40 protein-coding genes and 1 pseudogene are annotated in these 49,755 nt (G+C 60.8%); 23 read left to right on the top strand and 18 right to left on the bottom strand.

Annotation, left to right across the window (positions count from 1 at the left end):
* Nucleotides 1–437: 437 nt before the first annotated feature.
* Together F8N21_RS21145 and F8N21_RS21140 are read left to right on the top strand one after the other, a co-directional pair.
* Nucleotides 438–1,376: an aldo/keto reductase gene (locus F8N21_RS21145; RefSeq protein WP_150643957.1), complete on the top strand. Its 939-nt coding sequence runs from the start codon at nt 438–440 to the stop codon at nt 1,374–1,376.
* Between the two features lie 28 nt (nt 1,377–1,404).
* Nucleotides 1,405–2,694 (top strand): NTP/NDP exchange transporter, encoded by a 1,290-nt coding sequence (locus F8N21_RS21140; RefSeq protein WP_150643956.1) that lies wholly within the window; start codon nt 1,405–1,407, stop codon nt 2,692–2,694.
* Nucleotides 2,695–2,883: 189 nt separating this feature from the next.
* On the opposite strand, the gene F8N21_RS21135 is transcribed toward F8N21_RS21140, so the two are convergent.
* Complete coding sequence (locus F8N21_RS21135) at nt 2,884–3,810, bottom strand: 2-hydroxyacid dehydrogenase (protein ID WP_150643955.1); 927 nt, start codon at nt 3,808–3,810, stop codon at nt 2,884–2,886.
* 259 nt (nt 3,811–4,069) lie between these two features.
* Entirely contained in the window at nt 4,070–5,149 is a 1,080-nt protein-coding gene (locus F8N21_RS21130; RefSeq protein WP_150643954.1) for a tartrate dehydrogenase, read from the bottom strand.
* A 108-nt stretch (nt 5,150–5,257) separates the two neighbouring features.
* On the opposite strand from F8N21_RS21130, the gene F8N21_RS21125 reads away from it, so the two are divergent.
* From F8N21_RS21125 to F8N21_RS21110, 4 genes are all read left to right on the top strand, one after another.
* A complete protein-coding gene (locus F8N21_RS21125; protein WP_150643953.1) occupies nt 5,258–6,154 on the top strand; it encodes a LysR family transcriptional regulator in 897 nt (298 codons plus the stop codon).
* Nucleotides 6,155–6,310: 156 nt separating this feature from the next.
* Nucleotides 6,311–7,015 carry an HAD-IA family hydrolase gene (locus F8N21_RS21120; protein WP_150643952.1) on the top strand — a complete coding sequence of 235 codons (705 nt, stop codon included), beginning with the start codon at nt 6,311–6,313 and terminating at the stop codon, nt 7,013–7,015.
* A gap of 61 nt (nt 7,016–7,076) precedes the next feature.
* Nucleotides 7,077–8,360 (top strand): NAD(P)/FAD-dependent oxidoreductase, encoded by a 1,284-nt coding sequence (locus F8N21_RS21115; RefSeq protein ID WP_191624368.1) that lies wholly within the window; start codon nt 7,077–7,079, stop codon nt 8,358–8,360.
* Between the two features lie 17 nt (nt 8,361–8,377).
* On the top strand, nt 8,378–9,088 hold the full coding sequence (locus F8N21_RS21110; RefSeq protein ID WP_150643951.1) for a cupin domain-containing protein: 711 nt from the start codon (nt 8,378–8,380) through the stop codon (nt 9,086–9,088).
* Between the two features lie 200 nt (nt 9,089–9,288).
* On the opposite strand, the gene F8N21_RS21105 is transcribed toward F8N21_RS21110, so the two are convergent.
* The 8 genes from F8N21_RS21105 to F8N21_RS21070 form a co-directional block, all read right to left on the bottom strand.
* Nucleotides 9,289–9,780: an Lrp/AsnC family transcriptional regulator gene (locus tag F8N21_RS21105; RefSeq protein WP_150643950.1), complete on the bottom strand. Its 492-nt coding sequence runs from the start codon at nt 9,778–9,780 to the stop codon at nt 9,289–9,291.
* 39 nt (nt 9,781–9,819) lie between these two features.
* Nucleotides 9,820–10,506, bottom strand: coding sequence for a haloacid dehalogenase (locus F8N21_RS21100; RefSeq protein ID WP_150643949.1), 687 nt, complete (start codon nt 10,504–10,506; stop codon nt 9,820–9,822).
* 104 nt (nt 10,507–10,610) lie between these two features.
* A complete protein-coding gene (gene gabT / locus F8N21_RS21095; protein ID WP_150643948.1) occupies nt 10,611–11,903 on the bottom strand; it encodes a 4-aminobutyrate--2-oxoglutarate transaminase in 1,293 nt (430 codons plus the stop codon).
* A gap of 24 nt (nt 11,904–11,927) precedes the next feature.
* Nucleotides 11,928–13,016 (bottom strand): ABC transporter ATP-binding protein, encoded by a 1,089-nt coding sequence (locus F8N21_RS21090; RefSeq protein WP_150643947.1) that lies wholly within the window; start codon nt 13,014–13,016, stop codon nt 11,928–11,930.
* Between the two features lie 142 nt (nt 13,017–13,158).
* On the bottom strand, nt 13,159–14,619 hold the full coding sequence (locus tag F8N21_RS21085) for an NAD-dependent succinate-semialdehyde dehydrogenase (RefSeq protein ID WP_150643946.1): 1,461 nt from the start codon (nt 14,617–14,619) through the stop codon (nt 13,159–13,161).
* A gap of 159 nt (nt 14,620–14,778) precedes the next feature.
* Complete coding sequence (locus tag F8N21_RS21080; protein WP_150643945.1) at nt 14,779–15,576, bottom strand: ABC transporter permease; 798 nt, start codon at nt 15,574–15,576, stop codon at nt 14,779–14,781.
* Nucleotides 15,577–16,515 (bottom strand): ABC transporter permease, encoded by a 939-nt coding sequence (locus F8N21_RS21075; protein WP_150643944.1) that lies wholly within the window; start codon nt 16,513–16,515, stop codon nt 15,577–15,579. It abuts the gene before it with no gap.
* Between the two features lie 477 nt (nt 16,516–16,992).
* A complete protein-coding gene (locus F8N21_RS21070; protein ID WP_150643943.1) occupies nt 16,993–18,045 on the bottom strand; it encodes an ABC transporter substrate-binding protein in 1,053 nt (350 codons plus the stop codon).
* Between F8N21_RS21070 and F8N21_RS21065 the strand changes: the two genes are divergently transcribed.
* Nucleotides 18,044–18,226: a hypothetical protein gene (locus tag F8N21_RS21065; protein ID WP_150643942.1), complete on the top strand. Its 183-nt coding sequence runs from the start codon at nt 18,044–18,046 to the stop codon at nt 18,224–18,226. The genes F8N21_RS21070 and F8N21_RS21065 overlap by 2 nt on opposite strands.
* A gap of 244 nt (nt 18,227–18,470) precedes the next feature.
* On the opposite strand, the gene ilvD is transcribed toward F8N21_RS21065, so the two are convergent.
* Nucleotides 18,471–20,153 carry a dihydroxy-acid dehydratase gene (ilvD, locus tag F8N21_RS21060; RefSeq protein WP_150643941.1) on the bottom strand — a complete coding sequence of 561 codons (1,683 nt, stop codon included), beginning with the start codon at nt 20,151–20,153 and terminating at the stop codon, nt 18,471–18,473.
* A gap of 920 nt (nt 20,154–21,073) precedes the next feature.
* Between ilvD and F8N21_RS21055 the strand changes: the two genes are divergently transcribed.
* The 8 genes from F8N21_RS21055 to F8N21_RS21020 all read left to right on the top strand — a co-directional run bounded on the left by F8N21_RS21055 (nt 21,074) and on the right by F8N21_RS21020 (nt 28,596).
* Complete coding sequence (locus F8N21_RS21055) at nt 21,074–22,009, top strand: alpha/beta fold hydrolase (protein WP_150643940.1); 936 nt, start codon at nt 21,074–21,076, stop codon at nt 22,007–22,009.
* Nucleotides 22,010–22,193: 184 nt separating this feature from the next.
* Nucleotides 22,194–23,174, top strand: coding sequence for a quinone oxidoreductase family protein (locus F8N21_RS21050; protein ID WP_150643939.1), 981 nt, complete (start codon nt 22,194–22,196; stop codon nt 23,172–23,174).
* A 14-nt stretch (nt 23,175–23,188) separates the two neighbouring features.
* Nucleotides 23,189–24,037 (top strand): TauD/TfdA dioxygenase family protein, encoded by an 849-nt coding sequence (locus F8N21_RS21045; protein ID WP_150643938.1) that lies wholly within the window; start codon nt 23,189–23,191, stop codon nt 24,035–24,037.
* 80 nt (nt 24,038–24,117) lie between these two features.
* A complete protein-coding gene (locus F8N21_RS21040) occupies nt 24,118–25,170 on the top strand; it encodes a 3-keto-5-aminohexanoate cleavage protein (protein WP_150643937.1) in 1,053 nt (350 codons plus the stop codon).
* A 105-nt stretch (nt 25,171–25,275) separates the two neighbouring features.
* Nucleotides 25,276–26,607, top strand: a complete 1,332-nt coding sequence (locus F8N21_RS21035; RefSeq protein ID WP_150643936.1) for an MFS transporter — start codon at nt 25,276–25,278, stop codon at nt 26,605–26,607.
* Nucleotides 26,604–27,266, top strand: a complete 663-nt coding sequence (locus F8N21_RS21030) for a DsbA family oxidoreductase (RefSeq protein WP_150643935.1) — start codon at nt 26,604–26,606, stop codon at nt 27,264–27,266. The genes F8N21_RS21035 and F8N21_RS21030 overlap by 4 nt, the downstream gene beginning before the upstream one ends.
* Nucleotides 27,263–27,589 (top strand): Rieske (2Fe-2S) protein, encoded by a 327-nt coding sequence (locus tag F8N21_RS21025; protein WP_150643934.1) that lies wholly within the window; start codon nt 27,263–27,265, stop codon nt 27,587–27,589. Before F8N21_RS21030 ends, F8N21_RS21025 begins: the two co-directional genes overlap by 4 nt.
* Nucleotides 27,586–28,596, top strand: coding sequence for a YeiH family protein (locus F8N21_RS21020; RefSeq protein WP_150643933.1), 1,011 nt, complete (start codon nt 27,586–27,588; stop codon nt 28,594–28,596). The genes F8N21_RS21025 and F8N21_RS21020 overlap by 4 nt, the downstream gene beginning before the upstream one ends.
* A gap of 172 nt (nt 28,597–28,768) precedes the next feature.
* Here the strand turns inward: F8N21_RS21020 and F8N21_RS21015 are convergent, their stop codons facing one another.
* Nucleotides 28,769–29,824, bottom strand: coding sequence for an AraC family transcriptional regulator (locus F8N21_RS21015; protein ID WP_150643932.1), 1,056 nt, complete (start codon nt 29,822–29,824; stop codon nt 28,769–28,771).
* Between the two features lie 278 nt (nt 29,825–30,102).
* Here F8N21_RS21015 and F8N21_RS21010 point away from each other — a divergent pair, with 278 nt between their 5' ends.
* The 7 genes from F8N21_RS21010 (at nt 30,103) to F8N21_RS20980 (ending at nt 41,534) form a co-directional block, all read left to right on the top strand.
* Nucleotides 30,103–30,669 carry an RBBP9/YdeN family alpha/beta hydrolase gene (locus tag F8N21_RS21010; RefSeq protein WP_150643931.1) on the top strand — a complete coding sequence of 189 codons (567 nt, stop codon included), beginning with the start codon at nt 30,103–30,105 and terminating at the stop codon, nt 30,667–30,669.
* A 130-nt stretch (nt 30,670–30,799) separates the two neighbouring features.
* A complete protein-coding gene (locus tag F8N21_RS21005) occupies nt 30,800–32,812 on the top strand; it encodes a DUF1302 domain-containing protein (RefSeq protein ID WP_150643930.1) in 2,013 nt (670 codons plus the stop codon).
* Between the two features lie 39 nt (nt 32,813–32,851).
* Nucleotides 32,852–34,210, top strand: a complete 1,359-nt coding sequence (locus F8N21_RS21000) for a DUF1329 domain-containing protein (protein WP_150643929.1) — start codon at nt 32,852–32,854, stop codon at nt 34,208–34,210.
* A gap of 151 nt (nt 34,211–34,361) precedes the next feature.
* Nucleotides 34,362–35,435: a WD40/YVTN/BNR-like repeat-containing protein gene (locus F8N21_RS20995; RefSeq protein WP_150643928.1), complete on the top strand. Its 1,074-nt coding sequence runs from the start codon at nt 34,362–34,364 to the stop codon at nt 35,433–35,435.
* A gap of 31 nt (nt 35,436–35,466) precedes the next feature.
* A complete protein-coding gene (locus tag F8N21_RS20990; RefSeq protein ID WP_150643927.1) occupies nt 35,467–37,923 on the top strand; it encodes an efflux RND transporter permease subunit in 2,457 nt (818 codons plus the stop codon).
* A gap of 97 nt (nt 37,924–38,020) precedes the next feature.
* Nucleotides 38,021–39,799, top strand: a complete 1,779-nt coding sequence (locus F8N21_RS20985) for an acyl-CoA dehydrogenase C-terminal domain-containing protein (protein WP_150643926.1) — start codon at nt 38,021–38,023, stop codon at nt 39,797–39,799.
* A 49-nt stretch (nt 39,800–39,848) separates the two neighbouring features.
* Complete coding sequence (locus tag F8N21_RS20980; protein ID WP_150643925.1) at nt 39,849–41,534, top strand: fatty acid--CoA ligase; 1,686 nt, start codon at nt 39,849–39,851, stop codon at nt 41,532–41,534.
* A 353-nt stretch (nt 41,535–41,887) separates the two neighbouring features.
* Here the strand turns inward: F8N21_RS20980 and F8N21_RS20975 are convergent, their stop codons facing one another.
* The 6 genes from F8N21_RS20975 to F8N21_RS20950 all read right to left on the bottom strand — a co-directional run bounded on the left by F8N21_RS20975 (nt 41,888) and on the right by F8N21_RS20950 (nt 49,051).
* Entirely contained in the window at nt 41,888–42,250 is a 363-nt protein-coding gene (locus F8N21_RS20975; RefSeq protein WP_150643924.1) for a DUF5064 family protein, read from the bottom strand.
* Between the two features lie 62 nt (nt 42,251–42,312).
* The gene (arcC, locus tag F8N21_RS20970) at nt 42,313–43,242 is read right to left on the bottom strand and encodes a carbamate kinase (protein ID WP_150643923.1); all 930 of its coding nucleotides are present in this window, start codon (nt 43,240–43,242) and stop codon (nt 42,313–42,315) included.
* A 167-nt stretch (nt 43,243–43,409) separates the two neighbouring features.
* A complete protein-coding gene (locus F8N21_RS20965) occupies nt 43,410–44,420 on the bottom strand; it encodes an ornithine carbamoyltransferase (RefSeq protein ID WP_150643922.1) in 1,011 nt (336 codons plus the stop codon).
* Nucleotides 44,421–44,498: 78 nt separating this feature from the next.
* Nucleotides 44,499–45,755, bottom strand: a complete 1,257-nt coding sequence (gene arcA / locus F8N21_RS20960; RefSeq protein ID WP_150643921.1) for an arginine deiminase — start codon at nt 45,753–45,755, stop codon at nt 44,499–44,501.
* Between the two features lie 35 nt (nt 45,756–45,790).
* Nucleotides 45,791–47,218 carry an arginine-ornithine antiporter gene (gene arcD / locus F8N21_RS20955; protein ID WP_150643920.1) on the bottom strand — a complete coding sequence of 476 codons (1,428 nt, stop codon included), beginning with the start codon at nt 47,216–47,218 and terminating at the stop codon, nt 45,791–45,793.
* A gap of 120 nt (nt 47,219–47,338) precedes the next feature.
* Nucleotides 47,339–49,051 carry a cation:proton antiporter gene (locus tag F8N21_RS20950; RefSeq protein WP_150643919.1) on the bottom strand — a complete coding sequence of 571 codons (1,713 nt, stop codon included), beginning with the start codon at nt 49,049–49,051 and terminating at the stop codon, nt 47,339–47,341.
* A gap of 347 nt (nt 49,052–49,398) precedes the next feature.
* Here F8N21_RS20950 and F8N21_RS20945 point away from each other — a divergent pair.
* Nucleotides 49,399–49,755 (top strand): annotated as a pseudogene (locus F8N21_RS20945) (hypothetical protein); the annotation flags it as partial.

Raw genomic sequence — 49,755 nt, 5'->3', positions numbered from 1 at the left:
GGGATTTGTGTGCATCCGCGATATCGCGGGTGTATGCGGGCGGCGGGATTTGTGTGCATCCGCGATATCGCGGGTGTATGCGGTCGGCGGGATTTGTGTGCATCCGCGATGTCGCGGGTGTATGCGGTCGGCGGGATTTGTGTGCATCCGCGATGTCGCGGGTGTATGCGGTCGGGCGGGATTTGTGTGCATCCGCGATGTCAGGGATATATTCGGTCGGTGTAGGAGCTGCCGAAGGCTGCGATCTTTTGACTTTGGCGCCAGTTCAGGCCACGAGTCGTCTGTTGGGAAGTGGCAGCATTTCCCGCGGCGACTAACCTGACGTATCAGGTTGTTTGCCAGAATCGCGCAGAGGGCTGGAATATCTGGTTGACCCTGGGGATTCCTCTACCTGGCTAGCAACCACTGAATCGCGTTCCGGTGGAAGGAGATCAAGCATGTATACACGTCGCCACTTCCTGGCTACCACCGCCACAGCGGGCCTCGGTTTACTCGCCGTTCATAGCGGCGCTTTCGCCCAAAGCACATCGAACGTTCAGTCACCGCCTGCAACGCCTTTGCTGACTCGCAAGATCCCCTCGACCGGTGAAGCGCTGCCAGTGATCGGCGCCGGTACCTCCGGAAGTTTCGAGGTCGAGGCGGGGTCGGCGCAGTACCAGCAGCTCAAACAGGTGCTGCAGGTGTTCTTCCAGCACGGAGCCCGGGTCATCGATACCTCGCCCAATTACGGTAGCGCCGATGCGGTGCTCGGCCAATTGCTGGAGGAGGGGGGCTGGCGTCAGAAGACTTTCCTGGCGACCAAGATTGCCGCGAACAGCCGCGCCGCAGCCGAAGAACAGTGGGCAGGCTCCTTGCAGAAACTGCACACCGACAAAGTCGATCTGCTGCAGATCCACAACCTGCGCGACTGGCAAGAGCAACTGCCCTATGCCCGCGAACTCAAGGCCCAGGGCAAAACCCGCTACATCGGCGTGACCCACTACACCGACAGCGGCCTGGCAGAACTGGAGAAGATCCTGCGCACTGAAAAGCTCGACTTCATCCAGATCCACTATTCAGTGAACTCGCCCAATGCCGCCAGAACTGTGTTGCCGCTGGCCCAGGACAAGGGGGTGGCGGTCCTGATCAACCGGGCTTTCGACGACGGTCGATTGTTCGCCAGGGTCAAGGACCTGGCATTGCCGGGCTGGGCAGCGGAGATGGGAATCAGCAGCTGGGCGCAGCTGTTCCTCAAGTTTGCCATCAGCCATCCGGCCGTGACCACGGTGATCCCCGCCACCAGCCGGCCCGAGCGCCAGCTCGATCAGCTCAAGGCTGGAACCGGCCCATTGCTCGGCGCCGGGCAACAGCAGCGTCTGATCCAGCAATTCGCCTGAGCGCCCGGGTCTCATGTCCGGGCCGGCAATGCGTAATCGCTTCAGTAGCCTGCTGGGCAAGGGTTTCAATGTCCGCGACGATGAGGGTGTCGCGGTGCATGGCGGGCTGGCCTTGTTCTTCCTGCTGTTTGCCGGTTACTTCATGCTGCGCCCCGTGCGCGAGACCATGGGTGTAGCGGGTGGGGTGGAGAACCTGCAATGGCTGTTCACCGGCACGTTCATCGCCACCCTGATGGCGCTGCCGCTGTTCGGCTGGCTGGCCTCACGGGTCGAGCGCCGACGCATCCTGCCCTGGACCTATGGCTTTCTGGCAAGCAACCTGCTGCTGTTTGCCGCGATCTTTGCCGTGCAACCGGATAATCTATGGGTCGCACGGGCATTCTATATCTGGCTGTCGGTGTTCAACCTGCTGGCCATTTCCCTGGCCTGGAGCGTACTGGCCGACCTGTTCTCCAACGAACAGGCCAAGCGCCTGTTCGGCCTGATGGCCGGTGGCGCCAGCCTGGGCGGGTTGATCGGGCCGATTCTGGGTGCAGTGCTGGTCGGGGTCATCGGCCACTCGGGTCTGGTGCTGCTGGCGGCACTGTTCCTGCTCGGCAGCATCGCTGCGGCGTTGTACCTGCAGCGCTGGCGTGATCGCCATCCATTGCCGGCGGAAGTCGAACACCCGCGGTCCAGGCCGCTGGGCGGCAATCCGTTTGCCGGCGCCACGGCGGTCCTGCGCTCGCCTTATCTACTGGGCATTGCGCTGTTCGTGGTGCTACTGGCCAGTGTCAGCACCTTCCTGTATTTCGAGCAGGCGCGGCTGGTGGCGCAGACCTTCACTGACCGCACGCGCCAGACCCAGGTGTTCGGACTGATCGATGCAGTGGTCCAGACCCTGGCGATCCTGACTCAGATCTTCCTCACCGGACGCATCGCGCAGAAGCTTGGCGTGGGGGTGTTGCTGGTGGCAGTACCGTTGGTCATGGCCCTCGGCTTTCTCTGGCTGGCGCTGGCACCGGTGTTCGCTGTGTTCGTGGTGGTCATGGTCATTCGCCGGGCCGGTGAGTACGCGCTGGTACGCCCAGGCAGGGAAATGCTCTACACCGTGCTGTTGCCGGAACAGAAATACAAGGCCAAGAACTTCATCGACACCGTGGTCTATCGCGGCGGCGATGCCGTCGCCGGCTGGGTCAAGCGCGGGCTGGATGTGCTGGTCGAGTATCCGCAACTGGCAATGTTGATCGGCGCGGTAATTGCCTTGCTGTGGGCTGCATCGGGAGGCTGGCTCGGACGCAGGCGGCGTGAGCTGGAGCGGGACGTTCCGGCACCGTAGCAGCTGCCGAGCTGCGCGAGGCTGCGTTCGGCTGCGAAGCAGCCGTAAAACCTGTGATCGCGATTTAACCGAACGACCGCATGCATCGGACTACGACCGCTTCGTCCGAACGCGGCCCGGGCCGAACGCAGCCTCGCAGGCTCGGCAGCTGCTACGGGAGCCAGACCCAAAAGATGTGTACACATGATCTCAGTAGCCATCGCTGCGCTTGATGGTGCCAACCATAGGTTCGCCACGCTGATGACGCCTGATATTGGCCAGCAAGACCTCAAAGGCGGTTTCCGGCTGGGTCATTGCCCCGATGTGCGGGGTCAGCCAGATACGCGGATGTTGCCAGAACGGATGGTCGGCCGCTGGTGGTTCGTCATTCAGCACGTCGAGCACGGCATGCTGCAGGTGGCCGCTGTCCAGCGCCTGGAGCAGGTCGGTTTCGATCAGGTGACCGCCACGGCCAAGATTGATCAGCTTGGCGCCAGGGGGAAGTGCCGCGAAGGTCGAAGCATTGAGAATGCCACGGGTGTCTTCCGTCAGCGGCAACAGGCAGATCAGGATGTCGCATTGATTCAGAAACTGCGGCAGCTGTTCGGTCCCTGCGAAACACTCCACCGCATCGATCCGCTTCGCGGAACGGGCCCAGCCCTTGAGGCTGAAACCGAAGGTTTGCAAACGATCCAGCACGGCAATCCCCAGATTGCCCAGCCCCATGACACCGACACGTTGCTGCGGCGCCGAGACCCAAGGCTGGATCTGCCACTGCTGCTGGTGCTGCTGAGCCAGGTACTCGGGCATTTTTCGATGCAACGCCAGCACCGCAAAACAGGCGTACTCGACAATGGCCTGGACGATGCCGGGGTCGAGCATGCGCACGACCTCGACCTGAGGTGGCAGGCAGCGCAGATCGAATTGATCGACACCCGCGGAAGTCGCGAATATTGCTTGCAGATTCGGCAACAGCAGGTGCACGTCCGGTGGCGGCTGCCAGGTCGCCAGGTAGCGGACTTCGTCGGGGTCGCCGAGGTCCGGCCAGAACCGGACGTCAATGTCCGGCGCGTGACGCTGGAACAGGTTTTTCCAGGCCAGCCCGCGCTCGGTATCGACTTTGAAAAGCAGTGTCATGAGGCCTCGCAAGCAACGGGATGAGCCAGCATCAGGATGACCGGTCGCCGCGCCACAATCTCCCGTAAAGCTGGCGCGAAACGGAAGATTGCGCGGTGAGCCTAGTGGCCTGTGTGGCTAGTTCTGTTAGTCAACTTCGTTGCCGAGCCCATATCCTGCGTTGCTGTTCCTCGCCATAGCGGGCTATGACTCGTCACAGCGCCTTGGCTATGGACTTCTGGCATCCGAATTTGAACTAACGAACTAGCCACACAGGCCACTAGCAGATCGCCGCGATCGCCTTGCCCAGCGCTTCGGTATTCCCGGTGCCGCCGATGTCGGCCGTCAGCGGCGCCGCTTCAGGGCCCATGGCCAATACAGTTTCGATGGCGGCAAGAACGGCAGCGCCCGCTTCGGGATGCCCCAGGTGCTCAAGCATCATTGCGCCGCACCAGATCTGTCCGATCGGGTTGGCGATGCCTTTGCCGGCGATGTCCGGTGCTGAACCGTGAACCGGTTCGAACAGACTCGGGAAGTTGCGCTCCGGGTTGATGTTGGCCGAAGGGGCGATACCGATGGTGCCGGTGCAGGCCGGGCCGAGGTCGGACAGGATGTCGCCGAACAGATTGCTCGCCACCACCACGTCGAACCAGTCCGGGTGCAGGACGAAGTTTGCGGTGAGGATGTCGATGTGGAACTTGTCGACCTTGACGTCCGGGAAGCGCTTGCCCATTTCGACCACCCGTTCGTCCCAGTAAGGCATGGTGATAGCTATGCCGTTGGATTTGGTCGCGGAAGTCAGGTGTTTTTTCGGCCGGCTCTGGGCCAGTTCGTAGGCGAACTTGAGGATGCGATCAACACCGATGCGGGTCATCACGGTTTCCTGCAACACGATCTCGCGCTCGGTGCCGGGGAACATTTTTCCGCCGACGCTCGAGTACTCGCCCTCGGTGTTTTCCCGCACGACGTAGAAGTCGATATCACCGGGCTTGCGATTGGCCAGCGGGGTTTTCACTCCGGGCATCAAGCGGCAGGGGCGCAGGTTGACGTATTGGTCGAGTTCGCGACGGAACTGCAACAGCGAATCCCACAGGGAAATGTGATCCGGCACCACGTCCGGCCAGCCGACCGCGCCGAAGTAGATAGCGTCGTAGCCCTTGAGGATCTCGAACCAGTCATCCGGCATCATCTTGCCGTGTTCGACGTAGTAGTCGGCACTTGCGAAATCGAACCAGTCCCAGTGCAGTTCCAGGTGGTGGGTCCTGGCGATGGCGTCCATCACGCGCACGCCTTCGGGCATGACTTCCTTGCCGATGCCGTCACCGGGGATCACCGCGATTTTGTAGCCGGGCTTGCTCATGATGGGACTCCTGGGGGTTGATAGGACGATGGCTTCAGTGTATTTGGTTGCTGGTGACGCACAATTGGCTGTTCTGGAAAACCATTCTTGAAAAAATGGAAAGAATAGATGTCCACCATCGATGACCTGACGTTCTTTCAGCATGTGGCGACTCGCGGCAGCCTGACGGCCGTCGCACGTGAACTGGGTCTGTCATTGCCGGCGGTCAGCAAACGCCTGACTCAACTCGAGCAACGCCTCGGGGTGTTGCTGGTGCAACGCACGACACGGCGCCTGACCCTGACCAGCGAAGGCATGCTGTATATGGAAGGCGGGCAACCGATCCTGCAGCAACTGGAGGAACTGGAAAGCGCCCTGAGCAATCGCCAAACGACGTTGCGCGGGCGCTTGCGCATCAATGGAACCCTGGGCTTCGGCCGGCGGCATCTGGCGCCGGTGGTGTCGAGTTTTGCGTTTCTGCACCCGGAACTGGAAATTTCCCTGGAGCTGAGCAGCCAGCCAGTCAATCTGCTGGACCAGGATTTCGACATGGCGATTTGCCTGGGCGAGCCTCCCGACTCGCGGTTGATTGCCGTGCACTTGCTCGACAATCCACGGATCCTCTGTGCCGCTCCCAGCTACCTGGAACGAGCCGGCGAGCCACAAAGTGTCGAAGACCTGGCCAACCATAACTGCATCGTCCTGCGGCAACTGGGCAGTGACTATGCGCTCTGGCGCTTCCATAAGGACGGCCGCGAGTTTTCCCAGAAAGTCCGCGGCAGTCTCTCCAGCAACCATGGTGAGGTCGCGGTGCAACTGGCCCTGGAGGGGCATGGTCTGATCATGCGCTCGTACTGGGATGTGCGTGAGCATTTGGCCAGCGGGCAACTGGTGGCGCTGCTGACCGACTACCAGATGCCGAATGCGGACATCCATGCGCTATACCAGCATCGTCGGCATATCGCCCAGCGGATCTCGACCTTCGCCCGCTATCTGGCAAACGAGTTGAGCCAGCGTCTGCCTTGAAGCACATCGGGCATTAGTGCTTGGCGAGTTGGCAAAAACAGTAGCTTATGCCCCCGCAGGTGGTAAAAACGGAACATTGCGCGAGAAGCATGGGGTGATAATTTTTTCGACCCGGAGCCTCAGCTCTCCTATGTCCCCCACCCTGCGGAGTGCCATATGTCTTTCAAGCAATTCAAAGCCCTGACTTTCGACGTGGTCGGTACCCTCATTGATTTTGAAGCCGGCATTGTGTCTCACGTTCGCGAAGTGGCGGGCGACGCCGGTCAAGCCTGCAGCGATGACGATATCCTCAAAGCCTACCGCGAAGCGCGTGCCGACCCCGAGTCGGGCTGGTGGCCGGACGACATGGAGCGCTGCTATCACCTGATGGCCGCCAAACTCGGTCTGCCGGATAACCAGGAATACGCCAAGGGCCTGAGCCTGGCGGTGAAGAACTTCCCGGCGTTCGCTGATTCGGTCGAAGCCCTCAAGCGCCTGCGCAAGCACTTCAAACTGGTGGCGACCACCAACTCGCGCATCTGGGCCCTGGACTATATGGCCAAGACCCTGGACGAACCATTCGACGTGAAGATCAGCGTCGATGATGTGCGCTTCGAAAAACCCGATCCGCAGTTCTTCGCTTACACCCGTGGGGTGCTGGCTACCCAAGGCATTCTGTTCGAGAACATCCTGCATGTGGCGCAGAGTCAGTACCACGACATCGGAGTCGCGATGCGCCTGGGTTATCAAGTGTGCTGGATCGAACGTCGTCACGGGCAAAAAGGCACCGGCGGCACGCTTGAGTCGGAACGCACCGAACCGCATTACCACTTCACCTCGCTGGCGCAACTGGCCGACGCGGTAGAGAAAGAACTGGGTTGAATACCTTGGCGCTGCAGCCCAGCCGCAAGCGCCATCTGTTTTTTTCGCTGGGATGTTGGCAATGACTCTTCAGACCTTGTGGACGGCGACCGCCGAACCTGCACCCATATTGCAATCGCTCCAAGGCGATCGGCTATGCGATGTGGCGATTATCGGCGCGGGCTATACCGGTCTCTGTGCGGCTCATCATATTGCCCTGAGCGGTCGTGAGCCGTTGATTATCGAAGCCAACAGCCTGGCCTGGGGCGCCAGCGGGCGTAACGGCGGGGTGGTCTCGCCGAAGTTTCGTGTCGGCTTCCCGACGCTGATGGCGCGTTTTGGTCGCGACACCGCCTTGCAGATGTATCGCACCGGCTATCAGGCAGTCGACAGCCTGGTGGAGTTGGTGGAGACCCTGGAACTGACCGGGGCGAATCTGCGCCTGGGCGGGCACATCGCGGCGGCGCACAACCAGCACGCACTGGCCGGACTGCAGTCCACCGCAAACTGGATCAAGCGTGAGACCGGCGGCAGCTCTTCAGTGATGATCAGCGCCGCCGAAGTGGCCGGGTTGACCGGGTCGAAAATCTTCACCGGTGGCTTGCTGACGCCCAAGGCGGGTGGTATTCATCCGCTCAACTATGCCCGGGGCATCGCCCGCAGTCTTGACGATCGCGGGGTGAGGATCTTCATCAACAGCCCGGCCGAGCAGGTTCGCCGCGAAGGCGAACGGATGATCGTGCAGACGCCCCAGGGTCGGGTCAGCGCCAGACAGGTGATCTACGCCACCAACGGCTATTCGGACCTGACCCGAGCCACCGACACCCTGCATCGGCGGCTGATTCCGTTTCGCAGCGCGATCATCGCCACCGAACCTTTGCCGGCCACTATCCTGGCCGGACTGTTGCCTGGTGGGCAGGTCTGCGGCGATACCAAACGCATGCTGCGCTGGTTCCGGGTGGTGGGCGATCGGCTGATTTTCGGGGGCCGCGGGGCCTTCGGCAAGGACGACTCGGAAGCGGCTTTTCGCGCGTTGCAGCGCAGCATGGGGGATGTGTTCCCGGTACTGCGCGACCAGCCGATCGCCTTTCGCTGGTCCGGCCTGGTGGCCATGACCCTCGATTATCTGCCCCATGCCGGACAACTGGATGAAAAGAGTTTCTATGCCATCGGCTATAACGGCGGCGGCGTGGCCATGTCGACCTACATGGGCAGGCAGCTGGCAGCGATGACGGCGGGCCAGAAAGTCGAGCTCGGCCTGTTGAGCGGCGAGCACTTCAAACCCATTCCAATGCACGCCTTCCGTGCCCCAGGCGTTCGCCTGGCCGCAGGCTGGCAGCAGTTTCTGGATATCATTGGCCGATGAGCCACGAGTCTGACCCCATGCCTGCGATTTTGCATTACTCACAACCCCATACCGAGCGGCGGCTGCCATTGGCGGCTTTTGCCTTGCGCGACGACCCTCTGGCAGCCGGCAGAAGCCTGCACTTCCATGACCCCGTCCAGGGTTATGCAGTGGGTGTCATCCAGAGCAGCGGCGCCAATCTGCTGATCGAGGATTTTCCCTGGGTCGAACTCGGTATCGTCGAGGCCGGTGAACTGACACTGGAGGGCGAGGGCTTCAGTCTCACGCTGGAGGCGGGGGACTGCTTCGTGGTCCCGCGTGGCATTGCCCTGCGCTGGCGGCAGCGGGGTGAGCTGCGTCGTCTGTTCATGGTGTTTCCCGGGCTGTCCGGCAGTGCGGAAATGCCCACCCGACCGCTGAAGATCGACGTGCACCTGCCATTGCAACCCTGCAATCCACCAGCGGCCAACGTACTGCTCACCGCAACGCCGAAGGCCTGGAGCCAGACGCTGTTCTCCAGCGCCAACCTGCGCATCGGCCTGTGGGAGTGCGAAGCCTATGGGCGCAAAACGCTCGAGCCGGACTATTGCGAACTGATGTACATCATTGAAGGAGGGGTGATGCTGACGCCCGAGCAAGGCACGCCCTGCAATGTCCGCGCAGGTGAGACCGTGGTGGTCCCCGCAGGGGCGAGCAATGCCTGGACCAGCCTGGAGAAGGTCCGGAAAGTGTTCTGCATTCTTTCCTGACATTCTTTCCTGGGTTCGGAAGACCGCAGGGGCTGCCCGGGCCGTAGCAGCTGCCGAAGGCTGCGTTCGGCCGCGAAGCGGTCGTAAAATCAGGCATTGAGGTATTCCAGACAAATCGTGCAAGCAGGATTTGCGACTGCTTCGCAGCCGAACGCAGCCTTCGGCAGCTGCTACGGGGGGGCAGCCACCCGGCCTCTGTTTCACACCGATCGAAGCAGGCTGCGCAATGGCACGGTGCTTTTGACCACCGGTGACTTGATCACGATGTAGCTGAAATACTTTTCGATCCCGATGTTCTTGTCGAGGATCGACTCCATCAGTTCCTGATAGTGCGCGATGCTGCTGGTGAGGAAACGCACCAGGTAGTCGTAACCACCGCTGATCAGGTGACACTCCAGCACTTCATCGATATTGCGAATGCTTGACTCGAACTTCACAAAGTCGGAGCGCTTGTGGTCCGAGAGCGTGACTTCGGTGAACACGGTGACCGAGTTGGCGAACTTGGCCAGGTTCACGTGGGCTTCATAGCCACTGATGTAACCGGCCGACTCCAGGCGTTTGACACGTTGCAGGCAAGGACTGGGCGAAAGCCCGACGGCTTCGGCGAGACTGACGTTGGTCATGCGCCCGTCTTTTTGCAACTGGACCAGGATATTGATATCGATACGATCGAGCTTCGTTGCAGCGTCCATTGTTCAGTCCTCGCAATGTCACATACTGGGTGGCTGTCGTCAGGCATGCAGGGCCTTTTGATGCGCATGAACCAGATCGGCCAGACTTGCATATTCGCAGCGTTTGCCGTCGAGTGCCTGGGCTGAGTGATTCCAGGGCTGGTGGTGGTCGCGGCGCAGGGTGCAAACCGGAAAGTCCACTCGCTCATTCCAGGGGTCGTCTGTTTCGGTACTTCGCACCGGGAGCAACTCGGATCGCTCCAGCCCCAGGCGGTGCAACGCTCTTTCCAGACTCGCATGCCAGTCATTGGCCCTGGGTTCGATGATCGCATCGAAGTCCACCGGCAAGCGACTGGTCAACGACTCGATATCCATGCCGTAGGGTGGTGCAATCAGTACCAGTCGATAAAACTTGCTCAAATACTGTAACGCCCCTGGCGCGTCTTCGAAAATAGGCCACTGACTGGAGGCGGTACTAAAGGCAACACTATCATCCCAACCGGGAACAATATGCAATTGATGGGCCAGACGCTGGTAGAGCTGGCCGTGAAACGCCGCGGGACTATTGCTGGTACCCGTAGCCGCCAGCTCGAGGGCGGTACGCCGATAGGCACTGAGTACTTGCTCGTCGCTGGCCAATGCCTGAGCCTGCACCGATAACGGACGCAAGCCTTCCAGAATGCCCCGTTCCCGATCCACCAGAGTGCCGAAGGAGAACCCCAACGCTTTGTACTGGGTGACTTTCATGATCAGCTCCTGGGTAACGCTTGTCGATCTCTGAGGGAATCAACCAGAAACCCGACGCAGCTGTGCTGGCCGGGCCTGGCGATAACCCTGCAGGTTGCACCCGGTCAGACGCTGGCGGCGGCCAGGGCCTTGTCGAGCATCTGCAAGGCTTCTGCCACCTGCGCCTGGGTGGTGATCAATGGCGCGAGGAAGCGCACCACGTTGCGGTAGACCCCACACTTGATGACCAGCAGGCCGGCATAACGCGCCTCGTCGATGATCTTCTGCGCGAGGGCGGTATCCGGGCTTTGCCGGCTGTCCGGGGCGACGATTTCAATGGCTTGCATAAAGCCCAGGCCGCGCACATCGCCGATGCACGAATAGCGTTTTTGCAGGGCCAGCAGTCCATCCCGAAGTTGCGTCGCCAGCTGCTCGCCCTGGGCCAGCAGGTCCTGCTCCTCGAACAGGTCCATGACCGCCAGGGCCGCGGCACAGGCCACAGCATTGCCACCGTAGGTCCCGCCCAGGCCGCCGGGCGTCGGTGCATCCATGATCTCGGCGCGCCCGACCACCGCCGACAACGGCATGCCGCCGGCCAGGCTCTTGGCCACGGTGACCAGGTCCGGCTGGATGTCGGCGTGCTGGAAACCGAACATCGTCCCGGTACGGCCGAAACCTGCCTGGATCTCGTCGAGGATCAACACGATGCCGTGCTCGGTGCAGCGCTGGCGCAGGGCTTGCAAAAAGGCTTTGGGGGCGGCGAGGAAACCGCCATCGCCCTGAACCGGTTCGATGATGATGGCCGCCACGCGATCTGGCGCAACGTCGGTGGCAAACAGCGCATCCAGTTCGGCCAGGGCGTCTTCGCTACTGACGCCTCGATAGGCGTTGGGGTAAGTCGTGTGATAGATCTCGGCGGGGAAGGGCCCGAAATTCTGCTTGTAGGGCTGGCTCATGCCGGTCAGGGTCACGCCGAGCAAGGTACGCCCATGAAAGCCTCCGCGGAAGGAAATGACTGCAGGACGATGGGTGTGGCCGCGAGCGATCTTGATGGCGTTTTCCACCGCCTCGGCGCCGGAAGTGAACAGCACGCTCTTATAATGCTCATCGCCGCCGACCAGTTTGTTCAGGCGCGCAGCAACCTGGATGTAAGCCTCATAGGCCACCACTTGAAAGCTGGCGTGGGAAATCTCACCGACTTGACGACGCACGGCTTCGACCACCCGCGGGTGATTGTGGCCGACGTTGAGTACGCCGATGCCGCCGACAAAATCCAGGTAGCGTTTGCCGTCGACGTCCCACAGCTCAGTGCCATCGGCGCGGGCGGCAACCACCGGGTGAGCGGTGGCGATGCCCCGTGGAATGTGTTGATCGCGCAAGGCTAAAAGGCGTTGGTTTTCAGTCAGTGCAGAATTCATCTTGTGCTCCGTAGGCTGAGGTGATCAGGCGATTGCCCGGGGTACCACGATGGTGTCTTCGGGGTGCAGGCGCATGAGCATGGGCGCACCGATGGGTGGCAGGTTCAGGTTGCCCTCGTGGTGGCTGGGCTGACGCAGGCTGACCGTCGGGCCACCGTCCAGATCGACGAAGACCTTGAGGCTTTCGCCCTGGAACACGATGTCCGCAACCCGCCCGCGCAGACGGTTCCATTCAGGGCCGGCAGTGTCATTGTCGAGCAGCAGCTTTTCCGATTGCAGGGCCAGGAACAGATCCCCCGATGGCGGAATCGGCCGGGTGGTACGCAGTGCTGTGTTCCCCAACGTCAGCCCGTTGTCGCTGCTGCGCTGCAGGGGAATCAGGGTGCTTTCGCCGATGAAGCTGGCGACGAAATCGTCGGACGGATGATCGTGCAGACGCCGCGGCGTATCGACCTGAACCAGTTGGCCGCCGCGCATGATCGCCACGCGGTCACTCATGGTCAGCGCTTCACGCTGGTCGTGGGTCACGTAAATCATGGTGGCCCCCAGGCGCTTGTGCAGTGCCCGCAGCTCGATCTGCATGGTTTCGCGCAGTTGTTTGTCGAGGGCGGAAAGCGGCTCATCCATCAGGATCAACTTCGGTTCGAAGACAATCGCCCGGGCCAGTGCCACCCGTTGCCGTTGGCCGCCGGAGAGCGCGGCGATCGAGCGATTTTCATAACCGGTCAGCTCGACAGTGGCCAACGCTTGCTTGACCTGATCATGGCTTTTGGTTGCGCTTTCGCCGCGAGCACGCAGCGGAAAGGCAACGTTCTCGCCGACCGTCATATGCGGGAACAACGCATAGTTCTGGAACACCACGCCGATTTCCCGCTTGTGCGGCGGCATGAGGGTGACATCGCGCTCACCGAACAAAATGTTGCCGGAGCTGACCCGGATAAACCCGCCCAGAATGCTCAGCAAGGTGGTTTTGCCTGAACCGGACGGACCGAGCACAGACATGAATTCTCCCGCTTCGACCTTGAGGCTGACGTTATCCAGCGCCTTGAGGCTACCGTAATGCTTGCAGACTTGATTGACGCTGACCGATTCGAAGCCTTCAGTGAAACTCATGAAGCGTCCTCCATTTGCAGAGCACGGGGGATTCCGGAGTGTCTGCTTGCCATCTGAACAAGGGCTGTTGCCCTGTTCGTGCCGTTTCAGGTCGCCGGACAAACAGGATCTGCTGCCCGACGACATCTCGATCCGCTGTCCGTCAGTCCAGGCCGCCGATGTGCCAGGCCTTGATCTCGAGGAACTCGTCCAGGCCGTATTTGGAACCTTCACGGCCAGTGCCCGACTGTTTCATGCCACCGAACGGCGCCACTTCCATGGAGATCACCCCGGTGTTGAGCCCGACCATGCCGAATTCCAGACGCTCGCCGACTCGCCAGGCGCGACGCATGTCCTGGGTGAAGTAATAGGCGGCCAGGCCAAATGGCGTGTTGTTGGCAATGGCCAACGCCTGGGCTTCGTCCTTGAAGCGAAACAACGGTGCGACCGGGCCGAAGGTTTCTTCATTGGCCAGCAGCATGTCCGGGGTCGCGTCGAGCAGCACGGTTGGCTGAACGAACAGGCCATTGCCTTGCGGGGCGCCGCCAACAGCGATCGAGGCGCCTTTTTCCAGGGCATCGCTGATGTGCAAGGCCACTTTGTCCACGGCCGCGCCGTTGATCAGCGGCCCGATGGTGACTCCCTCGGCCAGGCCGTCACCGACCTTCAAGGCGTTGACGGCCGCGCTCAGGCGTTCGGCGAACAGGTCATAGATCCCGTCCTGCACCAGAATGCGGTTGGCACAGACGCAGGTCTGGCCGGCGTTGCGGAATTTGCTCGACATCACCCCGGCAATCGCCAGGTCCAGGTCGGCATCATCGAAGACGATGAACGGCGCGTTGCCGCCCAGCTCCAGGCTCAGGCGCTTGATGGTGCTGGCGCACTGGCTCATCAGCAGTTGGCCGATGCGAGTCGAGCCGGTGAACGACAGTTTGCGCACCACCGGGTTGGCAGTCATTTCGCCACCGATGCCGGCCGGCATCCCGGTCAACACGTTGAACACGCCAGCCGGAATACCGGCACGTTCGGCCAGGACCGCCAGCGCCAGTGCCGATAGCGGGGTCATTTCCGAGGGCTTGATCAACACCGTGCAGCCAGCGGCCAAGGCCGGGGCGCACTTGCGAGTGATCATCGCATTGGGGAAGTTCCACGGAGTGATCGCCGCGACCACCCCGACCGGTTGTTTGATCACCAGGATGCGCCGGTCGGCGGTCGGCGATGGAATGGTGTCGCCATAGATACGCCGGGCTTCTTCGGCGAACCATTTGACGAAACTCGCACCGTAGGCGATTTCCCCGCGGGACTCGCTCAGCGGCTTGCCCTGTTCGGCGGTCATGATCAATGCCAGGTCTTCCTGGTTGTCCATGATCAGGCGGTGCCAGGCTTCCAGCAGGCGGGCGCGCTCGGCTGCGGGAACTTCGCGCCAGGTGCTGAAGCGGCTGTCGGCGGCGGCAATGGCACGCCGTGTTTCCACTGCTTGCAAGGCGGGTACGCGGGCGATTTCGCTGCCGTCGGCCGGGTTGGTCACGGCGATCGTTGCGCCGTCGTCGGCTTCGATCCATTCACCGTTGACGTAGGCGCGCTCGACCAGGAGCGAGGGGTCACGCAGTTTAGCTTTGAACATAATGAGTGCCTTTAAAGGTCCGAACCATGGGACCGATTGTAAAAAGGACTGGCCAGCGGCCGATGCCGAGATAGCCGCTCGAACGGATAGTTGATGCTGAATTGCAGCCCTTGGCGGCAGGCTGTGCCGACACCGTGGCAGCCCCGGTGCCGGCGTCAGTCACTGCGGCTTGTTGCGACCGGCGATCACCACCAGCAGCAACGAAGCGAGGATCAGTATCGAACTGATCGCCGCGATGGTCGGATCGATCTCGTCGCGCAGCGCGGTGAACATGCGTTTGGTCAGGGTCTGGTTGTCACCACCGGAAATGAACAGCGCCACCACGGTTTCATCCAGCGAGGTGATGAAAGCGAACAGCGTGGCCGACACCAGGCTCGGCTTGATTTGCGGCAGGGTGACGGCCATGAAGGCACGGAAGCGGTTCATGCCCAGACTGCGCGCGACCATTTCCTGGGACATGTCGAAGTTGCGCAGCCCGGCCAGCAACGCGATGATCACGTAGGGCAGGGCGAGCATGATGTGCGCCAGAATCAGCCCGGTCAGGGTGCTGATCAGCCCGATCCGCGCATAGACGAAGAACACCCCGGCGGCGATCAGAATGATCGGCACCATCATCGGCAGCAGCAGCACGATTTGCAGGGTGCGCACGATACGCAGGCTGGAGCTGTTGATCGCGTAGGCGGCGGCCATCCCGATTGGCAGGCTGACCACGGTGGTCACCAGCGCAGTGATCAGGCTGACCTTGGAGGCGGCCATCCACTCGAGGCTGTTGAAAAACGCTTCATACCAGCGAAACGACCATTCCTTGGGCGGAAACTGCAGGAAGCGCGCCTCGGAGAACGACATCGGCACCACGATCAGTACCGGCAGAATCAGATACAGCAGGATTGCCGCGACCAGGACGGTGAACAGCACCTGGGACAGGCGAATATGGCGCAGGTTGGCAAGCATTTTCATTTAGCGCGCTCCCAGAATGCGTTCGATCGGAATGAAGCGATTGATCCCCCAGAAAATCAGGAACACCACAAACAGCAACACCAGACCCACGGCGCTGGCAGCACCCCAGGCGTGATACAACTCAACGTTGCGCTGTACCAGCATCGAGACCAGGATCGTCCGCCCGCCACCCAGCAGTTCCGGGGTGATAAAGAAGCCCAGGCAGATCACGAACACCAGAATCGAACCGGCCATTACACCGGGAGCGGCCATCGGCAGGAACACTCGGCGGAAGGTATAGAACGGCTTGGCGCCGAGGCTTTCGGAGGCCTGCATCAGGTCCTGGGGAATCTTGCGCATCACCGAATACAGCGGCAGCACCATGAACGGCAGCATCACGTGCAAGGTGCCGATCACGGTACCGGTGGTGTTGTGCATCAGGTTCAGCGGCTGGTCGATGATCCCCAGGTCGATCAACGTCTGGTTGACCAGGCCCCGGCGTTGCAGCAGCACCAGCCAGGCGTAGGAGCGCACCAGTACGCTGGTCCAGAACGGAATGATCACGCAGATCAGCACCAGGTTGGCCCAGAAACCCTGCAACCGTGAAGCGGCGTAGGCGATGGGAAAGCCAAGGAAGATCGAGAGAACGGTCACCATGAAGCTGATCTTGAAGGTCAGGGCGAAGGTGTCCCAGTAGATGCGCTCCTGGAAAATCCGCACATAGTTGACCAGGGAAAACCCTTCTTCGGTCTGTACCGACTGAAACGCCAGCCAGCACATCGGCAGGATCAACAACACCACCACCATCACCAGGGCTGGCGTCAGCAGCAACAACATGGAGCGGTTTTCCTTGCGTTCTTCACGGGCCAGGGCTTGCGCAGTGATCGCCGATGGCTGGCGCGGGCCGTTGCTGGAGTCAGGCATGGATTTGGCTGATTTGGCTAAGTAGGTATTGGACATGTTGGCCTCCCATCACTTGTTCATGAGGTCGGCATAAGCCGCAATTGCTCTGGCGCTCAGTGATACCGGACTCGCGATAGAAAACAGACAGTGCTGGATTGTTGTCATGTGGAGGACTCCCGAGTGGGGCAGATGCTAAAGGCGAGCTGGGCGTGCTTTTTGTTGTAAGGACCATGCAGCCTCTAATGTACCGGCAGGTCGGCAAATGAAGCAGGCACAAATGCGCGGTGCCAGAGTGCTTTATTGCGAAATAGGGGAGGTAGACGGCATGTCCTGCGTCGGGGGTTTTTTCAGGGTTCACGGGGGGCTGCAGGCATCTCCGACTGTAGGAGCTGCCGCAGGCTGCGATCTTTTGATCTTGCTCTTTGGCATTCCCGAAACCGCCAAAAGATCGCAGGCTGCGCCAGCTCCTACAGGGTCATGTAAAACCCGGGTATCGTAGGAGCTGCCGCAGGCTGCGATCTTTTGATCCTGCTCTTATTGCTTCTGAACAAATGACAACCAGCGTTCTTCTGCTTTCACGCCCTCCTCGGAGGCCCACCATTTGGACGACAGCAACGCCTGACGGGCGATGTTTTCCGGCGAGGACGGCAGTTTTGCCGCGAGCCCGTCGGGAATGGTCCCGGTCTTGAAGGCTTCAGGGTTCAGCGGACCGTAATCGATGAGCAAGGGCAGGGCGGCTTGCAGCTTGGCGTCGATGGCTTCGTTGACGAACTTCATCGCGGCGACCTTGTGTGGGGTGCCTTTAAGCACACACAGCGAGTTGGTTTCCAGCACCCCCTGGTTGTAGTCGAAGGCTACCGGAGCACCTGCGGCCTGTACGGCAGTCATCCGGCCGTTCCAGGCCTGGATCATGTCCACTTCACCGTCACTGATCAGCTGTGCCGACTGGCCGCCGGAGGTCCACCAGGTCGAGATGTCGGGCTTGATCTGTTCAAGTTTCTTGAAAGCCCGGTCGACGTCCAGCGGATAGAGTTTATCCGGGGCCACGCCATCGGCCATCAAGGCAATTTCCAGGGTCGGGCGCGGCAAGTTGCGCAGCGAACGTTGGCCGGGGAATTTATCGGTATCCCAGAAATCCGCCCAGGTTTTAGGCACTTTCTTGCCCTTGAACGCATCGGTCCGATAGGCCAGTACCGTGGAGTAGCTGATGTAGCCGACACTGTAGTCGTCCTTGAGCTCAGGGGGCAATTGGGCAGCATTGGGGATCAGTGCCAGATCGAGTTTCTCGAACAGACCTTCCTGCTCGCCGCGAAGGCAATCGCCGGTTGGCAAATCAACCACATCCCAGCTGACCTTGCCGCTTTGAACCTGGGTCTTGATGATCGGGTACGCTTTCGGGGAACTGTCCTGCTTCAGGGTCAAACCGAGCTTTTTCGCGGCCGGCTCGAGAATCGCTTTGCTTTGCGCTTCCTGGTAGGCGCCGCCCTGGGAGACAAAGGTAATATCTTCAGCCAACGCAGCGCCTGCACTAACCGTCAGTAACGCGAAGCCGGCAACTTGAAGAGCGCGAATCTGGGATGCTGTCATGGGTATGACTCCTGGTGGTTGGCAGATTATTGAGGCGAGCTGGCTGTTTTTTCTGGGTCGCGCTGCAGGAGCATGGAGTTCTAATGTAGCGGGATACCCGCGAACGAAGGGCGCACAAATCCGCGAGGGCAAAGTGCTTTATTTCGAAATCGAAGCGCTAAACGGCATCTCCTGCGCCTGACGGGCGCAGACTGTCTGCGTAACCCCTTGAGGGCATAGGTATCTACAAAACTTTGAAATACTGCGTAGCAGCTGCCGAGCCCGCGAGGCTGCGTTCGGCCGCGAAGCGGTCGTAAAATCAGGCAACGGGTTCTTTCAGGTAAACCGCGTATGCAGGATTTGCGAGGACTGCGTCCTCGAACGCAGCCTCGCAGGCTCGGCAGCTGCTACGAGTACGAGGCTAGATCAAAAAATAGGCATAAGGATCAGAGATATTTATCGGTGACGGCGCCTTCCGAAGCGCTGGATACGGTCTTGGCATATTTGGCCAGCACACCACGCTTGTACTTGGATTCCGGGCGTACCCAGCGGGTTTTGCGCTCGGCCAGTTCGGCGTCGCAGACATCGACCGTGATCTGTCGGGTTTCGGCGTCGATGGTGATGGTGTCGCCGTTTTCAATCAGCGCGATGGGGCCGCCCTCAAAGGCTTCGGGCGTGATATGCCCCACCACAAACCCGTGCGAGCCACCGGAGAAGCGGCCGTCGGTGATGAGTGCGACTTCCTTGCCCAGTCCCTTGCCCATGACGGCAGACGTGGGCGAGAGCATTTCGCGCATGCCGGGGCCGCCCTTGGGGCCTTCGTAGCGGATCACGATGACGTCGCCGGCCTGGACTTCGCCGTTGAGAATACCGGCCAGCGCACCTTCCTCACCGTGGTAGACCCGGGCCTTGCCTTCAAAGCGCAGGCCTTCCTTGCCGGTGATCTTGGCCACGGCGCCAGTGGGCGAGAGATTGCCGCGCAGCACCACCAGGTGGGAGTCCTTCTTGATAGGCTGGTCGAAGGGCAGGATCACGTCCTGGCCCGCGGGGTAGTCGGGTACGTTCTCCAGGTTTTCGGCCAGGGTCTTGCCGGTGACCGTGAGTACATCGCCGTGCAGCATGCCCGCATCGAGCATGCGCTTCATCAGCGGCTGGATGCCGCCGATGGCGACCAGCTCGCTCATCATGTATTTGCCGCTGGGGCGCAGGTCGGCCACCACCGGGGAGTCCTTGCCCAGCTCCACGAAGTCATCCAGGGTCAGCTCGACATCGACGGCATGGGCCATGGCCAACAGATGCAGCACGGCATTGGTGGAGCCGGCGAGGGCGATCACCACCCGAATGGCGTTTTCAAAGGCCTTGCGGGTCATGATGTCGCGGGGTTTGATGTCTCGCTTGAGCAGCTCCATAACCTGCTGACCGGCACGGAAACTGTCCGAGGCCTTGTCGCTGCTGATCGCATCCTGGGAGCTGGACCCAGGCAGGCTCATGCCCAACGCCTCGATGGCGGAGGCCATGGTATTGGCCGTGTACATGCCGCCGCAGGAGCCGGGACCGGGAATCGCCACTTCCTCGATCTGCTTGACCTGGATCTCGTTGATATCACCCCGCGCGTGTTGGCCCACGGCCTCGAACACCGAAATGATGTCGGTGTGGCCGGCGCCCGGCTGGATGGTGCCGCCATACACGAAGATCGAGGGACGATTCAGGCGGGCCATCCCGATCAGGCATCCCGGCATGTTCTTGTCACAGCCGCCCACCGCCACGAGACCGTCAAAGCCTTCGCAACCGGCAACCACCTCGATGGAGTCGGCAATCACTTCCCGCGACACCAGCGAATACTTCATGCCTTCGGTGCCGTTGGCGATGCCGTCGGAAATGGTGATGGTGTTGAAAATGACGCCCTTGGCCCCGGCGGCGTTCGCGCCTTTTTCGGCTTCGACCGCCAGCTTGTCGATATGCATATTGCATGGTGTGACCATCGCCCAGGTGGAGGCGATGCCGATCTGCGGCTTTTTGAAGTCCTCATCGGTGAAGCCCACGGCGCGCAGCATGGCGCGGCCGGGCGTGCGCTCCACGCCGTCGACCACTTGAGAGGAATATTTACGCAGATGGTCATTGTCGCTCATGACTGTTCCTCGCTTCAGGAGGGGCGTGGCAAACCTGTAGGAGCGAGCTTGCTCGCGATGGACGTTAACGATAACGCGTGTTTTCTGAATAAACGCGCCGCCCTTGAGTCCATCGCGAGCAAGCTCGCTCCTACAGGGATGCAGCGTTCGCTTAACTATGGTCGCTGCTAGCGGGATTACCAACCCGAAGAGACAAAGGGTTCTCCCGGGCTTTTTATTGAACAAACCAGGAAATCGGATGATGGGGTGCCTGGCTACATTCTTGGCCTCGGCTGGATTTGAGGTTCGATCTGCTGCCGAGGCACAATCACGCGACTATTGTGACTGGCTTCCGGTGACTGGCTTTGCGGAGTGTTTGCTGAGCTGTCACTTTTCCCATAGTCATGGCAGGACGATCCGCTGACCGCTATGGCAATGGCAACCATGACAAAGGGCATTGAGGGCTTGATCATCGGCGCTCTCCAATACGGTGCGGGCAAATGATTTTAATGCCTGGTCCGAGAAAGGGCATGTGCCTTTTGTCGTTCATGAACAGCCAGAAGTCATCCGATTGACCGCATACGGCCAGTGATGGCGTCGCGGCGGATGGGATGGCTCCCGGTTCGTCGGAATAGTTCATCTTTCCCTTGCATGTGAGAGATCGCCTGCTTAAATCAGAGACCTCGGGTCGATAAGTGACTTGGCGGTCACAACGAGCGTCCGGGAGTCCTCGCGCTTCTGTGCTGCCGGGTTCAATCGGGCGCAAGCCTCTGCCTTGGCGCAGAGCATTACCGATTAATGTTTGCAACTTATTGAAATAAAACAAGTTATTTGTCTGGTGCTGACGTTTGGGGCCGGGCGTTCTGCAATCAACTGAATGGTCCTGCGAACAGCCGCTCACGCTGTTTTGCGAACCACACTTGTGCCGGAAGGATAACGACATGAAGCCAGAGACTGCCATCGTCGAGATTTTCAACAAGTACAAGGTTTATACCGAACACTATGTGAATAACGCCGCTGACAAGACCATAATTCTGGTCAATGGCTCGCTGGCAACCACCGCATCCTTCGCCCAATCGGTGCGTTACCTGCAGCCGCGGTTCAATGTGGTTCTCTACGACCAGCCCTACGCCGGCCAGTCGCGCCCCCACAACCGATACCGCCAGCCGATCCGCAAGGAGGACGAAGCAGAGATACTGCTGGAGTTGGTCGAACACTTTCGCGCCGACCATGTGCTGTCATTTTCCTGGGGCGGGGCGGCTACCTTGCTGGCACTCGCTCAGCGGCCGCGACGAATCGAGAAGGCAGTGATCAGTTCATTCGCGGCGCGGATCAGTAAGCCGATGCGCGACTACCTGGAGAGCGGCCTGGGTCTTCTGGAGGCCTGCGACCGCTGCAACGTTGGACACTTGGTCAACAGCACCATCGGCAAGCACCTGCCGTCGCTGTTCAAGCGCTTCAACTACCGCCATATCAGCAGCCTGGCCGAGCACGAATTCAGGCAGATGCATTTCCATATCAATGAGGTGCTGACCCAGGACACCAAATGCTACGTCGACTGCGTCGATGCCATCGAGGTTCCGCTGCTGTTCGTCAACGGCGAATGGGACGAGTACACCTCGGCGCAAGACGCCCGCCTGTTCGCCGGCCATGTCCGTCAGTGCCAATTCAGCACAATCAAGAACACCGGGCACTTCCTCGATATGGAACACAAGACGGCCTGGCAGGACACCCAGCAGGCCTTACTGGGCTTTCTGCAGCCAGCCACCAGCCTGGTCAAACCCAAGTGCACGCCGACGCTGGGCAACCGGCACCGTTACGCAGCCAGTGAACGTATTTTCACTCACAGTGCGGCGCGTAGCCACGTACTCCGCTAGAGAGGAGAGCACCAAGACAATGGTTGATCGTGTCGAAGAGCAGTTCGACATCAAGCCGGGACGCCTCATCTTTGTCACGAAATGAAAAGCCATTGTCGTCTGATGAGAAGCGATCAGTCAGCCTGCGGCCTACAGTCCAATCAGCGCAATTCACGCCAAAATCGCAGATTGGAGAAAAACAGGCATGGCCAAAGCCGTACGCTTCTACGAAACCGGTGGTCCCGAAGTCCTTCGCTATGAAGACGTCGAGGTTGGCGAACCCGGCCCGGGTCAGGTTCGTCTTCGTCATGTGGCTGTCGGCCTGAACTATGCCGACACCTACTTTCGCAATGGCACCTACCCGATCCCGCTGGCCAACGGCATGGGGGTCGAAGCATCCGGTGTGGTGCAGGCCGTTGGCGAGGGTGTGACCCATGTGGAGGTTGGCGATCGCGTCACCTACACCGGTTTTCTCAACACCCTGGGTGCCTACAGCACCGAGCGTTTGATCCAGGCCGCGCCGCTGATCAAACTGCCGGAAACCATCAGCTTCGAGACCGCCGCGGCCATGACCATGCGCGGCCTGACTTCATCGTACCTGATGCGCCGCATTTACAATTTCAAGGTTGGCGACAGCATTCTGCTGCACGCCGCCGCAGGTGGCGTCGGCCTGATCGTCTCGCAGTGGGCCAAGCTGCTCGGCTTGACGGTAATCGGCACTGTGTCCACCGAGGCCAAGGGCGAAATCGCCCGGGCCCATGGGTGCGACCACGTCATCAACTACAGCCACGAAGACGTTGCCAAGCGCGTTCGCGAGCTGACTGACGGCGTCGGCGTCAACGTGGTGTTCGACAGCGTCGGCAAGAATACCTTCATGGGCTCTCTGGATTCGCTCAAGCGCCGAGGCCTGATGGTTTGCGTGGGTACTGCTTCTGGTCCGATCCCGGCCTTCGACCCGGTGCTGCTGGCGATGAAGGGCTCGCTGTTCCTGACCCGCCCGGCGTTGGCCGATTACATCGCCGACCCGGCGGAGAAGGCCGCCCTGGCGGGTGAGTTGTTCGATCACGTCGGTAGCGGTCGAATCAAGATCGAGATCAACCAGCACTACGCATTGCAGGATGCCGTGCAGGCCCATCGTGACCTGGAATCACGCAAAACCACTGGCTCGTCGATTTTCGTCATTTAAGGGAGCCACCTGCCATGAAAGTCGAACAATTGACCTGCAACATCGGCGCGGAAATAGTCGGCGTCAACCTCGCCGACGCTCTCCATGATGACGGTCTTTTTGCCGAGATTCGTGCCCAGTTGCTCAAGCACCGGGTGGTGTTCTTGCGTGACCAGGACATCAGCCGCGCCGAGCACGTCGCCTTCGCCCGCCGCTTCGGCGAGTTGGAGGATCATCCGGTGGCGGGTAGTGACCCGGATCATCCGGGCCTGGTACGCATCTACAAGAACCCGGACCAGCCGATGGACCGCTACGAGAACGCCTGGCACACCGACGCCACCTGGCGTGAGGCCCCGCCGATGGGGTGTGTGCTGCGTTGCGTGGAGTGCCCGCCGGTGGGGGGCGACACTATGTGGGCAAACATGGTGGTGGCCTACGAGCGTCTACCCGATGACGTGAAGGCGAAGATCGCCGACCTGCGCGCGCGCCACAGCATCGAGGCGAGCTTCGGCGCGGCCATGCCGATCGACAAGCGCCTGGCGCTCAAGGCCCAGTATCCGGACGCCGAGCACCCGGTGGTGCGCACCCACCCGGAAACCGGCGAAAAGGTGCTGTTCGTCAATGCCTTCACCACCCACTTGAGTAACTACCATACCCCCGAGCGGGTGCGCTACGGCCAGGATGCCAACCCTGGCGCGGCCGACCTGCTGCGCTACCTGATCAGCCAGGCGTACATCCCCGAGTATCAGGTGCGCTGGCGTTGGAAACCGAACAGCATCGCCATCTGGGACAACCGCAGTACCCAGCACTACGCCGTAATGGACTACCCACCTTGCCATCGCAAGATGGAACGCGCCGGCATCATGGGTGACAAGACTTACTGATCAACCGCTTCTGCACTCGCATACGCGCCTGCCCGGCACAGCCCGGGGGGAGCGGGCAACCATAATAATAGGAGTAGCTCATGCAATTCTTCGACGATTCCCTGCACCCTGAAAACATGGAAAAGGTGGTAATCACCGTCGCCCCGTACGGCCCTGAATGGATGCCGGAAGACTTCCCCGAAGACATTCCGCTGACCATGGACGAGCAGGTGCAGAAAGCTGTCGATTGCTACGAGGCCGGTGCCACCGTATTGCACCTGCATGTGCGCGAACTGGACGGCAAGGGCTCCAAGCGCCTGTCGAAGTTCAACGAACTGATCGCCGGCGTACGTGAAGCCGTGCCGGATATGATCATCCAGGTCGGCGGCTCGATTTCCTTCGCCCCCGAAAGCGATGGCGAAGCCGCCAAATGGTTGTCCGACGATACTCGCCACATGCTGGCTGAGCTCACGCCAAAGCCGGACCAGGTCACCGTGGCCATCAACACCACCCAGATGAACATCATGGAGCTGCTCTATCCGGAGTATCTGGAAGGCACTTCCCTGGCTAACCCGGCCTATCAGGCCGCCTACAGCGAGATGACCGTGCCGGCCGGCCCGGCCTGGGTCGAGGAACATCTGCGGCGCCTGATGGCGGCCGGCGTCCAGCCGCATTTTCAACTGACCGGCATGCATGCGATGGAGACCCTCGAGCGCCTGGTGCGCAAGGGCGTCTATAGGGGACCGCTGAACCTGACCTGGATCGGCATCGGCGGTGGTTTCGATGGACCTAATCCGTTCAACTTCTTCAACTTCGTCCACCGCGCGCCGGACGGCTGCACCCTGACCGCCGAGTCGCTGTTGAAGAACGTACTGCCGTTCAACGTCATGGCGCTGGCCATGGGACTGCACCCGCGCGTGGGCATCGAAGACACGATCATCGATCAGAAGGGCAAGCGCTTCAGCTCGGTGCAGCAGATCGAGCAGACCGTGCGCGTCGCTCATGAGCTGGGCCGCGAAATCGCCACCGGCCAGCAAGCGCGCGAAATCTATCGCATCGGTGTGCAGTATCAAAGCATCGAAGAAACCCTGCTGGCCAACGGCATGGCGCCAAACCGCAAGGCTGGCCAGAAAGGTGTGCCGCAACGCGGCTGACCGGCAGCGGGGCGGGAGGCCGACGGCTTCTCGCCCGCTGCATTGGAACAAGGTCGAAATTCCCTACAACAATAATAAGTAGCAGCAAAACTCCGAGGAGGCAGCATGGCCTTTCACCCCAGCGCAGCAGACGATGATGAGCCAGGCTCGGTCGGTGTTGCGCGTAAATACGCCTGGATTGTCTTCGCGCTGACGTTCGGCCTGTTGATTTCCGACTACATGTCGCGGCAAGTGCTTAACGCCGTATTCCCGATGCTCAAGAGCGAGTGGGCGTTGAGTGACGGCCAACTCGGCCTGCTCAGCGGCATCGTCGCCTTGATGGTTGGCCTCTTGACGTTTCCCCTGTCGCTGATGGCTGATCGCTTTGGGCGGGTCAAGAGCCTGGCGTTGATGGCGCTGCTGTGGAGCCTGGCCACTCTGGGCTGCGCGCTGGCGCAGGATTACCAGCAAATGTTTATTGCCCGCTTCATGGTCGGCGTCGGCGAAGCCGCCTACGGCAGCGTCGGCATCGCGGTGGTGATCTCGGTTTTCCCCAAGCATATGCGCGCCACGCTCTCCAGTGCCTTTATGGCGGGAGGCATGTTCGGTTCGGTATTGGGCATGGCCCTGGGTGGAGTGATCGCCGCCAAGCTGGGCTGGCGTTGGTCGTTCGCCGGCATGGCGTTGTTCGGCCTGCTGCTGGCGGGGCTTTACCCGATCATCGTCAAGGAAGCGCGAATCGCCCCACAGCGCGCCGCCATGGCCGCGAACAAGGCCGTTGCAGCGGTCAAGCGTCCGTTACGCACGCTGTTTTCCAGTCGTTCGGTGATCGGCGCCTATGTCGGTAGCGGCTTGCAGCTGTTCGTCGGCGGCACCGTGATCGTGTGGATGCCGAGCTACCTCAACCGTTACTACGAAATGGGTACAGACAAGGCCGGTGCTGTAGCGGCGATCATCGTGCTGTGCAGCGGTGCCGGGATGATTCTCTGTGGCATGCTCAGCGACCGTCTGTGTCGCCAATCGCCGGAACGCAAGGTCGCCCTGGCCATCGCCTACTGCCTGGGCAGCTGCCTGCTGCTGACGCTGGCTTTTGCCCTGCCGGCGGGGTCCGCCCAACTGGCGTTGATCTGCCTGGGCATGCTGTTTGCCGCCGGCACCACCGGGCCTGCCGGGGCGATGGTTGCCAACTTGACCCACTACTCAGTCCACGGCACCGCCTTCGCCACGCTGACCCTGGCCAACAACATGCTGGGGCTGGCTCCGGGGCCGTTCATCACCGGCAAGGTATCCGATTTCATCGGCCTGCATGCCGCCTTCCAGTTGGTACCCCTGGTCAGCATCGCGGCGGCGGCGGTGTTCTTCTATGCCAAGTGCCACTACCACAACGATATTGCGCGGCTTAAGGGCGATAGCATCAATGACAGAGCCAACAAAGCGGTATACGAGGTGAAATCGTGAGTCGTCGTTTGCATATCGATGTGTTCTTCGACTTCATCTGCCCCTGGTGCCTGATCGGTAAGCGTCAACTGGAGCGCGCGCTGGCCCGGTTGCGCAGCCAACAGCCGGATGTCGAGATCACGCTGGCATGGCAAGGGGTCCAGCTGCTGCCACAGCTGCCGGCACAGGGTGAACCCTTCGCCGAGTTCTATCTGAAGCGCCTGGGCAGTGCCGAAACCGTGCGCATGCGCCAGGCGCAGGTACAGCAGGCCGCGGCGGCAGTCGGGCTGTCCATCGACCTGAGCGGCATCGGCAAGATGCCCAATACCGCCGACGCCCATCGCCTGCTGGAGCACGCCAACTCGCTCGGCAACACGGCGCAGCGTGAGGTCCTGCTCGAGCGGCTGTTTGCCGCCTACTTCCATTACGGTGAGGATCTGGGGTGCCGGGACACCTTGATGGCCATCGCCGCGTCGTGCGGTTTCGACTGCACCGCCGTGGCCGACTGCCTGCAGGGCGATGCCAGCCCCTTCGTCGGCAACACAAGAGCTGCCAGCAGCGTGCCCTGTTTTCACTTCGACCATCGCCTCGCGATAGCCGGGGCACAGCCTGCCGAGGTGTTGTTTGGCGCCATGTGCGAAGTTCTGCTGCATAGCGAGCCCGAGGGGCAGCCGTCATGAGTCTGCGTATACCGGTGCCTGCCGGCAAACTCCCGCAGGTCGGAGGCCGCGCGCTGTTCGAAGTCGATGGCAGAAGCCTGGCGTTGTTCAACGTCGAAGGGGGGCTCTATGCCATTGACGACAGCTGCCCGCACCAGGGTGCCTCGCTGTGTGGCGGGCGCCTTGATGGGCGGGTGATTCAATGCTGTGCCCATGGCCTGCGCTTCGATCTGCGCAGCGGCTACCTGCTCAACTCCACCAAACTCAAGGTCGCCAACTACCCGGTCGAGGTAGTCGACGGCCAGGCATTCATCGTTATCGTCCCCGAGGAGTCTGCGCCATGAGCGCCATTGCTCTCACCAGCATCCACAGCCGAACGCGCGAACTGGCGCCGGGTTTTATCGTCAGCCTGATCGTTGCGGCGGCGGCGACCTTCCTCTCCGAGCACTACGGTGCGCCGGTCATGTTGTTTGCCTTGCTGCTCGGCATGGCGCTGAATTTTCTCTCCGGCGAGGGCCCGTGCAAGGCCGGCATCGAGTTCACGGCGCGCACCGTGCTGCGCATCGGCGTAGCCCTGTTGGGCATGCGGATCACACTCGAACAGATCGCCGCGCTGGGCTGGAAACCTTTTGCCCTGGTGGTGATCCTGGTGGTGGTGACGATTGGTCTCTCGGTGGTGGCGGCCAAGGCTCTGGGCTTCCAGCGCCTGTTCGGCATGCTCACCGGTGGGGCTACCGCGATTTGTGGTGCCTCGGCGGCGCTGGCCCTGGCTGCGGCGTTGCCCAACCACCCGCAGAAAGAGCGCGCCACACTGTTCACCGTGATCGGTGTATCGGCGCTTTCCACTGCGTCGATGATCCTTTACCCGATGATTGCCAATGGGTTGTCGTTGTCGCCACAAGTCGCCGGGGTGTTCCTCGGCGCCACCATCCACGATGTCGCCCAGGTGGTCGGCGCCGGCTACAGCATGTCCACCGAGACCGGCGATACGGCCACGGTGCTCAAGTTGATGCGTGTCGCCATGCTTCTACCGGTGATCCTCTGCGCCGCCATGATCACGCGTATGCAGGGCGCCGACCCGACGGCCAAACGGCCGCCGCTGCTGCCCTGGTTCGCCGTTGGTTTCCTGATTCTCGCCTGCATCAACAGCACTGGCTGGGTTGCCCCGGTGGTGCAGGACTCCGTCAACGAGCTGTCGCGCTGGAGCCTGGTGGTGTCCATCAGTGCCTTGGGGATGAAGACTCAGCTCAAGGAGCTCGCCGCGGTCGGCATCAAGCCGATCCTGCTGATGGTGGGGGAAACGGTGTTCCTCGCGGTCCTTGTGCTGCTGTTGCTGCACTGGGGGCTGTAAACCCTGCTACGGATTGCACCAACTTGCGCCCGCACTGCGTTTTACTCCATGGCGCAGTGGGGCACTCGACCGGAGCCACAGGCACCGGTTCCTTTGCGGCGACTGTGACGGCAGTCGCCGTTTTTTTCTTTGATATTCCCGGTCTCCCTATGCGCACGGCGTGCCGCCCGCTTCAGGGCTTTGTGCGGTCGGGGAGGCTGCCTGTTGCAGTCGGCGCTTTGACGGGTTGTTTTTTTTGCGCGCTGCGCCAGGACGCCGGCGGCATTCCAAACTGCGTGATGAACCAGCGTGTAAAGGAACTCGCCATGGAATATCCCAGCATGTCGGCAACCTGGCTCAGCGAATAGCTCGGGTTCTCCAGGTAGCGCAACACCAGATCGCGACGCACGTCGTTGATCAGGTCATTGAAGGTGCAGTCGTCTTCTTTCAGGCGGCGCTGCAGGGTGCGCACGTTCATGCCCTGGGTCTGGGCGATCTGCTCGATGGTGGCGCGTCCCATGGGCAGCAGCAAGTAGATAGCCTTGCGTACCTCGAACAGGGTCGAAGGTCCTTCATCGCGTTGCAGCGAATCGAGATAACGTTGGGCGTAGCGTGCCATGCCCGGATCGGCATGGGGATTGGCCATGTCAAGGTTGGCGTCAGGACAGACAATGCCATTGAACTCGCTGCCGAACTCCAGATTGCACCCAAACAGCCGGCGATGCAGTTGCAGGTTATCGGGGGGCTGGTGGGTGAAGTTGACGCTGTAGGGGTGCCAGTGCGTTCCGAGCAGTGCGGCGCACAGGCGGAACATCACACCGATTGCAAGTTCATTGGCCTGTCGGCAGGGCATCGGCGAGCCGGGGATCACCTCCTCGCGGATGATCACCATTCTGCCCGCTTCTTCGACGAAGATCGCCAACGAGTCGTTCATCAGATGACGGTAATGCACCAGCACCTGTAACGCATCACGCAGCGTTCGTTGATGGGTGAGCAGCAGGCTGACAACACCAAAATCGGAGAGCTGGCGTGACTCGGCCATGCTCAAGCCAAAGTACTGGCAACCGCTGGCATTGGCCGAGTTTTCCAGCAGGCGCACCGCAGCATCGATGGGAATACGGTGCTCGGGGGTTTGCAACAGGGCTTTGCTCAAGCCGACATCGGCCAGCAGGACCTGTGGGTTCAACCCCAGGTGCTGCGCCACCTCCAGGTAGTTGGTCAACACGGCGGCGCGTACGAGCTTAGTCATGTAGGAGCTTTTTCTTGTAGTGGTTGCGACCGAAATTAACGTGACTGGCTATATCCAGCAAGTCATGAAATGAAAAGTTTTGGACCTGAGCTGCGCGTTGACTCCCGTACTTTTTTGCGCCCTAAGGAAAAATCGGCGCAACGGGAAATTTGTCATCAAAAGAAAAGTGGCTGACGTCAAATGAGAAGCGCAGAGGAGGGGGGCTCTTTAATGTCGGTACTACAAAAAGATTCTGGCGAAACAGCCAGTCGAGCCATCGAGAAGACGAAGGTGTTCAAGTGGACAAACTGCAAACTACCGCAACCGTTCTGATCGTACCGGGCCTGCGCGACCATGTTGCCGAGCATTGGCAAACCCTGCTTGAGGCCAGGTTGAGCAAGGTACGCAGCGTGCCACCAGTTGAAACCGACAAGCTCGACTGCGCCGCTCGCGTGCGTGCCATCCAGCACGAACTTGCGCAGATCGACGGGCCGGTGATTCTCGTCGCTCACAGCGCCGGTGTACTGATGGTCGCGCACTGGGCTGCCCGGCACAGCGGCCCAATCAAGGGCGCTCTGCTGGCCGCGCCGCCTGACCTCGATGCTACCTGGCCGCAGGGCTATCCAGCCCCGCAAACCCTTCGAGCCAATGGCTGGGCCCCTCTGCCCACCGGCGCGCTGCCTTTTCGCAGCCTCGTGGCGGGCAGCACCAACGATCACCTGGCCAGCCTGGAGGCAGTCACCCGCATGGCCCACGACTGGGACAGCGAACTGGTCAACCTCGGCGAAGTCGGCCACCTCAACCCGGCTTCGGGCTTTGGCCACTGGCCGCAGGCCGAAGCACTCATTCTGGAACTGGATCGCTAGTCAGGCACCTGGCCGGTCGCAACGCGTTCGGTAATTTCTCTAACGCGTGAAAAAACGCAGTCCCTTTCACCAGGGCTTGCGCAAGGGAAGCTGCGCTTAAAAACAAGTACAACATGGCGGAGACAACGCAATGCATAACAATAAGAGTCATAGCCACAACCCCTCACATCGCAGCCTGCTAGCCCTGGCTATCCTTGCTGCTTGCGTGCCGGCTGCCCATGGGTTTGAACTCGACACCGGCAATCCCGACTGGGCCGTGCGCTTTGACAACACCGTCAAGTACAACTACGGCGTGCGCACCGAAAGCGCCGACCAGCGCATGCTGGGGACGCCGAACAACAACGACGGCGACTACAACTTCCGCAAGTCCGGCACCAACATTACCAACCGTGTTGACCTGTTGACCGAGATGGATGTAGTCTATCAAGGCAACAAGGGTTTTCGCGTCAGTGCCGCGAGCTGGTACGACAAGGCGTATGAAAACACCGGTTCCAATTCCAACCCTTTCGTCAACGGCAATGGCGCAACTTCGGGCCTGGTCGCCAATGACCCGCGTCTTGGCGCGGTCACCCGGGACAATGTCGGCAATGGCAGCCCGCACCTGAGCAACTACGCCCAGCGCTACTACACCGGTCCCTCCGGCGAGATTCTGGATGCCTTCGTGTTCTACAGCACCGAAGTGGGTGAGGAGTCCCTGTTCAGCATCAAGGCCGGGCAACACAACGTGTTCTGGGGTGAGACCATTCTGAACCCGGTGCATTCGGTCAGCTACGGCCAGTCCGGCCTTGACCTGGCCAAGCTGGCGGCGTCCCCCGGTACCGAGGCCAAGGAACTGTTCGTCCCGCGCAATCAGGTGTCGATGTCCTTCACCGTCAACCCCGAGTTGACCCTGGGCGCCCAGTACTTCCTGGACTGGAATGCCGCGCGCCTGCCTGAGGCCGGCACCTACTATGGCGGCTCGGATCTGGTGGGGTTTGGCGCGCAGTCGTTCCTGCTGGGCAATACCAATGCCGTGGTAGCTGGAAGCCCGCTGGGTTGTGGCCTGGCGCCCTGCAATGGGCTGACCAATGTGCGTCGTGGGCATGATTTGAAACCGGACAAGCACGGCGACTGGGGGGTGATGGCCAAATGGTCGCCGCAATGGCTGGACGGTACGCTGGGCGTTTACTACCGCAAGACCTCGGATATTTTGCCGCAGGCCTGGTTGAACGGCGCGGGGCTGAGTTCGGCGAATGCCAACGGTACGCCGCCAGCGGGGATGGTGCCGGCTGTCGTCAATACGTTGAATTCGCTGAGCACCGCCACCTATCAACTGGCCTATGGCGACGACATCGACGTCATCGGTTTCAGCCTGTCCAAGGATGTTGCCGGGATCAGTGTCGGCAGTGATCTGAACATCCGCCACAACATGCCGCTGGCCAGCATCCCGGCCGTGCTCAGTTCCACCGGACCGCTGGGTCTGGGTCAAGGTCTGGGCCTGTTGCCTGCTCGCACGGCAGCCACCGGTATCGTCTATGACACCCCGGGCAAAGGCGACAGCATGAGCGCCACCGGCGACACGCTGCACTGGACGCTCAACGGTCTGATGACCATTTCCAGGACACCGCTGTTCGATTCGGCCGTGCTGCTCGGCGAGCTGTATTACAGCAACCTGCTCAAGCTCGATAGCAAGAACGAGGGGCTCTACAAGGGCAAGAGCAGCTATCGCGGCATCGATGCGCCGACCCGGGACAACTGGGGTATCGCAGTCAACTTCACGCCGACCTGGTACCAGGTGTTCCCTGGCGTCGACATGAGCATGCCGATGTCCGTCAACGTGGGCCTGGACGGTGTTTCACCGGTGTCCGGCGGTGGTGCGAAAGACACCGGCAACTATGCGCTTGGCGTCGGTGCTGCCATCTACAACAAATACTTTGTCGACCTCAAGTACGTGGATGCCTTCGGCAAGGCAGACAAGTGTGATGTCAGCGGGATCGGTACCGGTGCTGCCAATGCCGGCAGTGGCGATGGCTCCACGCCGAACGCCTTCAGCGGTAACCAGAACTATGCCTGCTATGCCGGTGGCTATTCGGCCTTCTCGGGAGGCGGTGCGACCACCGAAGACCGTGGCGCGCTGTACCTAACGCTGAAAACCACCTTTTGATTCACCCATTGCTTAGTCATTAAGCAGGAGAACAACAATATGAAATTCGTCCAAACTCTGCTGGCCGCGTCCCTGGCCATGACCATTGCCGCTCATGCACAGGCAGCCGTATCGGCTGCAGAGGCGGCCAAACTGGGCAGCAGCCTGACCCTGGTGGGTGCCGAAAAGTCCGGTAATGCCGACGGTTCCATTCCCGCCTATAACGGCGGCCTGAACACTGCCCCGGCCAGCTTCAAGACGGGTGACAGCATGCGCCCGGATCCCTTTGCCGGTGAAAAACCGCTGCTGGTGATCAATGGCAAGAACGTCGACCAGTACAAGGGCATGCTCAGTGCCACCACCGTGGAGCTGGCCAAGCGTTTCCCCAGCTACCGCGTCGACGTTTATCCGACCCACCGCACCGCGGCACTGCCGCAGGCGGTGCTGGATAACAGTTTGAAGAATGCCAACGGCGCCAAGTCCCTTGAAGGCGGGTTGGCCATCGACAACGTATTGCCCGGCGTACCGTTTCCGATCCCGCAATCGGGCAGCGAGGCAATGTGGAACTTCTTGCTGCGTTACCAGGGGGTCAACATCAACTCCAAGTACGACTCCTGGAACGTCGACTCGGCCGGCGTGCCGAGCCTGGCAACCACCGGCCAGGCGTTCATTACCTACCCGATCTACGAGAACATGGCGCAGCCAATCAGCAGCGCCGACGTGTACTACCAGATGAAGCTGTACTACACCGGCCCCGCGCGCCGGGCCGGCGAGGCGATCATGCTCAAGGACGCCGCCAACCCGCTGGAACAGCCGCGTCGCGCCTGGCAGTACCTGCCGGGTCAGCGTCGGGTCAAACTGGCGCCGAACCTGGCCTATGACACGCCTAACCCCGGTACCGCCGGCGCCGGCACTTACGACGATGTATTCGTGTTCAACGGCGCGCTGGATCGCTACGACTGGAAGCTGGTGGGCAAGCAGGAAATGATCGTGCCCTACAACACCTACAAGCTGACCTACGCCCTGGATCCCAAGACGCTGACCACCCCCAACCACCTCGCACCCGATTTCGTGCGCTGGGAGAAGCACCGTGTCTGGGTCGTGGAGGGCAATCTCAAGGCCGGCGCACGTCACGTCTACCAGAAGCGCCGCTTCTACCTGGATGAAGACACCTGGGCTGCTCTGGCCTCCGACCAGTACGACGCGCGTGGCCAGCTCTACCGTGGCTCCTTCGCCTTCCTCAGCCAGAGCTATGACAAGCAGGTTCCGGATTCCACGCCCTTCATGATCTACGACCTGGTCGGTGGCTCCTACAACATCAACGGAGTGGTAGGTCCTTACGGCGGCATCCGCTACATCGATTCGCTGTCCAAGGCGCAGTGGTCGCCGGAGTCCCTGGCGGGGGCCGGTATTCGCTAGACACACTGTGATAAAGCGCCCGTTCGGTCCATTGCCCCCCGCAGTGTGACCGGACGCCTGTCGGTGTGGTGCCGATCGTCCAGGGCGCCTGATTCCAACGCCGGGCTGCACTCTGCGTAGCCCCGGCGCAGTTCCCTCAAGAGGACGCAGTATGTGTTCGTACAAGAAGTACCTATTGCTGGCGCTGGGCGCCACGCTGGCACTGTTGCAGGGTGTCGCTCAGGCGGCCAGCTACGTTGACGTGCTGGATCTGCCGGCCAGGATCAGTGCCCTGGCGGTGCGCAGTCCCTTGCTGGACACGGCCCGTGCGGGTGAGCGTCTGGTCGCCGTCGGTCAGCGTGGGCACATTCTCTATTCCGATGATGCCGGCAAGAACTGGCAGCAGGCCGCTGTGCCGGTCAGTGCCGACCTTAATGCCGTGCATTTTTCTTCCGCCGGGCAGGGCTGGGCGGTCGGCAACGATGGCGTGGTGCTGCACAGCAGCGATGCCGGCGTCACCTGGACCAAGCAGTTAGACGGCCGTGAGATCGGCGCTTTGCTGGTCAAGCATTACAGCGCGCTGGCCAGTGCCGAACCGGCCAACGAACACTGGGCGCAGCTTGTCGGCGATGGCCAGCGGCTGATCGAAGAGGGCGCCGATAAACCGCTGCTCGACGTCTGGTTCGCCAACGACAAACTCGGCTATGTGGTCGGTGCGTTCAACCTGATCCTGCGTACCGAAGACGGCGGCCAGCACTGGACGCCTTTCCAGGACCGTACCGATAACCCCCAGGGCTTGCACCTCAACGCCATCGCCTCCACCGGTGACGCGCTCTACATCGCCGGAGAACAGGGCCTGCTGCTCAAGTGGGATGACTCGCTCCAGCGTTTCACGGCCCTCCAGACGCCCTATCAGGGCAGCTTTTTTGGTGTGGTCGGCAAACCTGGGGAAATACTGGCCTACGGTCTGCGCGGGCATGTGTTTCGCAGCACCGACAGCGGTGCCAGCTGGAGCCCGCTCACAACCGGCCTGCAGGTCAGCATCTCAGCCGCCACGCTGGGCGCCGACGGCCGCTATCGGCTATTTACCCAGGCCGGGCACATGCTGCTCAGCCAGGAGAATGGCACGCGACTGCAGTGGGTGGCACAGCAAAACCAGGCACCGGTAGCCGGTGCCGCCATGGCCGCCGATGGCTCGCTGGTGTTGGTGGGCGGTCGTGGTGCACGTGCGCTTCGCGTCGAATAAGAACTGGATCAATTAGAGCGAGTACCCTGACATGGGCAATATCAAGCAAGACACCATGCCGGTGATTTGCGACTTGCATGACTTCGATCGAAGCACCGGTAATCTGCTGGAACGGTGGGTGTTCAACTACCGTCCGCTGTTCATGCTGCTCATGGCGCTGATCACCCTGGTGCTGGGTTACATGATGGTGACCCGCCTGGAACTGCGTCCCAGTTTCGAGAAAATGATTCCGCAGAGCCAGCCGTATATCCAGAATTTCCTCGAGAACCGCAAGTCGTTGCGCGGCCTGGGCAGTTCGGTACGGGTAGTGGTGGAGAACACCCAGGGCGATATTTTCGACCCCGAGTATCTGAGCGTGCTCAAGCAGGTCAACGACGACTTGTTCCTCACTGAAGGCGTCGACCGCGCCTGGATGAAGTCACTGTGGAGTTCGGCGGTGCGCTGGACCGAAGTCACCGAAGAGGGCTTCCAGGGCGGTCCGGTGATGCCCGATACCTACCAGGGCTCACCCGCAGACATCGAGCAGCTGCGCCAGAACATCAACCGCGCCGGCATCGTTGGCAGCCTGGTGGCCAGTGACTTCAAATCGAGCATGTTGATCGTGCCGTTGCTGGACAGGGCCTCGGCCACCGGGCACGGCATCAACTATTATCAGTTCGCCCAGGTTCTTGAAGAGCAGTTGCGGGACAAGATCGAGTTCGCCGGTGACAGCAAGGCGCGCAAGGCCGGGGAGGAGGGCAAGGGCAAGTACAAGGTCCGGGTGATCGGTTTCGCCAAATTGATCGGCGATCTGATCGACGGCCTGATCCAGGTGATGATGTTCTTCGGCCTGGCCGTGATGACCTCGTTCGTCATCATTTACCTCTACACCCGTTGCATCCGCAGCACCCTGCTGGTGATCGTCTGTTCGCTGACGGCAGTGGTCTGGCAGCTGGGCATCGTGGCCTGGCTGGGTTATGCCATTGATCCCTACTCGGTCCTTGTGCCGTTCCTGATCTTCGCCATCGGCGTGTCCCACGCGGCGCAGAAGATGAACGGCATCATGCAGGACATCGCCCGCGGCACCCATAAACTGGTGGCGGCGCGCTACACCTTCCGTCGCCTGTTCATCGCCGGCGTCACCGCGCTACTGGCCGACGCGGTCGGTTTCGCGGTGTTGATGCTGATCGATATTCCGGTGATTCAGGACCTGGCCATTACCGCCAGTATCGGTGTGGCTGTGTTGATCTTCACCTCGCTGCTGCTGATGCCGGTGGCACTCTCGTATATCGGCGTCGGTCGCCAGGCTGCCGCCCGTGCATTGAAGATCGACACCCGGGCCGCCGAGCATCGCGGCTTCGGCAAACTGTGGGATTTTCTCGACCGTTTCACCACCCCCAAGTGGGCCTTGGGCATTGTGCTGGGTGCCGTGGTGATGGGCATCGCAGGCTTCGTGGTCAGCCTGCAGCTGAAAATCGGCGACCTCGACAGTGGCGCCCCGGAGCTGCGCGCGGACTCACGCTACAACCGCGACAACGCCTACATCACCAGCCACTACGCGCTGTCCAGCGACCTGTTCGCAGTGATGATCAAGACCCCGCCCGAAGGTTGCCTGAACTATCAGACGCTGATCCTGGCCGACCGCCTGGCCTGGGAGCTGCAGCAACACCCGGGTGTGCAAGCGACTTCATCGCTGGTCAACGCGGTCCGCCAGATCACTGCCGGCTCCTTCGAGGGTAACCCCAAGCTGAACAGCATCCAGCGCAACCAGAACGTGCTGAACTACGCCGCGCAACAGGCCTCGGTCAATGCGCCGGAGTTGTTCAATACCGACTGTTCGGTGATGCCGGTGATCGCGTTCCTCAAGGACCACAAGGCCGAAACGCTCGACGCAGTGGTCGCCATCGCCGACACCTTCGCCAAGGAAAACAGCACCGAGGATCGCCAGTTCCTGCTCGCCGCCGGCACCGCCGGGATTGAAGCGGCGACCAACATCGTGGTGCGCGAGGCCAACCGCACCATGTTGCTGTACGTCTACCTGGCCGTGACGCTGTTCTGCCTGATCACTTTCCGTAGCTGGCGCGCGACGCTGGTGGCGTTGTTGCCGCTGGTGCTCACCTCGATCCTTTGCGAGGCGCTGATGGTGATCATGGGTATCGGGGTGAAAGTCGCGACGCTGCCGGTAATCGCCCTGGGGGTAGGCATTGGCGTGGACTACGCGCTGTACCTGCTCAGTGTGCAGTTGCACTACCAGCGTCGCGGCATGTCGCTGTCGCAGGCCTATCGCAATGCGGTGGCCTTCACCGGCCGGGTCGTCGGTCTGGTCGGCATAACCCTGGCTGCCGGTGTGGTGTGCTGGGCCTGGTCGCCGATCAAGTTCCAGGCCGACATGGGCATCCTGCTGACCTTCATGTTCATCTGGAACATGCTCGGTGCACTGATCCTGATTCCGGCGCTGTCCTGGTTCCTGCTGCGAAACACCGGGAGCCAGTCGATCCAGGCCAACTAATGGCCCCATTGGGATTTTTTAGCGCTCACCCGCGAGGGTGAGACTTCCACTGACCAGGGCATGTTCAATGCCCTGACATTGCCTGAGTATTTCATTCATGTCTGATTACAAAGCCCCCCTGCGCGACATTCGTTTCGTACTCAACGAGGTCTTCGAAGTCTCCAGGCTGTGGGCCGCAATGCCGGCCCTGGCCGAGGTGGTGGATGAAGACACCGCCAACGCGGTCCTCGAGGAAGCCGGCAAGATCACGGCGGACCTTATCGCGCCGCTCAATCGCAGTGGCGACGAACAGGGCTGTTCCTGGAGCGACGGCGTGGTGACCACGCCAGCCGGTTTCCCGGCCGCCTATCGGGCGTTTGCCGAGGGCGGTTGGGTCGGCGTGGGTGGCGATCCGGCGTACGGTGGCATGGGCATGCCCAAGGTGATTGGCGCCCAGGTCGAGGAAATGGTCAGCGCGGCCAATCTTTCCTTCGGCCTGTATCCGATGCTGACGGCCGGCGCCTGCCTGGCCATCAACGCTCACGCCAGCGAAACGTTGAAAGAGACGTACCTGCCAAACCTGTATGCCGGCGTCTGGGCCGGCTCCATGTGCCTGACCGAGCCCCATGCCGGGACTGATCTGGGGATGATCCGCACCAAGGCCGAACCCCAGGCCGACGGATCCTATAAGATCAGCGGGACCAAGATCTTCATCACCGGCGGTGAGCACGACCTGAGCGAAAACATCATCCACCTGGTGCTGGCCAGGCTTCCCGATGCGCCGGCAGGCCCGAAAGGCATCTCGCTGTTCCTGGTGCCGAAAATCATGGTCAACGCCGATGGCAGTCTGGGCCAGAAGAACGCGTTGTCCTGCGGCTCGATCGAACACAAGATGGGGATCAAGGCTTCGGCCACCTGCGTGATGAACTTCGACGGCGCCACGGGTTGGATCGTCGATGCGCCGAACAAGGGCCTGGCCGCCATGTTCACCATGATGAACTACGAGCGTCTGGGTGTTGGCATCCAGGGCCTGGCTTGCGGCGAGCGTTCCTGTCAGAACGCCATCGAGTACGCCCGCGATCGCCTGCAAAGTCGTTCGCCGACCGGTCCGCAAGCCACAGACAAGATCGCCGACCCAATCATCGTGCACCCGGAAGTGCGCCGCATGTTGCTGACCATGAAAGCCTCGAACGAAGGCGGCCGGGCGTTTTCCACCTACGTGGCCATGCAGCTCGATACCGCCAAATTCAGCGAAGACCCGACTACCCGCAAACGCGCCGAGGCGCTGGTGGCGCTGTTGACGCCGGTCGCCAAGGCCTTCCTCACCGACCTGGGTCTGGAAACCACCATTCATGGCCAGCAGGTATTCGGCGGCCACGGCTACATTCGCGAGTGGGGCCAGGAGCAACTGGTGCGTGATGTGCGCATCACCCAGATCTACGAAGGCACCAACGGCATTCAGGCGCTGGACCTGGTCGGACGCAAGGTGGTGGGCACCGGCGGCGCATCCTACCAACTGTTCGCCGACGAAATCCGCCATTTCACCGCCACCGCCAGTGCTGATCTGGCCGAGTTCACCAAGCCGCTGAATGCGGCCCTGGACAACCTCGACGAATTGACCGCCTGGGTGCTGGATCGCTGCAAAACCAACCCGAATGAAATCGGCGCTGCTTCCGTGGAGTACCTGCAGGCTTTCGGTTACACCGCCTATGCCTACATGTGGGCATTGATGGCCAAGGCCGCCATGGGCAAGGAAGCGCAGGACGATTTCTACGCCAGCAAACTGGGCACCGCACGCTTCTATTTCGCTCGCCTGTTGCCGCGGATTCACTCGTTGAGTGCCTCGGTCAAGGCCGGTAGCGAATCGTTGTACCTGCTCGATGCGGCGCAGTTCTGACCCAGCGAACTGGAGATGATCTCCAAAAACAAAATCAGGAAGACTTACCGTGCTGACAACAAAAATAATCGCGCCCGCGCAAGGCGCATATGCCTATCCATTGCTGATCAAAAGCCTGTTGCTCTCGGGCGCGCGTTACGCACCGGAGCAGGAGATCGTCTACGCGGACAAGCTGCGTTACAGCTACCGGACGCTTAATGAGCGAATCAAGCAATTGGCCAAAGCGCTGACGAACGCCGGCGTCAAGGCAGGAGACACGGTGGCGCTGCTGGATTGGGACAGCCACCGTTATCTGGAGTGTTTTTTTGCCGTGCCCATGATTGGCGCGGTGCTGCACACGGTCAATATCCGTCTCTCCCCGGAGCAGGTTCTCTACACCATGAACCACGCCGAGGATGACCTGGTGTTGGTGCATGATGATTTCCTGCCGTTGATTGAGCAGATTCATGGAGAGCTGACGACCGTCAAGGGCTATATCCAGCTCAGTGATGTCGGCCCGACGCCGACCGAGCTGCCGGTGGTGGGGGAATATGAATGCCTGCTGGCGCAGGCTGACGGTCACTTCGACTTCCCTGACTTCGACGAGAACTCGGTGGCGACCATTTTTTACACCACCGGTACCACTGGAAATCCCAAGGGCGTTTACTTCACGCACCGCCAGTTGGTGCTGCATACACTGAACGCCGTGGGCACGCTGGGCGTGTACCAGGGTTTGCCATTGTTACGCTCGGACGATGTGTATATGCCCATCACGCCGATGTTTCATGTGCATGCCTGGGGCGTGCCCTATGTCGCGACGCTGATGGGGATCAAGCAGGTTTACCCGGGGCGGTATGAGCCCAATAGCCTGGTCAGGTTGTACCGCGAAGAAAAGGTCAGCTTTTCCCATTGCGTGCCGACGATTCTGCAGATGATCCTGGGTTGCGACGAAGCAGCGCAGACTGACTTCAACGGCTGGAAAATGCTCTTGGGTGGAAGTGCATTGACCCAGGGCATCGCTGCCCAGGCGACGGCAAGGGGACTGCATGTCCATAGCGGATACGGGATGTCCGAGACCTGCCCATTGCTGTGTTTGACTCACTTGCGTGAGGCGCAGCTTGCACAACCCGCCCAAGCGCAATTGGCCGCTCGAATCAAGACCGGGATTGCGGTGCCGATGGTCGATTTGCGGATCATCGATGCCAGTGGCAACGACGCACCTCACGATGGCGAGGCGCTGGGCGAGATAGTAGTACGTGCGCCCTGGTTGACCCAAGGCTACCTCAAAGAGCCGGAGCAGGGGGCGCAGCTTTGGGAAAACGGTTGGATGCATACCGGTGATATCGCCTCGATCGATGCCCTCGGCGTGGTGGAGATCAAGGACCGGATCAAAGACGTCATCAAGACGGGAGGGGAGTGGATCAGCTCGTTGGAGCTGGAGAGTCTGATCAGCGAACACCCGGCAGTCAGCTCAGTTGCGGTCGTGGGCATTCCTGACCCGCAGTGGGGTGAGCGACCAGTGGCCCTGGTAGTTTGCGCACCAGGAGCAGGCATTACCCCGGAAATTCTGGAGGCCCATCTGCATCAGTATGTCGAGAGTGGCCGTATCAACAAGTGGGCGATCCCCAAGCAGATCAGGATCGTTGCCGATATTCCTGGAACCAGTGTCGGGAAAATAAACAAGCGGCTGATCCGCGAACACGAACTGAGCCAACAGGCAGAGATGGATGACCCGGTGCGCTCCAATATGGAGTAGCCCCCTTCTGCCAACTGTAGGTTGTTCCAGGTCCAGGCTTACAAGCTTTTCCGTTTGCCTCCCGTTCAGGGCTGACGAAGTCGGGGCGGTTTTTGGTTCTTGAGTGCGGAGAGTGGCAAGTATGACTTGGAGGAGTGGTGGAGGTGAAATCCGGAGAACACTGGAGGATTCAAAAGCCACCCCTCACCCCCAACCCTCTCCCCAAGGGGGAGAGGGGGAAAGGGAGCAGATCGGGGGCTATTCAGAACCTGAGTTCGACTCGGTCGTTCAGGTCGCAGTACCTCGAAAAAACTACGCGGTCAGTCCCCTCTCCCCCTTGGGGAGAGGGTTAGGGTGAGGGGTGGTCTTCGGATTCATTCCAGATGCTCAGGCTTCACCGGGTCCCCCGACTTCATATTCAGCTGCACCCGCACATCTTCGAACATCGCGTCGTAGTCCTTGTGTGACGAACCGATACTGCTCAGCGCCTTGGGAATGCCGTGCTTCTCTGCGATTTTCGTGACGTTGCTGGCGAAGTTGTAAGCCTGATCCTTGGGCAGGAAGAATGATTCTTTCAGATCCTTGCCCTGGATGCTGCCATGCATCGTGAAGAGCATGCCTTTGCCCTCCTTGGGATCCTGGGTGACTTCATAGTCGATGCACACGTTGTAGCTGACATCGTCCTTGTTCAGCGCGTGGCGCTCGATGTGCAGATGACCGGGCTCGAACGTGGCCATTGGCGTCTCTCCTTCAAAAGGTATTGAAGTGGGGGGCAGGCGAGGATCCTGCCCCGAGGTTTTTATTGGTAGGTGATTCCAGGTTTCGCCGTGCTGATGCGGGTGCCGGCCTTGCCCTGGACGATCGCTTCGATGTCCGAGAGTGAACCGATCACCGCGACTTTTCCAGTGTTGCGGGCGAACTCGCACGCGGCCTGAACCTTCGGCCCCATGGAGCCGGCGGCGAAGCCCAGAAGTTCCAGCTCGTCCGGGTGGGCCTGGGCAATGGCCTTCTGGGTTGGTTGGCCCCAGTCGACAAACGCCGCGTTGACGTCGGTGGCGATCACCAGCAAATCACTGTCCAGCTGTTCGGCCAACAGCGCCGAGCACAGGTCCTTGTCGATCACCGCTTCCACCCCCTGGAGTTTGCCACTGGCGCCATACATGGTCGGGATGCCGCCGCCGCCAGCGCAGATCACGATGCTGCCTTTTTCCAGCAACCACTTGATCGGACGGATCTCGAAGATGCGCTTGGGTTTCGGGCTGGCCACCACGCGGCGGAACTTGTCGCCGTCCGGGGCGATGCTCCAGCCTTTTTCCGCCGCGAGTCGTTCCGCATCGGCCTTGGCGTAGACCGGGCCGATGGGCTTGCTCGGGTTCTGGAAGGCCGGGTCCTGGGGGTCGACTTCGACCTGGGTCAGCAGGGTGGCGAAGGGCACCTCGAAGTCCAACAGGTTGCCCAGTTCCTGTTCGATGATGTAACCGATCATGCCTTCGGTTTCGGCACCGAGGACATCCAGCGGGTAGGGCGTTACCGAGGTGTAGGCGGCCGCCTGCAACGACAGCAGGCCGACCTGCGGGCCATTACCGTGGGCGATGACCAGCTCGTTGCCGGGATGAATCCTGGCGATCTGTTCGGTAGCGGTACGGATGTTGATGCGTTGATTGTCCGCGGTCATGGGTTCACCACGACGCAGGAGGGCGTTACCACCCAGAGCAACGACGATGCGCATGATGCAGTCCTTCTAGAGTTTCGGAGATCCCGTAGGAGCTGCCGCAGGCTGCGATCTTTTGACTTGGCGCCAGTTCAGGCGACGAGTCGCCTATTGGGAAGATCAAAAGATCGCAGCCTGCGGCAGCTCCTACAAGTCAGTGGCAGATCATGAAAAGTGGTCAGCCGTTAGATATCCGCCAGCGCCGACACCAGGATCGCCTTGATCGTGTGCATGCGGTTTTCTGCCTGCTCGAAGGCGATGTTGGCCGGCGATTCGAACACCTCTTCGGTGACTTCAACGCCATTGGCCAGGTGCGGATAACGCGCGGCGATGTCCTTGCCGACCTTGGTTTCGCTGTTGTGGAAGGCCGGCAGGCAGTGCATGAATTTCACCCGGGGGTTGCCCGAGGCCTTCATCATCCTGGCGTTGACCTGGTACGGCAGCAGTTGCTCGATCCGCTCGTCCCAGGCTTCCACCGGTTCACCCATGGAGACCCAGATATCGGTGTGGATAAAGTCGACACCCTTGACCGCGGCCAGCGGGTCTTCGGTGATGGTGATGCGCGCGCCGCTGTCTTCGGCGAAGGCTTTGCACTGGGCGATGAAGTCGGCATGGGGCCACAGGGCTTTGGGAGCGGCGATGCGCACGTCCATGCCCAGCTTGGCGCCGATCATCAGCAGCGAGTTGCCCATGTTGTAGCGCGCGTCACCCAGGTAGGCATAGCTGATGTCGTGCAGCGGCTTGTCGCTGTGTTCGCGCATGGTCAGGGTGTCGGCGATCATTTGCGTCGGGTGGAATTCGGCGGTCAGGCCGTTGAACACCGGCACGCCGGCGAACTGGGCCAGCTCCTCGACGATTTCCTGTTCGAAGCCACGGTATTCGATGGCATCGAACATCCGGCCCAGCACCCGGGCGGTGTCTTTCATGCTTTCTTTGTGGCCGATCTGCGACGACACCGGGTCGATGTAGGTGACGTGAGCGCCCTGGTCATGGGCCGCGACTTCGAAGGCGCAGCGGGTGCGGGTCGAGGTTTTTTCGAAAATCAGCGCGATGTTCTTGCCTTTGAGGTGCGGCCGTTCGGTGCCGGTGTACTTGGCGCGTTTCAGGTCGCGGGACAGGTCCAGCAGGTAATGCAGCTCGCGAGTGGTGTGGTGCATCAGCGAGAGCAGGCTGCGGTTGCGCATATTGAAAGCCATGATGGATCTCCTTGGATGTCGGTCGTCCACTTGCCGAGGCTCTTCGTGAGAGCCGCGGCAAGCACGTCAATTGATGGGTCAGTAGTCGATCGGGTCGCGGATGATCGGGCAGGTCATGCAATGGCCGCCGCCACGGCCGCGGCCCAGTTCGCCGGCGGTAATGGTGATGACTTCGACACCGGCCTTGCGTAGCAGGGTGTTGGTGTAGGTGTTGCGGTCGTAACCGATCACTACGCCGGGTTCCACGGCCACCACGTTGTTGCCGTCGTCCCACTGTTCGCGCTCGGCGGCGAAGCTGTTGCCGCCGGTTTCGACCACTCGCAGGGTTTTCAGATTGAGCGCTGCGGCGACGGTGTCGAGGAAGCTGGTGTCTTCGCGACAGATGTCGATGCCGCCCGGTCTGCTTTCGTCAGGGCGCAGGCTGAAGGCGACAATCTGGTTCACCACTTCCGGGAATATGGTCACCAGGTCGCGGTCGCAGAAGCTGAATACCGTGTCCAGGTGCATCGCCGCGCGGGATTTCGGCAGGCCGGCCACGATGACCCGTTCCACTGCTTTGTTTTTGAACAGGTTCACCGCCAGTTGGCCGATGGCCTGACGGGACGAACGCTCGCCCATGCCAATCAATACCACACCGTTGCCGATCGGCATCACGTCGCCGCCTTCAAGGGTGGAACTGCCGTGTTCCTGGTCCGGGTCGCCGTACCAGACCTGGAAGTCGGCGTTGGTGAACTGCGGGTGGAATTTGTAGATGGCGCTGGCCAGCAGGGTTTCCTGACGGCGGGCCGGCCAGTACATTGGGTTGAGCGTCACGCCACCATAGATCCAGCAGGTGGTGTCGCGGGTGAACTGGGTGTTGGGCAGCGGTGGCAGAATGAAGCTCGAGTGGCCGAGGAAATCGCGGAACATCTGGATGGTCTTGCCGCCGAAGCTGTCCGGCAGATCATCGGCGGACACGCCGCCAATCAGGAATTCGGCGATCTTGCGCGGCTCCAGGCTACGCAGCCACGAGCCGGTTTCGTTGACCAGGCCCAGACCCACCGAATTGGCGGTGATCTTGCGCTGCAGAATCCAGTCCAGGGCTTCAGGGATAGCCACGATGTCGGTCAGCAGGTTATGCATTTCCAGCACATCGATGTTGCGTTCGCGCATTTTGGTGACGAAGTCGAAGTGGTCGCGCTTGGCCTGGGCGACCCACAACACATCATCGAACAGCAGTTCGTCGCAGTTGTTCGGGGTCAGCCGCTGATGGGCCAGGCCGGGGGAGCAAACCATGACTTTACGTAGTTTGCCGGCCTCGGAGTGGACGCCGTACTTAACTTTTTCCGTGGTCATTACAGTGATCCTCCAGATGACAAATCATTCAGGTGTTACAGGGTCAGGAAGCCGTCATACAGTCCGTAAGCTGCCACCAGGGCGCCCACGACGACTGCGGCGAAAATCAGCTTCTCGACGTTGGTGAAAACCGGTTTGTTGACTTCAAGCTTGGCCTTGGCGAACAGAATCGCGCCGGGGGCATAGAGCAGTGCGGAGAGCAACAGGTATTTGACGCCGCCGGCATAGATCAGCCAGACCGCATAAATCAACGCGATGGCGCCGATGACCAGGTCTTTCTTGCGTTCGGCGAGGGCGTTTTCATAACTCTCGCCGCGCACCGCCAGCAGCAACGCGTAGGCCGCGGACCACAGGTAAGGCACCAGGATCATCGAGGTGGCGAGGTAGATCAGCGACAGGTAAGTACTGGCCGAGAACAGCGTGATGATCAGGAAAATCTGGACCATGGCGTTGGTCAGCCACAAGGCGTTGACCGGCACCTGATTGGCGTTTTCCTTGCGCAGGAACGCCGGCATGGTGTGGTCCTTGGCGGCGGCGAACATGATCTCGGCACACAGCAGCACCCACGACAGCAGCGCCCCGAGCAGCGAGATGATCAAGCCGACGCTGATCAGCACCGCACCCCAGTGACCGACCACGTGCTCCAGCACGGCGGCCATCGACGGGTTCTGCAGCTTGGCAAGTGTAGGTTGAGTCATGATGCCCAGCGACAGTACGTTCACCAGTACCAGAAACAGCAGCACGGTGATGAAGCCGATCACAGTCGCCTTGCCGACATCCGAACGCTTCTCGGCACGGGCGGAGAAGATGCTCGCGCCTTCAATGCCGATGAACACCCAGACAGTGACCAGCATCATGTTCCGGACCTGGTCCATCACGCTGCCCAGGTCCGGGTTTTTCAGGCCCCAGATGTCGGCGGTGAAGATGTCCAGCTTGAACGCGAACACCGCGATCAACACGAATAGAACCAGCGGCACGACCTTGGCGACCGTGGTCACCAGGTTGAAGAATGCCGCTTCCTTGATCCCTCGCAGCACCAGGAAATGCACGGCCCAGAGCAACACCGATGCACCGATCACCGCGGCCAGGGTGTTGCCTTCGCCAAAGATCGGGAAGAAATAGCCGAGGGTACTGAACAGCAGCACGAAGTAGCCGACGTTGCCCAGCCAGGCGCTGATCCAGTAGCCCCAGGCGGATGAGAAGCCCATGTAGTCACCGAATCCGGCCTTGGCATAGGCGTAGACACCCCCGTCAAGATCAGGCTTGCGATTGGCCAGGGTCTGGAACACAAAGGCCAGGGTCAACATGCCCACGGCGGTAATGGCCCAGCCAATCAACACGGCACCGACATCGGCACTGGCCGCCATGTTTTGCGGCAGCGAAAAGATCCCGCCGCCAATCATCGAGCCGACCACCAGCGCGACTAATGCGCCCAGCCGGAGTTTTCCGGGAGATTCAGACATTGCATGACTCCAATGCAGGAGAAAAGAGACAACAGAATAAATCTGCTCGCAATTCAAACAGCTGCCTTAGATCAATGCATGACGACACTCCATTGTTAGTGAAAGACGATTTTGTACTGACTAGGATTCGTCATCTTCAGCGCCGGGATAAAAACCGTGCAGCAGGCTATAGCGGTCATGTCGTACCTGGTCGGCCCGGTCCTGCACCTGCTGCTCGGGGAAACCCAACATGATCAGCGCATGAGAGGCGAGCATCAGGCTGGATTCCAGCAACTCGGGCACGACTTCGCTGGCACCGGCCGCCTTCAACTCGGCCCTCTGACTGTCGTCCCGAGTGCGCACCAGGATCGGCACGGTCGGGTTGATTCGGCGTGCCTCTTTCAACACCTGCAGTGCGGTGTCCGTCTTGTCCACAGCGATTACCAGCAGACTGGCGCGCTCCAGCCCTACCGCGACTAGCAGTTCACCACGATGTGAATCGCCGTAGTGCACACTGCTTTCACCGACCGCTGCTTCTCGAACCCGTACCGGGTCGTTATCCAGTGCGATGTAGGACTGATGGGCATTGCGCAGAAAACGTCCGATGGATTGCCCCACACGACCGTAACCACAAATCACCACATGGCCCTGCACCCCCGCGCTGAGCGCACTGATTTCCTCGAGTTTCGCTTCTTCATTGGGCTTGCGGTGCAAACGTGCGGCAATGTGAGGGGCGGCGCGCAGCAGCGACGGCGTCACCACCATTGAACAGAAGGTCGCGGCCAGCAACAGGCCGCCGAGGTCGGCGGGCATCAGTTGGTTTTGCTGCATCTGCGCCATCAGTGCAAAGCAGAACTCACCGCCCTGGGCCAATGCCAGGCCGCTGCGCCAAGCGGTTTCATTATCACTACCGCGCCATTTGACCAACAGCGCGACCACGCTGCCCTTGATCAGCAGCAACCCCAGGGTCAGGCCGAGGATCAGCAGGCCGTGACTGGCAAACAATCGCAAGTCGATCAGCATGCCGATACTGACGAAGAACACTCCGAGCAGGATGTCGCGAAAGGGGCGGATGTCGGCCTCGATCTGATGCCGGTAGTGGCTTTCCCCCAGCAGCATGCCAGCGAGAAACGCGCCCAGAGCAGGGGATAGGCCGATCAGGTGAGTCAGCCCGGCGGTCAGCAGGACGATCACCAGGGCCAGCAGCACGAACAGCTCTGCGGAACGGGACGCGGCCACCTCATGAAACAGGTGTGGCAACAACCAGCGACTGGTCAGCGACAGCCCGACGAACAGCACGAGGGTCTTGCCCAGCGTCAGGGGTAATGCCCAATACCAGGCTTGATCGCTGGTGCCAGCGAACACCGGCACCAGGGTCAGCAACAACACCGCCACCACGTCCTGGAATAGCAACACGCCGATGGCATTCTGGCCGTGGCTGCTGAAAATCTCACCGAGGCTGCCGAGCTCTTTGCTGACAATGGCCGTGGAAGACAACGCCAGACCGCCGCCGAGTAAAAACGCAGATGTGGCCGGCATGCCTGAGATCATCAGCAAAGCGCCCAATAGTACCCCGGACAAAATCACTTGAAGGCTGCCGAAGCCAAATACAACCTGATGCAGTGCAATCATTTTCGACAGAGAAAACTCCAACCCCAGGGAGAACAGCAAAAACACCACGCCCAGTTCGGCGAGGAGCGGCAACGCTGCGCTTTCGTTCACCCAGTCGAACGCCGTCGGCCCGACCATCAGCCCCACACAGAGGTAGCCCAGCACCGGCGGCAATCGCAGGCGATGGAACAGAGCAATGACTACCAGGGAGGAGGCGAGGATGATTAACAGGCTGACGAACATAAAAACTCCGCTGACGGCTTTGGTTACTCAAACGCGGAGGAAACAAACCGCGAACACCGCGCAACTGAGATTCAAGGCGAATGATTTACGTCAGATTTTGCCGAAATTTTTTGAAATCGGCTGTTCCGTAAGTGGCTTCAGGCCAGGGCGTTGGTACCGGGTTAGTGTAGTCCGCGCAAAAGGGCGCCGCAGTTGACAGCACGCCAGCCATCGCAGCGACAAGATCGTTTCAAACTACAATGAAATGGGGCTGGAAAAGACCTTCCCCGAAAATCGGTCCGGTATCTGGCCCATGAACCTCACCCAAAGGGTCCTGACACGGGCCCGGATCTGCCGAGGTTGGACACATGCAAAGCACTGGAGATCAAAAGCCGGCACCTGTGCTCGATCCGATCGAGCGTGTCACGGAGGTGATCTTCGGCCTGCTCATGGCGATGACCTTCACCGGAACGATCAGCGTGGCGACGGCTGGCCAGGAGGCGGAACGTACGATGATGATCGCCGCGCTCGGCTGCAACCTCGCCTGGGGGCTCGCGGACGCGGCGATGTACCTGCTGCGTACCCTGATCGAGCGCACGCGCAACCGCACGCTACTCGCAAACTTGTGCGGTGGGGCGGACGCGGCCACCGGGCAGGCACTCATCGCTGATGCACTACCGCCGCGTCTCGCGGCAGCGGCCGGCACCGACGGGCTGGAATTGCTG

The organism is Pseudomonas fluorescens (assembly GCF_902497895.1).
Classification (GTDB): domain Bacteria; phylum Pseudomonadota; class Gammaproteobacteria; order Pseudomonadales; family Pseudomonadaceae; genus Aquipseudomonas; species Aquipseudomonas fluorescens_BP.
The sequence above is the reverse complement of the archived record's forward strand: the minus strand, read 5'-3'. Positions and strand labels throughout refer to the sequence as shown.

Bases quoted from the DNA above. Each gene is read 5' to 3' on its own strand.
- F8N21_RS21145 (WP_150643957.1), top strand. From the start codon at position 438: ATGTATACACGTCGCCACTTCCTGGCTACCACCGCCACAGCGGGCCTC.
- F8N21_RS21140 (WP_150643956.1), top strand. From the start codon at position 1,405: ATGCGTAATCGCTTCAGTAGCCTGCTGGGCAAGGGTTTCAATGTCCGC.
- F8N21_RS21135 (WP_150643955.1), bottom strand. From the start codon at position 3,810: ATGACACTGCTTTTCAAAGTCGATACCGAGCGCGGGCTGGCCTGGAAA.
- F8N21_RS21130 (WP_150643954.1), bottom strand. From the start codon at position 5,149: ATGAGCAAGCCCGGCTACAAAATCGCGGTGATCCCCGGTGACGGCATC.
- F8N21_RS21125 (WP_150643953.1), top strand. From the start codon at position 5,258: ATGTCCACCATCGATGACCTGACGTTCTTTCAGCATGTGGCGACTCGC.
- F8N21_RS21120 (WP_150643952.1), top strand. From the start codon at position 6,311: ATGTCTTTCAAGCAATTCAAAGCCCTGACTTTCGACGTGGTCGGTACC.
- F8N21_RS21115 (WP_191624368.1), top strand. From the start codon at position 7,077: ATGACTCTTCAGACCTTGTGGACGGCGACCGCCGAACCTGCACCCATA.
- F8N21_RS21110 (WP_150643951.1), top strand. From the start codon at position 8,378: ATGCCTGCGATTTTGCATTACTCACAACCCCATACCGAGCGGCGGCTG.
- F8N21_RS21105 (WP_150643950.1), bottom strand. From the start codon at position 9,780: ATGGACGCTGCAACGAAGCTCGATCGTATCGATATCAATATCCTGGTC.
- F8N21_RS21100 (WP_150643949.1), bottom strand. From the start codon at position 10,506: ATGAAAGTCACCCAGTACAAAGCGTTGGGGTTCTCCTTCGGCACTCTG.
- gabT (WP_150643948.1), bottom strand. From the start codon at position 11,903: ATGAATTCTGCACTGACTGAAAACCAACGCCTTTTAGCCTTGCGCGAT.
- F8N21_RS21090 (WP_150643947.1), bottom strand. From the start codon at position 13,016: ATGAGTTTCACTGAAGGCTTCGAATCGGTCAGCGTCAATCAAGTCTGC.
- F8N21_RS21085 (WP_150643946.1), bottom strand. From the start codon at position 14,619: ATGTTCAAAGCTAAACTGCGTGACCCCTCGCTCCTGGTCGAGCGCGCC.
- F8N21_RS21080 (WP_150643945.1), bottom strand. From the start codon at position 15,576: ATGAAAATGCTTGCCAACCTGCGCCATATTCGCCTGTCCCAGGTGCTG.
- F8N21_RS21075 (WP_150643944.1), bottom strand. From the start codon at position 16,515: ATGTCCAATACCTACTTAGCCAAATCAGCCAAATCCATGCCTGACTCC.
- F8N21_RS21065 (WP_150643942.1), top strand. From the start codon at position 18,044: ATGGGTATGACTCCTGGTGGTTGGCAGATTATTGAGGCGAGCTGGCTG.
- F8N21_RS21070 (WP_150643943.1), bottom strand. From the start codon at position 18,045: ATGACAGCATCCCAGATTCGCGCTCTTCAAGTTGCCGGCTTCGCGTTA.
- ilvD (WP_150643941.1), bottom strand. From the start codon at position 20,153: ATGAGCGACAATGACCATCTGCGTAAATATTCCTCTCAAGTGGTCGAC.
- F8N21_RS21055 (WP_150643940.1), top strand. From the start codon at position 21,074: ATGAAGCCAGAGACTGCCATCGTCGAGATTTTCAACAAGTACAAGGTT.
- F8N21_RS21050 (WP_150643939.1), top strand. From the start codon at position 22,194: ATGGCCAAAGCCGTACGCTTCTACGAAACCGGTGGTCCCGAAGTCCTT.
- F8N21_RS21045 (WP_150643938.1), top strand. From the start codon at position 23,189: ATGAAAGTCGAACAATTGACCTGCAACATCGGCGCGGAAATAGTCGGC.
- F8N21_RS21040 (WP_150643937.1), top strand. From the start codon at position 24,118: ATGCAATTCTTCGACGATTCCCTGCACCCTGAAAACATGGAAAAGGTG.
- F8N21_RS21035 (WP_150643936.1), top strand. From the start codon at position 25,276: ATGGCCTTTCACCCCAGCGCAGCAGACGATGATGAGCCAGGCTCGGTC.
- F8N21_RS21025 (WP_150643934.1), top strand. From the start codon at position 27,263: ATGAGTCTGCGTATACCGGTGCCTGCCGGCAAACTCCCGCAGGTCGGA.
- F8N21_RS21020 (WP_150643933.1), top strand. From the start codon at position 27,586: ATGAGCGCCATTGCTCTCACCAGCATCCACAGCCGAACGCGCGAACTG.
- F8N21_RS21015 (WP_150643932.1), bottom strand. From the start codon at position 29,824: ATGACTAAGCTCGTACGCGCCGCCGTGTTGACCAACTACCTGGAGGTG.
- F8N21_RS21005 (WP_150643930.1), top strand. From the start codon at position 30,800: ATGCATAACAATAAGAGTCATAGCCACAACCCCTCACATCGCAGCCTG.
- F8N21_RS21000 (WP_150643929.1), top strand. From the start codon at position 32,852: ATGAAATTCGTCCAAACTCTGCTGGCCGCGTCCCTGGCCATGACCATT.
- F8N21_RS20995 (WP_150643928.1), top strand. From the start codon at position 34,362: ATGTGTTCGTACAAGAAGTACCTATTGCTGGCGCTGGGCGCCACGCTG.
- F8N21_RS20990 (WP_150643927.1), top strand. From the start codon at position 35,467: ATGGGCAATATCAAGCAAGACACCATGCCGGTGATTTGCGACTTGCAT.
- F8N21_RS20985 (WP_150643926.1), top strand. From the start codon at position 38,021: ATGTCTGATTACAAAGCCCCCCTGCGCGACATTCGTTTCGTACTCAAC.
- F8N21_RS20975 (WP_150643924.1), bottom strand. From the start codon at position 42,250: ATGGCCACGTTCGAGCCCGGTCATCTGCACATCGAGCGCCACGCGCTG.
- arcC (WP_150643923.1), bottom strand. From the start codon at position 43,242: ATGCGCATCGTCGTTGCTCTGGGTGGTAACGCCCTCCTGCGTCGTGGT.
- F8N21_RS20965 (WP_150643922.1), bottom strand. From the start codon at position 44,420: ATGGCTTTCAATATGCGCAACCGCAGCCTGCTCTCGCTGATGCACCAC.
- arcA (WP_150643921.1), bottom strand. From the start codon at position 45,755: ATGACCACGGAAAAAGTTAAGTACGGCGTCCACTCCGAGGCCGGCAAA.
- arcD (WP_150643920.1), bottom strand. From the start codon at position 47,218: ATGTCTGAATCTCCCGGAAAACTCCGGCTGGGCGCATTAGTCGCGCTG.
- F8N21_RS20950 (WP_150643919.1), bottom strand. From the start codon at position 49,051: ATGTTCGTCAGCCTGTTAATCATCCTCGCCTCCTCCCTGGTAGTCATT.